The organism is Vreelandella glaciei, assembly GCF_013415125.1.
GTDB classification, from domain to species: domain Bacteria; phylum Pseudomonadota; class Gammaproteobacteria; order Pseudomonadales; family Halomonadaceae; genus Vreelandella; species Vreelandella glaciei.
In genome coordinates this window covers 57,672-115,342 of sequence record NZ_JACCDE010000016.1, presented here as the reverse complement: position 1 = coordinate 115,342, position 57,671 = coordinate 57,672, and the positions used below count along the sequence as shown (strand labels likewise).

53 protein-coding genes (2 of these 53 cut by a window edge) are annotated in these 57,671 nt (G+C 51.9%); 47 read left to right on the top strand and 6 right to left on the bottom strand.

Going from position 1 to position 57,671, the window contains the following annotated elements; all coding sequences use genetic code 11:
- From HZS80_RS12350 to HZS80_RS12310, 9 genes are all read left to right on the top strand, one after another.
- On the top strand, positions 1-647 hold the 3' portion of the coding sequence (locus tag HZS80_RS12350) for an HAD-IIB family hydrolase (RefSeq protein ID WP_179916261.1). The gene continues 295 nt to the left of window position 1, outside the view; only the last 647 of its 942 coding nucleotides appear in the window; its start codon lies off the left edge, out of view; its stop codon occupies positions 645-647.
- 50 nt (positions 648-697) lie between these two features.
- Complete coding sequence (locus HZS80_RS12345; RefSeq protein WP_179916260.1) at positions 698-1,918, top strand: glycosyltransferase family protein; 1,221 nt, start codon at positions 698-700, stop codon at positions 1,916-1,918.
- A 268-nt stretch (positions 1,919-2,186) separates the two neighbouring features.
- Positions 2,187-3,053, top strand: coding sequence for an MBL fold metallo-hydrolase (locus HZS80_RS12340; RefSeq protein WP_035555366.1), 867 nt, complete (start codon positions 2,187-2,189; stop codon positions 3,051-3,053).
- Between the two features lie 29 nt (positions 3,054-3,082).
- Positions 3,083-3,550 carry a YeeE/YedE family protein gene (locus tag HZS80_RS12335; RefSeq protein WP_179916259.1) on the top strand — a complete coding sequence of 156 codons (468 nt, stop codon included), beginning with the start codon at positions 3,083-3,085 and terminating at the stop codon, positions 3,548-3,550.
- A gap of 11 nt (positions 3,551-3,561) precedes the next feature.
- On the top strand, positions 3,562-3,981 hold the full coding sequence (locus HZS80_RS12330) for a DUF6691 family protein (protein ID WP_179916258.1): 420 nt from the start codon (positions 3,562-3,564) through the stop codon (positions 3,979-3,981).
- A gap of 125 nt (positions 3,982-4,106) precedes the next feature.
- The gene (locus HZS80_RS12325; RefSeq protein ID WP_035555376.1) at positions 4,107-4,823 is read left to right on the top strand and encodes a response regulator; all 717 of its coding nucleotides are present in this window, start codon (positions 4,107-4,109) and stop codon (positions 4,821-4,823) included.
- Positions 4,820-6,139: an ATP-binding protein gene (locus HZS80_RS12320; protein WP_179916257.1), complete on the top strand. Its 1,320-nt coding sequence runs from the start codon at positions 4,820-4,822 to the stop codon at positions 6,137-6,139. Before HZS80_RS12325 ends, HZS80_RS12320 begins: the two co-directional genes overlap by 4 nt.
- Before the next feature lie 27 nt (positions 6,140-6,166).
- Positions 6,167-6,832, top strand: coding sequence for a c-type cytochrome (locus HZS80_RS12315; RefSeq protein ID WP_179916256.1), 666 nt, complete (start codon positions 6,167-6,169; stop codon positions 6,830-6,832).
- On the top strand, positions 6,829-7,839 hold the full coding sequence (locus HZS80_RS12310; RefSeq protein ID WP_179916255.1) for a c-type cytochrome: 1,011 nt from the start codon (positions 6,829-6,831) through the stop codon (positions 7,837-7,839). The genes HZS80_RS12315 and HZS80_RS12310 overlap by 4 nt, the downstream gene beginning before the upstream one ends.
- 89 nt (positions 7,840-7,928) lie before the next feature.
- Here the strand turns inward: HZS80_RS12310 and dsbG are convergent, their stop codons facing one another.
- The 3 genes from dsbG to HZS80_RS12295 form a co-directional block, all read right to left on the bottom strand.
- Entirely contained in the window at positions 7,929-8,711 is a 783-nt protein-coding gene (gene dsbG / locus HZS80_RS12305; protein ID WP_179916254.1) for a thiol:disulfide interchange protein DsbG, read from the bottom strand.
- A 65-nt stretch (positions 8,712-8,776) separates the two neighbouring features.
- The gene (locus tag HZS80_RS12300; RefSeq protein WP_179916253.1) at positions 8,777-9,592 is read right to left on the bottom strand and encodes a TlpA family protein disulfide reductase; all 816 of its coding nucleotides are present in this window, start codon (positions 9,590-9,592) and stop codon (positions 8,777-8,779) included.
- A 119-nt stretch (positions 9,593-9,711) separates the two neighbouring features.
- Positions 9,712-11,478: a sugar phosphorylase gene (locus tag HZS80_RS12295; protein WP_179916252.1), complete on the bottom strand. Its 1,767-nt coding sequence runs from the start codon at positions 11,476-11,478 to the stop codon at positions 9,712-9,714.
- 211 nt (positions 11,479-11,689) lie between these two features.
- On the opposite strand from HZS80_RS12295, the gene nrdR reads away from it, so the two are divergent.
- The 11 genes from nrdR to HZS80_RS12240 all read left to right on the top strand — a co-directional run bounded on the left by nrdR (position 11,690) and on the right by HZS80_RS12240 (position 24,469).
- Positions 11,690-12,193 carry a transcriptional regulator NrdR gene (gene nrdR / locus HZS80_RS12290; protein ID WP_035555395.1) on the top strand — a complete coding sequence of 168 codons (504 nt, stop codon included), beginning with the start codon at positions 11,690-11,692 and terminating at the stop codon, positions 12,191-12,193.
- On the top strand, positions 12,190-13,356 hold the full coding sequence (ribD, locus tag HZS80_RS12285; RefSeq protein ID WP_179916251.1) for a bifunctional diaminohydroxyphosphoribosylaminopyrimidine deaminase/5-amino-6-(5-phosphoribosylamino)uracil reductase RibD: 1,167 nt from the start codon (positions 12,190-12,192) through the stop codon (positions 13,354-13,356). Before nrdR ends, ribD begins: the two co-directional genes overlap by 4 nt.
- 110 nt (positions 13,357-13,466) lie before the next feature.
- Entirely contained in the window at positions 13,467-14,633 is a 1,167-nt protein-coding gene (gene ribBA, locus HZS80_RS12280) for a bifunctional 3,4-dihydroxy-2-butanone-4-phosphate synthase/GTP cyclohydrolase II (RefSeq protein WP_035555401.1), read from the top strand.
- A 73-nt stretch (positions 14,634-14,706) separates the two neighbouring features.
- Entirely contained in the window at positions 14,707-15,195 is a 489-nt protein-coding gene (gene ribH, locus HZS80_RS12275) for a 6,7-dimethyl-8-ribityllumazine synthase (RefSeq protein ID WP_035555404.1), read from the top strand.
- Positions 15,192-15,686, top strand: coding sequence for a transcription antitermination factor NusB (gene nusB / locus HZS80_RS12270; protein WP_007114491.1), 495 nt, complete (start codon positions 15,192-15,194; stop codon positions 15,684-15,686). Before ribH ends, nusB begins: the two co-directional genes overlap by 4 nt.
- A gap of 36 nt (positions 15,687-15,722) precedes the next feature.
- Positions 15,723-16,724 (top strand): thiamine-phosphate kinase, encoded by a 1,002-nt coding sequence (gene thiL, locus HZS80_RS12265; RefSeq protein WP_179916250.1) that lies wholly within the window; start codon positions 15,723-15,725, stop codon positions 16,722-16,724.
- Positions 16,721-17,194, top strand: coding sequence for a phosphatidylglycerophosphatase A family protein (locus HZS80_RS12260; protein WP_035555410.1), 474 nt, complete (start codon positions 16,721-16,723; stop codon positions 17,192-17,194). Before thiL ends, HZS80_RS12260 begins: the two co-directional genes overlap by 4 nt.
- Before the next feature lie 99 nt (positions 17,195-17,293).
- Positions 17,294-18,547 (top strand): DUF945 family protein, encoded by a 1,254-nt coding sequence (locus HZS80_RS12255; protein WP_035555413.1) that lies wholly within the window; start codon positions 17,294-17,296, stop codon positions 18,545-18,547.
- 177 nt (positions 18,548-18,724) lie between these two features.
- Complete coding sequence (lon, locus tag HZS80_RS12250; protein WP_179916249.1) at positions 18,725-21,223, top strand: endopeptidase La; 2,499 nt, start codon at positions 18,725-18,727, stop codon at positions 21,221-21,223.
- A gap of 288 nt (positions 21,224-21,511) precedes the next feature.
- Positions 21,512-23,356: a dihydroxy-acid dehydratase gene (ilvD, locus tag HZS80_RS12245; protein WP_179916248.1), complete on the top strand. Its 1,845-nt coding sequence runs from the start codon at positions 21,512-21,514 to the stop codon at positions 23,354-23,356.
- Positions 23,357-23,410: 54 nt separating this feature from the next.
- Positions 23,411-24,469, top strand: coding sequence for an oxidoreductase (locus HZS80_RS12240; RefSeq protein WP_179916247.1), 1,059 nt, complete (start codon positions 23,411-23,413; stop codon positions 24,467-24,469).
- 36 nt (positions 24,470-24,505) lie between these two features.
- On the opposite strand, the gene nudE is transcribed toward HZS80_RS12240, so the two are convergent.
- Positions 24,506-25,147 (bottom strand): ADP compounds hydrolase NudE, encoded by a 642-nt coding sequence (gene nudE, locus HZS80_RS12235; protein WP_218927689.1) that lies wholly within the window; start codon positions 25,145-25,147, stop codon positions 24,506-24,508.
- 77 nt (positions 25,148-25,224) lie between these two features.
- Here nudE and yrfG point away from each other — a divergent pair, with 77 nt between their 5' ends.
- The 5 genes from yrfG to HZS80_RS12210 all read left to right on the top strand — a co-directional run bounded on the left by yrfG (position 25,225) and on the right by HZS80_RS12210 (position 30,605).
- Positions 25,225-25,914, top strand: coding sequence for a GMP/IMP nucleotidase (gene yrfG, locus HZS80_RS12230; protein ID WP_008959675.1), 690 nt, complete (start codon positions 25,225-25,227; stop codon positions 25,912-25,914).
- Positions 25,914-26,303, top strand: a complete 390-nt coding sequence (gene hslR / locus HZS80_RS12225) for a ribosome-associated heat shock protein Hsp15 (RefSeq protein WP_008959676.1) — start codon at positions 25,914-25,916, stop codon at positions 26,301-26,303. The genes yrfG and hslR overlap by 1 nt, the downstream gene beginning before the upstream one ends.
- 98 nt (positions 26,304-26,401) lie before the next feature.
- Positions 26,402-27,277, top strand: coding sequence for an Hsp33 family molecular chaperone HslO (gene hslO / locus HZS80_RS12220; RefSeq protein WP_008959677.1), 876 nt, complete (start codon positions 26,402-26,404; stop codon positions 27,275-27,277).
- 310 nt (positions 27,278-27,587) lie between these two features.
- Positions 27,588-29,141, top strand: coding sequence for a phosphoenolpyruvate carboxykinase (locus HZS80_RS12215; RefSeq protein ID WP_179916246.1), 1,554 nt, complete (start codon positions 27,588-27,590; stop codon positions 29,139-29,141).
- A gap of 225 nt (positions 29,142-29,366) precedes the next feature.
- The gene (locus tag HZS80_RS12210; RefSeq protein ID WP_179916245.1) at positions 29,367-30,605 is read left to right on the top strand and encodes an alpha-hydroxy-acid oxidizing protein; all 1,239 of its coding nucleotides are present in this window, start codon (positions 29,367-29,369) and stop codon (positions 30,603-30,605) included.
- A 146-nt stretch (positions 30,606-30,751) separates the two neighbouring features.
- Here HZS80_RS12210 and HZS80_RS12205 read toward each other — a convergent pair whose 3' ends face one another.
- The gene (locus HZS80_RS12205) at positions 30,752-31,408 is read right to left on the bottom strand and encodes a histidinol-phosphatase (protein WP_179916244.1); all 657 of its coding nucleotides are present in this window, start codon (positions 31,406-31,408) and stop codon (positions 30,752-30,754) included.
- A 217-nt stretch (positions 31,409-31,625) separates the two neighbouring features.
- On the opposite strand from HZS80_RS12205, the gene rppH reads away from it, so the two are divergent.
- Entirely contained in the window at positions 31,626-32,117 is a 492-nt protein-coding gene (rppH, locus tag HZS80_RS12200; RefSeq protein WP_008959681.1) for an RNA pyrophosphohydrolase, read from the top strand.
- Positions 32,118-32,205: 88 nt separating this feature from the next.
- Positions 32,206-34,467, top strand: a complete 2,262-nt coding sequence (gene ptsP, locus HZS80_RS12195; protein ID WP_179916266.1) for a phosphoenolpyruvate--protein phosphotransferase — start codon at positions 32,206-32,208, stop codon at positions 34,465-34,467.
- Here ptsP and HZS80_RS12190 read toward each other — a convergent pair.
- Entirely contained in the window at positions 34,464-35,264 is an 801-nt protein-coding gene (locus tag HZS80_RS12190; protein ID WP_179916243.1) for an NRDE family protein, read from the bottom strand. The genes ptsP and HZS80_RS12190 overlap by 4 nt on opposite strands.
- A 209-nt stretch (positions 35,265-35,473) precedes the next feature.
- Here HZS80_RS12190 and HZS80_RS12185 point away from each other — a divergent pair, with 209 nt between their 5' ends.
- The 20 genes from HZS80_RS12185 to HZS80_RS12090 all read left to right on the top strand — a co-directional run.
- Positions 35,474-36,640 carry a response regulator gene (locus HZS80_RS12185; RefSeq protein ID WP_179916242.1) on the top strand — a complete coding sequence of 389 codons (1,167 nt, stop codon included), beginning with the start codon at positions 35,474-35,476 and terminating at the stop codon, positions 36,638-36,640.
- Between the two features lie 227 nt (positions 36,641-36,867).
- Complete coding sequence (lgt, locus tag HZS80_RS12180; protein WP_179916241.1) at positions 36,868-37,665, top strand: prolipoprotein diacylglyceryl transferase; 798 nt, start codon at positions 36,868-36,870, stop codon at positions 37,663-37,665.
- A gap of 158 nt (positions 37,666-37,823) precedes the next feature.
- A complete protein-coding gene (locus HZS80_RS12175) occupies positions 37,824-38,597 on the top strand; it encodes a thymidylate synthase (RefSeq protein ID WP_218927692.1) in 774 nt (257 codons plus the stop codon).
- Entirely contained in the window at positions 38,594-39,151 is a 558-nt protein-coding gene (locus tag HZS80_RS12170; RefSeq protein WP_035555444.1) for a dihydrofolate reductase, read from the top strand. The genes HZS80_RS12175 and HZS80_RS12170 overlap by 4 nt, the downstream gene beginning before the upstream one ends.
- A 20-nt stretch (positions 39,152-39,171) precedes the next feature.
- Positions 39,172-39,954 (top strand): ProQ/FINO family protein, encoded by a 783-nt coding sequence (locus HZS80_RS12165; RefSeq protein ID WP_179916239.1) that lies wholly within the window; start codon positions 39,172-39,174, stop codon positions 39,952-39,954.
- Between the two features lie 264 nt (positions 39,955-40,218).
- Positions 40,219-41,292 (top strand): porin, encoded by a 1,074-nt coding sequence (locus tag HZS80_RS12160; protein ID WP_179916238.1) that lies wholly within the window; start codon positions 40,219-40,221, stop codon positions 41,290-41,292.
- Positions 41,293-41,552: 260 nt separating this feature from the next.
- Entirely contained in the window at positions 41,553-42,572 is a 1,020-nt protein-coding gene (locus HZS80_RS12155) for a porin (protein ID WP_179916237.1), read from the top strand.
- Between the two features lie 354 nt (positions 42,573-42,926).
- Entirely contained in the window at positions 42,927-44,015 is a 1,089-nt protein-coding gene (locus tag HZS80_RS12150) for a Wzz/FepE/Etk N-terminal domain-containing protein (protein ID WP_179916236.1), read from the top strand.
- Positions 44,016-44,059: 44 nt separating this feature from the next.
- Positions 44,060-45,343, top strand: a complete 1,284-nt coding sequence (locus HZS80_RS12145; RefSeq protein ID WP_179916235.1) for a flippase — start codon at positions 44,060-44,062, stop codon at positions 45,341-45,343.
- A gap of 110 nt (positions 45,344-45,453) precedes the next feature.
- Positions 45,454-46,296 carry a nitroreductase family protein gene (locus HZS80_RS12140; protein WP_218927687.1) on the top strand — a complete coding sequence of 281 codons (843 nt, stop codon included), beginning with the start codon at positions 45,454-45,456 and terminating at the stop codon, positions 46,294-46,296.
- Positions 46,297-46,310: 14 nt separating this feature from the next.
- Complete coding sequence (locus HZS80_RS12135; protein ID WP_035566836.1) at positions 46,311-47,411, top strand: polysaccharide pyruvyl transferase family protein; 1,101 nt, start codon at positions 46,311-46,313, stop codon at positions 47,409-47,411.
- 131 nt (positions 47,412-47,542) lie between these two features.
- Positions 47,543-48,784, top strand: coding sequence for a hypothetical protein (locus HZS80_RS12130; protein WP_035566834.1), 1,242 nt, complete (start codon positions 47,543-47,545; stop codon positions 48,782-48,784).
- Positions 48,781-50,028: a glycosyltransferase family 4 protein gene (locus tag HZS80_RS12125; protein WP_052703774.1), complete on the top strand. Its 1,248-nt coding sequence runs from the start codon at positions 48,781-48,783 to the stop codon at positions 50,026-50,028. Before HZS80_RS12130 ends, HZS80_RS12125 begins: the two co-directional genes overlap by 4 nt.
- A 14-nt stretch (positions 50,029-50,042) precedes the next feature.
- Positions 50,043-50,963 carry a glycosyltransferase family 2 protein gene (locus HZS80_RS12120; RefSeq protein WP_179916234.1) on the top strand — a complete coding sequence of 307 codons (921 nt, stop codon included), beginning with the start codon at positions 50,043-50,045 and terminating at the stop codon, positions 50,961-50,963.
- A gap of 58 nt (positions 50,964-51,021) precedes the next feature.
- Positions 51,022-52,404, top strand: a complete 1,383-nt coding sequence (locus HZS80_RS12115; RefSeq protein ID WP_179916233.1) for an undecaprenyl-phosphate glucose phosphotransferase — start codon at positions 51,022-51,024, stop codon at positions 52,402-52,404.
- Between the two features lie 645 nt (positions 52,405-53,049).
- Positions 53,050-53,466 (top strand): DVU3141 family protein, encoded by a 417-nt coding sequence (locus tag HZS80_RS12110; RefSeq protein ID WP_179916232.1) that lies wholly within the window; start codon positions 53,050-53,052, stop codon positions 53,464-53,466.
- Positions 53,466-55,193: a polysaccharide biosynthesis/export family protein gene (locus tag HZS80_RS12105; protein ID WP_179916231.1), complete on the top strand. Its 1,728-nt coding sequence runs from the start codon at positions 53,466-53,468 to the stop codon at positions 55,191-55,193. The genes HZS80_RS12110 and HZS80_RS12105 overlap by 1 nt, the downstream gene beginning before the upstream one ends.
- Before the next feature lie 150 nt (positions 55,194-55,343).
- Positions 55,344-56,153 (top strand): ABC transporter permease, encoded by an 810-nt coding sequence (locus HZS80_RS12100; RefSeq protein WP_179916230.1) that lies wholly within the window; start codon positions 55,344-55,346, stop codon positions 56,151-56,153.
- A gap of 3 nt (positions 56,154-56,156) precedes the next feature.
- A complete protein-coding gene (locus HZS80_RS12095) occupies positions 56,157-57,254 on the top strand; it encodes a KpsE/RkpR family capsule polysaccharide export protein (protein WP_179916229.1) in 1,098 nt (365 codons plus the stop codon).
- Positions 57,255-57,374: 120 nt separating this feature from the next.
- On the top strand, positions 57,375-57,671 hold the beginning of the coding sequence (locus HZS80_RS12090) for an MBL fold metallo-hydrolase (RefSeq protein ID WP_179916228.1). It continues 1,095 nt past the right edge of the window; only the first 297 of its 1,392 coding nucleotides appear in the window; it begins with the start codon at positions 57,375-57,377; its stop codon lies off the right edge, out of view.

Here is a 57,671-nt window from a genome sequence, read left to right as displayed (position 1 = left end):
TGCCGCCAGGTTGGTGCCATGCGCGGTTAGACCGCCCTGGTAGCGGTCGCGATGGCGTTGTGATTAAACACCCAGGGGTGGATGTTGGCTTTATTCGTGCGCGCTTAAAGGTGTGGCGCGAGCGCCTGGGGTTTCAATTTACCCGAATGGGTGAGCTGAGTGTGCAGGACGTCATGGAGCTGACTGGATTGGACGAGCCCCGCGCCCGTGATGCGCGGCAGCGGGAAGGCAGTGAGCCGTTGTTATGGAAAGACAGTGACTCAGCATTAGAGACGTTTCGTGCTGCTCTGGAGGGGGATGGCCTACAGCTAACACAAGGCGGGCGTTTTTGGCATGTTATGGGGCGCTCGGCGGATAAAGGCAGTGCAGTAGAGTGGTTAGTGAAACGTTTTACGGCATTAAGAGGCCGCACGCCTCTCTCGTTAGGGCTGGGTGATGGACCGAACGATATCTCTATGCTTGAAGCGGTTGATCAAGCCGTCGTCATCCGCGGTTGTCACAACTTAGTCGTAGAGCCGCGTAATACTTCGCTATATCGCACGGAAGCAACAGGGCCGACCGGCTGGGCAGAGGGGGTTGCCCACTGGTGGGGGCGAGACGACCGCCGTTTAGCGACGGCGGAGAAAGATGATGCTGTTGTTATTTGAGAACAGTTCGGTATTTGAGAACCGTTCCATGAATCCAGGGAGGCAAGCGCATGAGTGACTTTCATCAAAATGGGATTATTACCGACTTCCATAACCTGACTAAGCGTTCAGTCGAGGCACTTGAAGAGGAGCTATGCCAATTTTCCCGACGGCGGCCGATGGGCTTGATTCTACCGTCGCTTTTTTCCGAATTGGAAGGACCTGCGCTTTCAGCGATTGTTGATGAACTGGTTAAGGTCCCTTACCTCAGCGAGATTGTTATTGGCCTGGATCGAGCCGACCGCGAACAGTTTTTATACGCACGCGAATTTTTCTCGCGTCTGCCGCAGCATACGCGCATTTTATGGAACGATGGCCCGCGCCTGAAAGCGCTCGATGCGGAACTGGGAGAGCATGGGCTAGGGGCGTTGGAGCCAGGCAAAGGACGCAATGTGTGGTACTGCGCAGGGTATATGTTGTCATCTGGGCGCTCGACGGTGGTCGGGCTGCACGATTGCGATATTCTCACCTACGAGCGTGGCCTGCTGGCACGGTTGATGTACCCGGTGGCCCACCCCAATTTCAACTACAGTTTTTGCAAAGGCTATTATCCCCGCATTGCGGAAGGCAAGCTAAATGGCCGGGTTTCTCGGTTGTTAGTTACGCCGTTGCTGCGGGCGCTGAAAACCGTCTGTGGGCCGCTGCCCTATCTTGACTACTTGGATAGCTTCCGTTATCCACTTTCGGGTGAGTTTGCGATGCGTAGCGAAGTGCTGGAAGGCATTCGTATCCCCGCTGATTGGGGGCTGGAAATCGGTGTGCTATCGGAGCTGCAGCGTAACTACTCACTGCGCCAGCTCTGCCAAGTCGATATTGCCGATGCCTACGACCACAAGCATCAACCGGTTAGTGAAGATGATCCCAACGGTGGCTTAAACCGGATGAGTTTGGATATCTCAAAAGCGCTGTATCGAAAATTAGCCACTCAGGGGATTACCTTTAGCAGCGAAGATTTCCGCACGCTCAAGGCGACTTACTACCGCTTCGCATTGGATTTGATCGAGGCCTACGACCACGATGCCACGATGAATGGTCTGAGCCTTGATCGCCATAGTGAGGAGCAGGCGGTTGAGCTATTTGCCAGTAATTTGCTCGAAGCAGGCAACCTTTTCCTGGATAACCCCAGAGAACGGCCCTTTATTCCCAGTTGGAACCGGGTACAGGCGGCCGCACCTGACTTACTTACCCGCATGCACGAGGCGGTCGAGCTGGATAATCAAGGTAAGGTTTAACCCCACAGACTGCATAATGAAAAAAAGCCAGCTACCCACCGGTAGCTGGCTTTTTTGTCATTGAAGAGTTCTGCCCCTATGTCGTTACTATCGGCCTAAACAGGATAGAGATGAGCGAAATGTCTCATAAATGCTGTTTGGTGTATCACTCTTATTTTTTTGAATAGTAGCTGCTGTAATATTCAAAAATAGTCTAACGATAGAACCTGTAATGCACTATGCTGTCTTTAAAGCATGAGAATGCGATTACCACTAATGGGAGGCAGCAATGCAACGCCCAATCGTTACACCCTTTTTTGATGAGCCCACGAACACCTTTAGCTATGTCGTTCAAGATCCCGACAGCCGCGCCTGCGCGATCATAGATTCGGTACTCGACTTTGATTATGCCGCAGGGCGAACGGATGTGCGTTCAGCTGACAACATCATCGCCTTTGTTCGCGAACACCAACTTGACGTCGCCTGGATTTTGGAGACTCATGTGCATGCCGACCACCTCTCGGCAGCCCCCTATCTGCATGAGCAACTAGGGGGCAAAACCGGCATTGGTGCAAAAATAGTCAAGGTGCAAGAGATCTTCGGCAAGGCGTTCAACGCGGGTACCGAATTTGCTCGGGATGGCAGCCAATTTGATGCGCTGTTCGAAGAAGGGGATACGTTCACCATTGGCCAATTACAGGGCCATGTGCTGCACACCCCAGGGCATACGCCCGCCTGTTTAACCTACGTAGTGGGCGATGCCGCTTTTGTAGGCGATACGCTGTTTATGCCGGATTATGGCACCGCGCGGTGTGACTTTCCCGGCGGCGATGCGCGCACTCTTTATCACTCTATTCAAAAAGTGCTGGCGCTTCCCGAGCAGACGCGGCTGTTCTTATGCCACGACTACAAAGCCCCCGGCCGCGATACCTTTCAGCATGAAACCAGCGTAGCGGAACAGCGCAGTGAGAATGTCCATGTTCATGAAGGCATCAGCGAAGACGAGTTTGTGAAGATGCGCACCGAGCGCGATGCCACCTTAGGCATGCCACGGCTCATCATTCCTTCGGTGCAGGTCAATATGCGTGCAGGGGAGCTGCCTCCGGCGGAAGAGAACGGCACTGTCTATCTCAAAGTGCCGATTAATTTTTTCTAACGGTTTAAATGCGATCTAAGGAGTCACCAGTGGATTGGACAGCAGGTTTACAAGGGCTGGTTGGGGGTGTGTTGATCGGACTTTCCGCCACCTGGCTAATGGCAACGCTGGGGCGTATCGCGGGCATCAGTGGCATCGTGGGCAACTTGATAACCCAACGCCCCAAGGGCGATAGCACTTGGCGAGTGGCTTTTCTATTAGGGCTGATTAGCGGCCCGCTTCTGCTTATGGCGTTAGGTGGCGGCTTGGGAAACGTGGCAGGAAGCCCGGGTGAGGTGATTGGCGCGCCAGCCGGTGGTGTCGGATTGATGTTGGTGGCCGGCTTGCTGGTGGGTGTGGGCACAGGGCTTGGCAGCGGTTGCACCAGTGGGCATGGCGTATGTGGTCTGGCACGCTTGGCGCCACGCTCCATGGCAGCCACCGGTATGTTTTTGCTGACGGCGCTAGTGACCGTTTATATCTCGCGCCATCTGTTAGGCCTAGGCGGTGTGCAATGAACAGGAGTGTCATGAACAGGAACGCGATGAAAACAGCGGCTGGTTATGCGGCGGGGCTGATGTTTGGTTTGGGTTTGGCAATTTCCGGCATGACCGACCCAGCACGAGTGCTGGGGTTTTTAGATGTAGCGGGCGCCTGGGACCCGACGCTGATGTTTGTGCTTGGCGGGGCCGTGGTGACCACCTTTATCGGCTATCGGCTGGTATTCAAGCGTTCGGCACCCCTGTTGGGTGGCGTCTTTCAGCTACCGACTAAACAGGAGCTGGATGGCAAGTTGCTGGGCGGCGCAGCCCTGTTTGGCATTGGCTGGGGGCTTTCCGGCTACTGCCCTGGGCCTGCGATCGCCTCTATTGGCGGTGTATCACTACCGCTAGCGGCCATGCTGGTGACGATGGTGCTGGGGTGGTTTGCCGCCAAAAGGCTCGGCTAATATAAGTCGGACTTATATGGCTGCTGCTGCTAACGCCCTTGCCTTTACTGCAAGGGCGTTTTGTTTTCTTAACGCTGGGTTAATGCGTGGCCGTCATGCTGTCAGGTAATAAAAAGGAAACCGTTATGCACGTCTTGCTGATTGAAGATGACCCGCTGGTGGCATCGGGTATCCGCTCTGGATTAATGACCTTCGATTTTGTCGTCGACCACGTCTCCACGCTCAACGCCGCTCGCCAATCGATGCGAACAGTCACTAGTGATGTGGTCATCCTTGACCGTGGCTTGCCGGATGGCGATGGCCTGCAGCTGTTGGCCGAGTGGCGTGAGCAGGGCGTCGATGTGCCGGTGCTAGTGTTAACCGCAAGAGATACCGTGCGAGACCGAGTGGATGGCCTGCAGGGCGGTGCCGATGACTATCTGGTCAAGCCCTTCGATCTGGATGAATTAGTTGCGCGCCTGCACGCTCTGCTGCGCCGTGTGGCAGGGCGCAGCAGCGGCATGATTTCCCATGGAGCCCTCGCGTTAGATCCCGCCGCCCGCGAAGTGTATGTCGAAGGGCAACTGATCTCACTGTCTCGCCGTGAGCTGGTGCTGCTGGAAACCTTCCTACAATCGCCGCGTAGCGTACTGTCGGCCGATCAGCTCAAAGACAGCCTTTATGGCATGAATGATGATGTCGAGAGCAATGCGCTGAATGTGCATATTCACCATCTGCGCCGCAAGCTCGGGAGCGGAGTGATCGAAACGGTGCGCGGGCTTGGCTATCGGCTGGGCAAGCCTGAGGCGGTGCACTTGGCGGGCACGCCTTATAAGGGTCGGCTATATAAGGACCAGCTATGAGTTTACGCGCGCGCTTACTGCTCACCCTGGGGCTCACCCTGGCGTTGCTATGGGGTATCGCCGCGGCGTGGCTGATGCGTGACCTGGAAGACAAATTTGTAGAAACCCTGGACCAACGCCTGGCGCAGTCGGCACGGATGGTGGCTGGGCTGGTTTTGCAGCTTCCCCTTGATGTATGGGCGAACGCCGAGCATCCAGTGCTCTCCATTCCCTCTATTGAAGGGCTGGCCTGCCAGGTGCATTCCCCCCAAGGCGAGGTCATGGCGCGCACCCATGCTGATATGGACGATGTGCTGGCACCGGGAGAGGGCGGGCACACTTATCGCCAGGCTGGCGATGTGACCTGGCGGGTCTTCACCTACGAGCGCAATGGCATCGTGATTACCACCGCCGACCGGATGGATGAAAGGAACATACTGCTCAGCGGTGTTATTCGGGTGGCGGTGGTGCCGTTTGTGGTGGCGCTGGTGGGCAGCATGGTGGCGCTGTGGCTAGGCATCTGGCGTGGGCTGGCACCGCTGACACGGCTGCGAGAGTCGCTTGCCAACCGCCATCCGGATGCGCTGGCCCCGGTGGCTACTTACGGCTTGCCAAAAGAGATCCGGCCCCTCATTACAACGCTTAACGCGCTGTTGGCGAGGGTGCAGCAAACCATTATCCGCGAACAGCGCTTTACCAATGACGCCGCGCACGAGCTGCGCACGCCGCTGACGGCCATCAAGACCCACCTGCAAGTTGCCCGCCGCGTTGAAGGGGAAGCGGCGAAGGCATCGCTCAATCAGGCGGAAGAGGGCGTGGTGCGGCTGAGTTCAACTCTTGATCAGCTGCTGACTCTGGCACGGGTAGAAGGGCGTGCCCGGTTTGATGATGGCGAGGTAAGCCGTGTTGCCGATGTGGCCGAGTGTGCCCTGGCGGATTGCCACCACAGTCACTCTGGCCGCTTTGTGGTGCCCGTTGGCTGGCCAGAGACCACCCTGGCCATGCCTCGTGAGCTAGCGATTACCGCGCTACGCAATTTGCTCGATAACGCGCTGCACCATGGGCCGCCGGAAACGCCCGTAACGCTGGAGGCGCAGTGGGAGCACGGGCAGCGCTTTCTTACCTTCAGCGTCAGCGACCAGGGCTCTGGCGTCGATGACGCGACGCTCAAACAACTGACGCAACGCTTCTGGCGCGCCAGCAAACAGCAGGGAAGCGGGCTGGGGCTGGCGATTGTCGCGGCAATCGCTGAACGATTCGATGGCGAAGTGGCGTTTGCCAGCCCGGCAGGGGGCGGGTTTACCGCTCGCCTGATGGTGCCAGTGGCGGACAGTTAAAAAAGATAACGCAAGGGAGAAACCGATATGAATAACACATACGTTAGCAGGGTTGGTCTCTGTGTAGGTATCACCCTGATCGCCGCAGGGGCGGTGGCTCAGGAGGGGAATATGGAGCGGGGGCAAGCCGCCGCGGCCAGCTGTAGCGCCTGCCACCAGGCCGATGGCAGTGGCATGAATGTGCCTGATGGTGAGTCCTGGCCGCGTTTAGCTGGCCTGGATGCCGACTATATAGCCAAGCAGTTGCATGATTTTAAGGCGGGGCGGCGTGACAACGCGACGATGGCAACATTTGCCAATATGCTCAACGACCAGCAAATCGCCGATGTGGCCGCCTACTACAGCCAACTGCCCGCTACTCAGGGGCAAGGGGGTGATGAGGCCAATGAGACGCTGCTGGCCCGCGGGCAGCAGCTCGCCGAACGTGGCGATTGGAACGCCTACATTGTTTCCTGCCAAAGTTGCCATGGGCCAGGGGGCAAGGGCGTAGGTGACACCTTCCCAGGCATTGCAGGCCAGCATGCCGGCTACATCCACACCCAATTGACGGCGTGGAAAAACGAGACACGCAGCAACGATCCGCAAAACCTGATGGGCGCCATTGCCAAGCGCATGAGTGATGACGACATCCAGGCTGTATCCGCCTGGTACGCCAAGCAACCCGCCTCTGCCGACCAGGAGTCAACACAATGATAACCTGTCCACGCCCTCTCGTTTTAGCGCTTACTGGCTGTTCATTGACAGTCGGCATCGGTATTAGCGTTTACGCCACCAGTGTCCTTGCTCAGGAAGAGCGGGCGGATGCAGCGCTGAACCAACTGGTGCACGAACCGCCCACCATGGAAGATCTGGAAAGTGCCGATATTCATCCGGAACTGAAAAAAGTCATCCGCTACGGTCACGATCTATTCACTAATACGCAGCAATTGCGTGGTGAGAATGTCTTCAATGACATGAACTGCTCCAGTTGCCATCTGGGGGAAGGGCGGGTGCCGTTCAGTGCCCCGGTGTGGACAGCGGCCATTACACTGCCGGACTTCCGTGGCAAGAACCAGCATGTGAATAACTTGGAAGAGCGTATCGCCGGCTGCTTTGCCTACTCTATGAACGGCGTGCCGCCGGAGTATGGTAGTGATGAAATGTTGGCACTCAGTGCCTATCACCAGTGGCTGGCCACCGGCGCACCGATGTATCCCGACAAGCCGATTTATGGTCGTGGCTTTCCAGCGCCAGAAGAGCCGACCGAAGACCCCAGCTACGCTAGAGGGGAAACTGCCTACCAGGAAAACTGCTCGATATGCCACCAGGAAAATGGTGCCGGGCACTATGAAAATGATGAGTACGTGTTTCCCCCGCCCTGGGGTGACGGCTCCAATAACTGGGGAGCAGGCATCGCGCGGCTGGAAACCATGGCGGGCTTCATTTATCAAAACATGCCGCTTGGCCAGCCCCGCTCGCTCAGTGATCAACAGGCCTGGGATATTGCCTATTATATAACCAGCCAGGAGCGTCCTCAGGATCCTCGCTATACCGGGGATGTCGCCGAGACGGCGGAACGGTTCCATGGCCGTTCACTCTATGGTCAAACCCGCGAGCATGATGGTCATGTGCTGGGAGATCATGACAACTTCGGAGAGAAAGGCGATATCAAACCCTGGAATGTAGGCATGCCGAGGTTTGAAAACTTATCGGAGGAGTGAAAGTGGTAATCGGTTGCAACACTGCAGGATGTAACGTCAGCTCGCGACCACGGTGTCGCGAGCTGACGTTGAAGAGTGACGCCGCGGCTTCAGGGCGCTTCACTGCCCATCATGTCGATCAGCCGCTCATCACTGGGCATACCCTGAATGCGGTCAAGACGCACGTTCCCGTTCTCTGTTTTCCGCTGAAAAACCGAGGTGGGGGTAGCATACAGCCCCAGCTCCTCGAACAGCTGGTTATTGGTATACACTTGTTCTTCAATTTCCCTTGGTTGGGCGCTAGCTTCGACTTCCTGCTGGCCACTTTCATGGGCATGCAGCGTCGCAGCCGGGTCACCGGCTCCGAGTAGGGCGGCTGCTTTTCCAGGGCTGTCGGGCGCTAAGATTCCGACCATGATATGACGTAGCTGTACCTTACCTGCTTCCACCCAGGGGCGAACGTCTTGCCAAAGCTGGCGGCAATAGGGGCAGTTGGCGTCCGTGAAGGTGTAAATCACACGGGAGGCATCCACGTCACCATCCTGAATCCAATGACTTTCGCTCAGAAGCTGCCAGGTCTGTGCTTCTAAAGGCGCACGCACGTGCTCGTCCAGTTGCGCTTCAGTGAGGTCGTTACCCTCGCTATCCGTCAGTGTCCCCACCACCGCGTGCTCGCCATCTGGGGTCAGGTAAATGGCCATGTCCTGGCCCTGAACGCTGGCGCCATAGCCGCGCAAACCGCCAGGGGCGTCAAACTGGCCATGAATTTCCAGGCCCTGGTCGGCCAGTGCCTGTACTGGGGCAGGGAGATCATCGGCGTAGCCTGTGGATACTCCTCCCAGCCCTGCCAGGAGAACAAAACGGCTGATAGTGGTGTAGTGGTTCAAGCGCATTGCAACATCCTGTTGAGTGAGTTGACGTTAGCCAGGCGAAAAAAGGTGGTCGGCTCGTGCAGCAATCAGCGTAAACGCTCCAATCCTTGCTGCAGGGTGGCGCTGGAAAGTTCGCCAAAATGAGTGCTGACGAGTTGGCCGTCGGCATCATAGTAAAGTGTGGTAGGCATCGCGTTGGCGCCGGTAGCCTGGCCAACGGCATTGCGTGGGTCTTGCCAAACGTTATCGAGAGAAAAGCCGTACTCATCCATAAAAGCGTTGATCTGGCCGAGCGACTCCCCTTGGTTAACGAACACAAAGGTGATGCCGGGTTCATTATCCTGCGCTTGCGCAAACACCGGCATTTCACGGATACAGGGCGGACACCAGCTGGCCCATAAATTGACCACCATGGGTTGCTGGGTCGAGCGTGACAGGTGGGGAAGGTCAATGGGCTCGCCTGAACGGGTAGTCAGCGCCACCTCCGGCAACGGCCGGGATTGATGCTCTATCATGGTGGCGCTAGCGGCGGTCAACCCCCAGACAAGGCCGCCCGCCAGCAGGGCACCGGAAAGTGGCACCCGCTGGCGAGGGGAGCGCCACAGCGTCCAGCCGGCGTACGCCAGTGCCGAGACAAGACCACCGACAATATCAAAGCCGCCATCTCGAATATCCAGGCGGGAAAGTAGCCCCTCGTATTCGCCCCAGTAACGCAGGACAAAAACCAGGCGCGCGCCGACAAGGGCAACCAGCAGCAGGGTAAACAGCGTATCGCTGACGGCTACCCGATGGCGCCTTCCCAACAGCGCGCCAGCCAGCAGTGCCAATAAAAAGGCCAGGCCGATCAATAGCTGGTGAATACTAAAGCCCATCGGGCCAAGGGCGATGCTTTGTTGCAACATAACCAGTAACGATCCTTCATGTGATCTTGGTCTGGCATCATCGCAGCACTGGATTATTTAAGGATTATGTTAGTCGCCCCTGGGGCGTTATGTCGCAACTGGCGGGGGAGGCGCCGCGACTAACCGGTGGCCACCAGCCAGCGCACCGCATAAGGCGGCAGGGCGCCTTCGGCCACCCACGGGTTGCTTGGGTCAAGCGCCTGCCATGCGTGTTGGTTCAGCGATTGGGTTACCGCCTCACCCACATTCGCTAAGGGGAGCGGCAGGTCGGTGACGTTATATAGTGCCAGCAGACGACGGCCATCATGCAGGGGGCCACGTTCCACCGCCAGCAATTCTGGGGGCGATTCCAACACCCGCTGAGCAGCACTGGGGTGAAAACAGGGTTCTTGACGACGCTGATCCAGCAGCCGGTTTAAGGCATGAAACACATCGTGGGTAGGGGTGGAAGGACTATCCAGTAGCAGATCCAGCTCGCTACGCTGCCAGCGCCGCCGGTTGATCGAGCGCAGGCGACCACTGCGCTCAACGCCTTCTACATCGTTGAGTGTGCCCGTCAGCGTATGAATATAGAGGGCTGGTATTCCCTGCAGGCTGAGCATGATCGCTTGGCTGCAGAGGAAGCGGGCTATTTGCCATGGATCCGGGCCACGGCGGGTGCCGCGCATGGCTTCAAACCAGGTGATGTTGATCTCGTAGGGCGTGTCGCTGCCATCCGGGTTGCTGCGCATGCTGACAAAACCGCCGAATTTGTGCATCAGCTCCAGCAGTGCATCGCGCTCGTGATCGGGCAGTAGGCCTTCCAGTGGGCGCACACCAATACCGTCATGGCTGGCGGTAAAGTTCAGGTAAGTACAGTGGTCAGGCAGAACCGGCAGGCTGGCAAGCCAGGTTTGCAGCGTGCTGGCCTCGCCACGGGTTAAGGTATGGAGCAGCAGCGGCGGCAGCGTGAATTGATAAATCATGTGCGCTTCATCGGGCGGCCCCTTGGGGAGCCGTTCAAGCCCGAAATAGCTGATGTTCTCTTGGTGCGGCACGTTGGTTTCGGTAATCAGCAGAGTGCCGGGGGCGACATGGTCGACAATCGCGCGAAGCAAACGCACCACGGTGTGGGTTTCCGGCAGGTGAATACAGGAGGTGCCCAACCGCTTCCATAAGAAAGCCACCGCATCCAAGCGGATAATCCGTGTGCCCTGCTCCAGGTAGAAGAGCAGAATGCCGACGAACTCCAGCAGAACATCGGGATGTTCAAAGTTTAGATCGAGCTGGTCTTCGGAGAAGGTTGCCCATAGATAACGGGTGCCGCGCCGGGTTGAAATAGGTACCAGCAACGGGTTGCTGCGGGGGCGAACTACCTGAGAGACATCGGTGTCAGGGTCAACTTCGATGAAGTAGTCGCGGCCGGGCAGGCTGCCGCTCAGGTAATCCACAAACCAGAGCGACTCCCTGGAAACATGGTTGAGCACCAAATCGGCCATCAGGTCGTAATGACCGGCGAGCTCGCGGATATGCGACCAGTCGCCAAGCTCACTATTCACTTCCCGGTAGTGGATCACCGAGAAGCCGTCGTCGCTACTCCACGGGAAGAAGGGCAGCACATGCACGCCGCTGATACGCTCGCCCAGCCGCGCTTGAAGAAAATCGCTAAGGACTGCCAGTGGCGGCACACCCTCTTCTATAATGGAGTCACCATAGCTAATTACCCACTGATCTTTTTCGCTCCATGAAGGTGCTTTTTTGGAAGGAGCATCGCCGGGGGCGGACGAAAAAGGGGCAAGCGACAGAAAATGCTCAAGGTGTTGATTTAAGCGGCGCTGCACTTCGCCAGCACGCGGCCCGTATAGGTGGCTGAGGTAGCCGTGCACGGTCTGCTCAAAGGGGGACATGGGTGGCTCCTGATAAACAATCTGCCACAAACGCTGCAGCATGTGTGCCAAATCGTTACAATGCGAGGTTGATAGCGCGTTTAAACGCTAACATCCATTAGCTTAAGACGTTGATGCCGGTTTAAACGCCATTAATAGCATATTCATTGCCAGGTTATAACACGCTAACTCGTGCGGCACGCCAGCACGAGCTGACAACAGGTTGACCGCTATGCATTGCCCTTTTTGTGGTGCAAACGATACTCGAGTGACCGATTCGCGATTGGTGGCCGATGGCGATCAAGTGCGCCGTCGTCGCCAGTGTGCGAGCTGTCAGGAGCGCTTTACCACTTACGAAACTGCTGAACTCGTAATGCCTCGCGTGGTGAAGTCAGACGGTTCCCGGGAAAGCTTTCATGAAGCCAAACTCCGGGCGGGCATGCTGCGTGCGCTTGAAAAGCGCCCGGTCAGCGCGGAAGCCATTGAAGCGGCCGTCGAGCGCATACGTCAAACCCTCCGTGCGCGAGGCGATCGTGAGATCAACGCCCGTGATATTGGTGAGTCGGTGATGCAGGCGCTGAAAACCCTCGACCATGTGGCTTACATCCGCTTTGCCTCGGTGTACCGCAAGTTTCAGGATTTGGATGAATTTCGTGCTGAGATTGATCGGCTTTCCCAAGAGCCCAATCAAGCGTCCTCTTCTACAGTGAGACACACTAGCGAGCCGCCAAAATGAGCGCTCTGTTTAGCCAAGACGATTACCGTTATATGGCGCAGGCGCTTAAGCTGGCGCGCAAAGGGCTTTACACCACCGATCCTAATCCTCGGGTCGGTTGTGTGATCGTGCGCGATGAGCAGATCGTTGGGGAAGGCTTTCATCGGCGAGCCGGTGAGCCGCATGCGGAAATCCATGCCTTAATCGCAGCCGGTGAACGGGCCCAGGGCGCGACGGCTTACGTCACTCTTGAACCTTGCTCGCACACTGGGCGTACCGGCCCGTGTGCGGTTGCTCTGCAAAAGGCCAAGGTGGCTCGGGTAGTGATTGCGATGCAGGACCCCAACCCCCAGGTCAGTGGCCGGGGTATTCGCTTGCTTGAAGAAGCCGGTATTGAGGTGGCAGTAGGCCTGCTTGAGAGTGAAGCGCGGGCATTGAACCCTGGCTTTATTGCCCGAATGACCACGCAGCGCCCCTTTGTACGCCTGAAAATGGCCATGAGTTTAGATGGACGTACGGCCATGGGATCCGGTGAGTCTCAGTGGATTACCGGTCCCGAAGCGCGAACGCAAGTGCAGCGGCTGCGGGCGCGCTCCAGTGCGATATTAAGCGGCGTTGAATCGATTATCATGGACGACTCGCGGCTTACTCTTCGCGCCGAGCAGTTGTCGCTTGCCAATGCCGATGAGGTGGTGCAGCGCCAACCACTAAGGGTGGTGTTAGATACCCATTTGCGCTTGCCCTTGGCGGCCGCCTGTTTAAGCGAACCGGGGCGAACCTTGGTGGTGACCACCCCAGACCATGTGGCTGAAAAGCGCGAACGGTTAACCAAAGCGGGTGCTGAAGTGCAGGTGTTGCCTGCCGGTAGTGATGGCCGCATTGATTTAGCCTTGATGCTGAATTGGTTAGCCGAGAGCGAACAGGTTAATGAGCTGCTGGTAGAAACCGGCGCGACCCTGGCGGGTGCTCTGCTTGATGCGGGACTGGTCGATGAGCTGCAGCTGTTTGTTGCCCCCACGCTGTTAGGTGGCGAGGCACGACCGCTATTTGCGCTGCCAGGACTCTCACGCATGGCCGATCAGCGACGTTTAACCATTCATGATATGCGAGCGGTGGGGCGCGATTGGCGCATTATCGCTTCCCCTCAGTCGACTAGCGCAACTGGCGATAGCAAGGTACCCTGACGCGCGAAATCGCAGCTAACGTGACAACCTTATTTCGTGACGACTTTTCGTTACAAGCTGGCGCAACAGCTTTTTTGCGGCAACGTTACGCGACAACTTTTGGAGATTCCATGGCGCACTCCTCCTCTAGAGGCTTAGCCCCTATCGCCGAGCTGGTGGAAGATATCCGCCAGGGCAAAATGGTGATTCTCATGGACGATGAGGATCGCGAAAACGAAGGTGATATCATTATGGCCGCCGAAAAAGTGCAGGCCGAGCATATCAACTTCATGGCCCGTTTCGCCCGTGGTCTTATCTGTATGCCGATGACCCGTGCCCGCTGTGAGCAACTGAATTTGCCGCTCATGGTGCGTGACAATGGCTCCGGCTTTGGCACCAAATTTACGCTCTCGATTGAAGCGACCGAAGGCGTTACCACCGGTATTTCAGCGGCGGATCGCGCACGCACGGTTCAAGCGGCAGTGGCGCCCCATGCCAAGCCCTCTGATATCGTTCAGCCGGGGCATATTTTCCCGTTGATGGCAGAGCCCGGCGGCGTGCTTCGCCGTGCGGGGCATACCGAAGCAGCGTGTGATTTGGCGGCGCTGGCAGGGTGTGACCCCAGCGGGGTGATCTGCGAGGTCATGAACGACGACGGCAGTATGGCGCGTCGCCCCGAACTGGAAGCGTTTGCTCAACAGCACGGCATAAAAATCGGTACCATTGCGGATTTGATTCACTACCGCATCGTCAACGAGCAGACCATTGATCACCTGGAAGCCTCAACGGTGATGACGGCGCATGGCGAACTGACGCTGCACGTTTTCCGTGACCGCATCCAGGGCGCTCACCATTTGGCGCTGGTGAACGGTCAGCCCACCCCAGAGGAGTCCACCACGGTTCGCGTGCATCTTACCGATACGCTGCGCGATGTGATGGGCCTGATGAAAGGCGACCAGTGCCGCTGGGATGCCCATCGGGCGCTGGAGGAGATTGCCAGTTCAAACGCAGGGGTGTTTGTGTTAATTGATGACGGTCGCCCCCATCAGGATTTAAAAGATCAACTGGATATCTTTTTGGATCGCGTTCGCCAGCCGCGGACCAGTGATTCTGACGGCGCTGGCAACTATTTAACCATCGGCACCGGCTCGCAAATCCTGCGCTATTTAGGCGTGGGTAAAATGCGATTATTGAGTTCACCGTGGAAGTTCTCCGCGCTATCCGGCTTTGATCTCGAAGTCGTTGAGCGTCTAGGGCCTAATGACACGGCGGATGAGCCAACCTTTCAGCAGGAGTGATCCAGCAGGGTCACTCCAGCAGGACTAATCCAGCAGTACTAATCCAGCAGTACTAAGCAGCAGGAATAAATTGATGAACTCCCTTTCTCAAGTTGAAGGTACTTTTGTTGACGTCGATGGGCATTATGTCATCGTGGTCGGTCGCTTTAACCATCACGTGGTGGATAGCCTGGTGGAAGGGGCGGTCGACAGCTTGACGCGTCATGGCGTCGATGCCGAGCATATTCATATTGTTCACGTGCCGGGTGCCTGGGAACTGCCGTTAGCAGTTAAGCGCGTGCTGAAGGTGATGAAGCCTGATGCCGTCATCGCGCTAGGCGCGGTGATTCGCGGTGGAACGCCGCACTTTGAATACGTGGCGGGCGGCTGCAACACAGCGATTAATCACCTGCAGCTTGAGTTTGAAACCCCGGTCGCTAACGGCGTGTTAACCGTTGAGACGATCGAACAAGCGATTGAGCGTGCGGGGACCAAAGCCGGTAATAAAGGCACCGAAGCGGCCATGGCCGCCATGGAAATGGTCTCACTACTACGCGCGCTGCCGTTAGGAGATACCCAATGAGCGAGCGTAAACCCTCTGCCGCTCAGCAAGGCCGCCACGCGGCGCGTGAGTTAACCGTGCAGGGGCTTTATCAGTGGCACATGACGGGTAAATCCATCACTACCATTGAAGCTGAGTTTCGTAGCCAGGTAGCCGATGACGACCTGGAAGACCACGAAAACTGGGTCAAGGTGATGGAGATCGCCGACAAAGCGCTGTTTCACGAATTGCTGCACAACACCGTACGTTTTAAAGCGGAACTGGATCGTGAAATCTCTCCATTACTGGATCGCCGCCTGGAAGATCTCGATGCCGTCGAGCTGGCAATTCTTCGCTTAGGCGCTTACGAGCTATCCCGACGAATGGAAGTACCCTATCGTGTAGTGATTAACGAAGGCGTTGAGTTGGCTAAGTCATTTGGCGCCACCGACGGCCATAAATACGTGAACGGCATTCTAGACAAGCTGGCGATTCGCCTGCGTAGTGCCGAGGTCAGCGCTCGCCGTCTCTGAACGCGAGTGTCATGACAATGCGTTTAAGGGGCCTTTGTGCTTGCCGAATTTGATTTGATCCGACGCTATTTCATGTCGTCGCAGGAGGCGTCGACCGCGTCAAATGGCGTCACACTAGGATGTGGAGACGACGCCACGCTATTGATGCCGCAAGCGGGCCAACAGTTGGCCGTGAGCGTTGACACCTCGGTGGTGGGTGTTCACTTTCCCCGCGAAGCGCCAGCCTTCGCGGTGGGCCATCGTGCCTTGGCGGTCGCGCTTAGCGATTTGGCCGCCATGGGGGCCAAATCCCGCTGGTGCCTGATGGCATTAACCTTTGATCAGCGCCAATTTGCCGATGATGAAGCAACGCATCTTTGGCTTGCTGACTATGCGCGTGGCTTTCATACACTCTGCCAGCAACACGCCACCACGCTGGTGGGCGGGGACGTAACTTCTGGCGCGCTTTCGATTGGCGTGACTGTCATGGGCGAGGTGCCGGTGGGCGAAGCGCTGACCCGCAGCGGTGCTCAGCCTGGCGACCTGATTGCCGTTACCGGTGCATTAGGCGGCGGGGGCGGTGGGCTAGCGCTCTGGCACAAGGGTGAGCGTGACTTGGCGCACCCATTGCTGCGCCGCTATTTGCTGCCTGAACCGCGTTTGGTGGCGGGCGTGGCACTGCGTGGATTAGCCACCGCGGCGATGGATATTTCTGATGGCTTAATGGCCGACCTGGCGCATCTTCGCGCGGCTTCGCAGGTCGGGGCAGTCATCGACATAGCCGCTTTACCGCTGGCAGAAGAGCTGGAAAACACGCTGGGTCGGGAAGCTGCACTAAAGGCGGCGCTGTCCGGTGGTGATGATTATGAACTGCTCGTCACCTTACACGCTGACGATATAGCCAAGGCTCAGCAGCGTCTGGCGTCATTAGGCTTGACGCTAACGGTGATTGGTCGCTGTTGCGAGCCGCTAGGCATTAGTGCTTCTGACCAGAGTGATCTGAGTAGTTATGTCAATGGCTATGCCGGTTGGCAGCATTTTAGTGGGGACACGCCATGAATCGTGCACCGAAAAGTGTCTGGCGTCGCCCAACACATTTTTTTGCCTTTGGCTTAGGTAGCGGCACGGTGCCGTGGGCTCCCGGCACCTTTGGCACGCTGGCCGCCATTCCGTTCTACTGGATGATGGCGGATTTGCCCTTAGGCTGGTACCTAAGCATTTGTTTCGTCGCTTTTGTTGTTGGCGTTTGGCTATGCGATAAGACGTCACACGACTTAGGCGTACACGACCACTCAGGGATTGTGTGGGATGAATTTGTTGGCTACTGGCTCACCATGGCCGCGGTACCCTTTTCATGGGAAGCTGCGCTATGGGGATTTGTGGTCTTTCGTATCTTCGATGTTTTTAAGCCCTGGCCAATACGTTGGGCTGACCGCCGTGTAGCCGGTGGTTTCGGTATTATGATTGATGATGTGATGGCAGGGGTCTACGCCTGGAGTATTATGCACTTGTGGTTCTGGCTGCATTAAAAAATTCATTAGGAAAACGGTACGGATACTAGGTATTACAGATACTAGGCATTGTCGGTAGCTTTCGCCATTTAAGTGCGTTGGCACCAAGGAGGCAGCATGCGCAAGGAACGTCTGATTGTCCCTACCCTGGCGATAATCGCCGTGGTATGGATGGCAGCGCAACTTCTCTCAAGCGTGCTCTTTGAGCGCAGCCTGCGTCAGGCGCTAGAAGATCTGGAAGCGCGGGGCGAATGGCGTGTCAACAGAACTGAGAGCCGCCAGGGTTGGCTAAGTTCCCAAGGGCGGCTGATACTTTCACCGCTATTGGGTCGCCCCTGGCGGCTTGAACTGACCTATAGCGCCCGCCACGGCATTTTAAGCACGGATGTAGAAGGCACCGTATTACCTCGCCTGGATACCGTATTGCAGCAAGCAGTGGGGGAGGTTACCGCCCCTTCGGTGCCTCGCTGGCAGGGGCGTTATCACACCCTTAGCGGCCACAGTGAACTACGCCTTGCCCTGGCGCCTTTTGTCATTCAACAAAATGGTCGCGAGTTAGCCGTCCGTGGTGGTCGGCTGCGCCTCGAAGGCGTCTTTGGTGATTGGCGCCTGCGTGGGTTATTGGATCAGCTAACACTGACCGATGGCTTGGCCCAGCTTGCATTAGGGCCCACGGTGCTTGAAAGCCGCTACACCTATACCGATGGTGCTTACCACTTTGCCCAGCGCGATCATCTGCATATTGAGACACTGACGCTTAGTTATCCCTCCTATGACATCCAACTGGCGCCGCTCGATTTAAATAGCCATATGGTGCTGGATGAAAGCGAACTGCGCATTAACGGCGATTTAGAAGTGGGGGAGGTGATGGTTCCCTCAGAAGCGCCCGACACGCCGTTGCTTAATGGGCGAATAGAGATGGAGCTTTCGCGCATCAACGCCGATGCGGTTCGCCACGCCATTCGCCGTTTACGCCAGGAAGCCGCTTGGGGCGATGCCAGCCTGCCCATGGCTGAAGGGTTGCTGGCCCGTCTTGAGCCTGATTTTCGGAATATGCTCAGTGACTCGCCGCGCCTAGATGTGCCCACAGTGGCGATAGACAGCCCACTGCTAGGGATTCGCCTCGATGCGGATGGCGCGCTGTTTTTTGACGCCCGCGCGTTGGATGAGCTGAGCGTGGTTAATCTCGACGAAGAGGAAGAGCAGGCGAAATGGCGGGAGCGTATTGATGGTGACTTTACCTGGTATGATGCGCCCACCGTTGCCGCGCTATGGTTAGGCTTGCCGCTTGGCACCCGTGAATTGCAGTTTGATGTAGTGCGCGGCGTCTGGCGTGTTAATGGTCGCCCCATGCCCGAACTATGGCCTTAAGTTTTGTACGAAAAGTCTTAGCTTTAATCACTCAGCTGCATGTCGCTACATCGGTCGCGAGCTATCGCTACCTCCCACAAAAACAGGCCCTAAGGGTTGAAGTTTTGGCGCACTGCCCGCATTCCATGAACAACGCTAGGCGGTTCTCACCGCCGGTATCGGTTCATTGGAGGACGCATGAGCGACCAGGATTACGAACGCGATCAAGAACACCTCGATTGGCAAATTGACGATGAAGAGTCATCCTCAAATACCGATAAATCCCACGACGTTGATGATAAGAGCAGTGACGAGAAGAGCAGTGAAGAGTATCGCTCTGACGGCGAGCGGGTGAACTCTCTAGTGCCCGCCAGCGACATGCTGCCCGAGCGCATTTATCTTCTCCCTATTCATAATCGTCCTTTCTTCCCCGCCCAGGTTCAGCCTTTGGTGGTTAACCGTGAGCGCTGGGAAGAGACCATGCGCCGCGTGGGTAACACGCCGCACCACACCCTGGGCGTCGCTTATGTCGGCGAGCAGGGCGTTACCTCTCTTGATCACGAAGGTTTTCCTGAGATTGGTACGGCGGTGAAGGTGCATAAACTCAAGGGCGAAGACGACCAGATCCAGTTTATCGCTCAGGGCCTGCAGCGCTTTAAAATTACCCGTTGGCTCTCCAAAGAACCGCCTTATCTGGTGGAAGTCACCTACCCGAAAGAGCCGGTTGACGCGGAGAACGAAGAGACCCGCGCCTATGCCATGGCGATCATCAACGGCATTAAAGAGCTGCTGCCGATCAACCCGCTGTACGGTGAAGAGCTCAAGCACTACCTCAACCGCTTTAGCCCGCACCAGCCGGGCCCGCTGACCGATTTTGCCGCCGCTATTACCTCCGCCAAAGGCCCAGAGCTTCAGGATGTGCTGGCCACCCTGTCGGTGGAAGAGCGGATGCAGAAAGTGCTGCCGCTGTTGCGTAAAGAGATCGATGTAGCGCTGCTGCAGGGTGAGATCAGCGAGCAGGTCAACGCGCAAATGCAGGATCGCCAGCGCGAGTTCTTCCTGCGTGAGCAGCTCAAGGTTATCCAGCGTGAATTGGGTATCTCCAAAGATGATCGCGAAAATGACGTGGATACCTTTAGAGCGCGTTTGGAGTCGTTGGTTGTGCCCGAACGGGTTCAATCGCGTATTGACGATGAGCTCAATAAACTCAGTGTGCTGGAAACCGGCTCGCCGGAATATGGCACCACGCGCAACTATCTGGACTGGTTAACCTCGCTGCCTTGGGGGGTGACCAGCCAGGATCAGCTCGATCTACCCCACGCGCGGCAAGTGTTGGATCGCGACCACGACGGTTTGAAAGACGTTAAAGAGCGTATTATCGAATTTCTGGCCGAGGGCACGTTTAAAGGCGACGTAGGCGGCTCGATAGTGCTGTTGGTCGGCCCGCCAGGGGTAGGTAAGACCTCCATTGGGCGTTCGATCGCTGAAGCCCTGGGACGTCAGTTTTACCGCTTCTCTGTTGGGGGTATGCGCGACGAAGCGGAAATTAAAGGCCATCGGCGTACCTATGTCGGCGCGATGCCGGGCAAGCTGGTGCAAGCCTTTAAAGAGGTCGAGGTCGAAAACCCCGTCATCATGCTGGATGAGATCGACAAGCTAGGGCAGTCCTTCCAGGGCGACCCTGCCTCGGCGCTGCTGGAAGTACTCGACCCCGAGCAGAACGTCGACTTCCTCGATCACTATCTCGATGTGCGTATGGATCTCTCCAAGGTGCTGTTTATATGCACCGCTAATACGCTGGATTCAATTCCAGGGCCGTTGCTAGACCGCATGGAGCAGATCCGTCTTTCCGGTTATATCGCCGAAGAGAAGCTGGCAATTGCCAAGCATCACCTGTGGCCGAAGCTGCTCAAACGCGACAACCTAACGAAAAAGCGTATCAGTCTGTCCGATGCGGCCTTAAAGCAAGTGATTGAAGGCTACGCCCGTGAAGCCGGTGTTCGCCAGCTTGAAAAGCAGCTGCATCGTATTGTGCGTAAATCGGCCGTCAAGCTGCTCGAAGAGGAGCCCGAAACGGTCAAGATATCGGTGAAGAATCTGGAAGAATTCTTAGGCGCACCGATTTTCCGCAAGGAAAAAGTGCTGACCGGCGAAGGGGTGGTGACCGGCTTGGCGTGGACCTCCATGGGCGGGGCAACGCTACCCATTGAAGCGGGCAAGGTACACTCGCTGGATCGTGGCTTTAAGCTGACTGGCAAGCTCGGCGAGGTGATGCAGGAGTCAGCCAATATCGCTTACAGCTATACCCTGGGCCACCTGCAGGAGTATGGCGCCGATGCCGATTTCTTTGACTCGGCATTTGTGCACTTACACGTGCCCGAAGGGGCCACGCCGAAAGATGGCCCTTCGGCCGGCGTTACCATGACCACTGCGCTGCTGTCGTTGGCTAAGCACCATGCCATTGATCGGCCCCTGGCGATGACCGGCGAACTAACCTTAACCGGCCAAGTGCTGCCGGTTGGCGGTATTCGCGAAAAAGTGATTGCCGCGCGGCGCAGTGATATTTTCGAATTGATCCTGCCCGAGGCCAATAAACGTGATTACGAAGAGTTGCCGGACTATCTGAAAGAGGGCATGACGGTGCATTTTGCCAAACGCTACCGCGATGTAGCCGATGTGGTGTTTGGTCGCGGGTAGGCTCAACGGTTACACCCATGACGGTAATTAAAGCGCTGTACGTAAGTACGGCGCTTTTTTACATCTGTTTACTGAATTACTAGATAACCCTGCATCAGCCTTACAGTTAGTAAGGGCAATTACCCTTGCTCGCTGTGTTTTCAGAGTGGGCCTAGTCTCTGTGTAAAGCGCATGCCACAATCCAAGGTTGCTGATATTATTCAGAATAGCTTGGCCTGCGGCCATCCTTGCCGTGGGCTAATAAAAATAGTGAATCGTCTTTGAGATAGACGTCAAGAGAGAGACGCCATGCCAGAGTATCGCTCACGAACCACCACCGCTGGTCGTAATATGGCCGGTGCACGCGCCCTGTGGCGCGCCACTGGTATGCAGGATGGTGATTTTCAAAAGCCGATTATTGCCGTCGCCAACTCCTTCACCCAGTTTGTGCCGGGCCATGTTCACCTAAAGGACATGGGCCAGCTAGTGGCGCGGGAGATTGAGAAAGCGGGTGGCGTAGCGAAAGAGTTCAACACCATTGCAGTGGATGACGGCATCGCCATGGGACACGACGGCATGCTCTACTCGTTGCCTAGCCGGGACCTGATCGCCGACAGCGTCGAGTACATGTGTAATGCTCACTGCGCCGATGCGCTGGTATGTATCTCCAACTGCGACAAAATTACCCCAGGGATGCTGATGGCCGCGCTGCGCCTCAATATCCCGGTTATCTTTGTTTCCGGCGGCCCCATGGAGGCGGGTAAAACCAAGCTGCTCAACCATGGCCTTGATTTAGTCGACGCCATGGTAATGGCCGCCGATGACAGCGTGGATGATGAAACGCTTGCCGAAGTCGAGCGTAGCGCGTGCCCCACCTGCGGTAGCTGCTCGGGTATGTTCACCGCCAACTCGATGAACTGTCTGACCGAGGCGCTAGGCTTGGCTTTGCCCGGTAACGGCACCGTGCTGGCCACCCACTCTGATCGTCGTCGCCTATTTGAAACAGCCGGTCACCGCATTGTCGAGCTGGCCAAACGCTACTATGAAGGCGATGAAGCGCACCTGCTACCCCGTGCCATTGCCTCCAAAGCAGCGTTCAAAAACGCCATGACCCTGGATATCGCCATGGGTGGCTCGACCAACACCATTTTGCACTTCCTGGCGGCTGCCCAGGAAGCCGAGGTGGACTTCACCATGGCGGATATCGATCGGCTCTCCCGTGAAGTGCCCCAGCTATGCAAAGTGGCGCCCAACACTCAGAAATACCATATCGAAGATGTCCATCGTGCGGGCGGTATCATGGCGATTCTAGGTGAGTTGGATCGTGCCGGTGTGCTGGATACCTCGGTACCCACCGTGTATGGCGACAGTCTCAAAGCCGCGCTGGATGAGTGGGACATTATGCGTTCGCCCAGCGCCGAAGTCGTTGAGTTCTTTAAAGCTGGGCCGGGCGGTATTCCCACCCAGACTGCCTTTTCCCAAAGCGCCCGCTGGCCGAGTTTGGATGGCGACCGCGCCACCGGCTGTATTCGCGATCTTGAGCACGCGTTCTCCCAGCAGGGCGGCTTAGCCGTACTGTATGGCAATATCGCATTGGATGGTTGCGTGGTGAAAACCGCCGGGGTCGACGAATCAATCCTGGTATTTGAAGGCCCCGCCCATGTGGTTGAGTCTCAGGATCAGGCGGTTGCCCATGTATTGGCGGATAAGGTCAAAGCGGGCGATGTCGTCGTGATCCGCTACGAGGGGCCTAAAGGTGGCCCCGGTATGCAGGAGATGCTTTATCCCACTTCGTATCTCAAGTCTAAAGGGTTAGGCAAAGCCTGCGCGCTGCTCACCGATGGTCGCTTTTCGGGCGGCACCTCTGGGCTTTCGATTGGCCATGTGTCGCCGGAAGCCGCAGCTGGGGGCGCCATTGGCTTAATTGAGCAGGGCGATATCATCCGTATTGATATTCCTAACCGGACGATCAACGTCAACCTGAGGGATGCTGAGCTGGCGGCTCGCCACGAGGCGATGGAGGCAAAAGGCGTCACCGCCTGGAAGCCCGTTGAACAGCGCCCCCGCAAGATTACCCCAGCGCTGAAAGCCTATGCGCTATTAGCGACATCTGCCGACAAAGGGGCCGTTCGGGACCTAAGCAAGCTGGATTGATAGGGCACTAAGTGCAGCAATCATCAGTCGCAGTAACAAATTTGAAGGAATCAAATGAAGGCAATTATTAACGTTGGATTAGTCGGCTACGGGTTCGCTAGCCAAACCTTCCACGCTCCGCTGATTCAGGCCTCGGAGGGCCTGGATTTGGTGGCGGTATCCTCAAGCGATGCTGCTAAGGTGCAGGCGTCACTTCCTAGCGTAGAGGTGGAGGCCCAGGCGTTGGCGCTTTGCAAGCGCAGCGATATTGATCTGATTGTTATTCCGACACCCAACGACACGCATTTTTCGCTCGCGAAAGCGGCACTGTCGGCGGGCAAGCACGTGGTGGTCGATAAGCCATTCACGGTCACGCTGTCTGAAGGAAAGTTGCTCAAAAAGTTGGCGGATGAAAAAGAGTGTCTTTTGTCGGTATTTCACAACCGCCGTTGGGATAGCGATTTCTTAACCGTTAAAGCGTTGCTTGAAGCGGGGACGCTAGGGCGACTGGTGAATTTTGAATCACATTTTGACCGCTTTCGCCCGGAAGTGCGTGATCGCTGGCGCGAGAAAGCGACCCCCGGTGGTGGCATCTGGTACGATTTGGGCCCGCACCTGCTGGACCAAGCCTGCGAACTGTTTGGCATGCCTCAGGCAATCTTGCTGGAACTAGACGCACTCCGTGACGACTCCCAGGCCGACGACGATTTCCTGGTACTGCTCGATTACGAAGGCTTTCGCGTTACCTTGGCCGCTGGCACATTGGTTGCCGATCCAACCCCCCGTTTTCGGATTCATGGCACCCAAGGCAGCTTCGTTAAGTACGGTCTGGATCCCCAGGAGGATCGCCTGAAAGCAGGCGAAGTGCCCGCACCACAGTGGGGCGAAGATAGCCAACATGGCACGTTAACGCTGCGTGAAGGAGAGGGTGAAAACGCGCCGCTGATACGCCGTGAACTTCCGACGCTACCGGGCGATTACCTGGCTTATTACCAGGGCATTACCGCCGCTATCCGCGATAAAGCGCCGCTACCGGTAAGCGTCGACGATGCCCTGCGTTCGATGGCTCTGCTGGAAGCCGGCCTGGACAGCCACCGCCAGCGGCGTTGGATTACATTGAAAAATCATCTTTAGATAAGTAAGAGGTAACAATTGAGAGCTAAAGCTGCCTCAAAGCAAATCCGTCGCACTATTGCGCTTCTCTTCACGCAGCCTGTCTCGCGCAATGTAAAGCGCGGCAATCGCACGGGCTTCGTGAAAATCCTCGCGTAATAGCAGTGAAGGGAGCTCCTCAATGGCGTGGGTTTCCACAATCAACGGCTCGGGTTCATCCCCTGGCAGTCGCTTGGGGTAAAGGTCGGTGGCAAGCAGCACCTGCATTCGATGGCGCATATAGTTCGGCGCCAACGAAAGCTCGACTAGCGGTTCAATGCGGTGCGCACCCACGCCACACTCCTCCATCAACTCGCGATTGGCAGCGGTGATAATGTCTTCACCGGGGTCGACCAACCCTTTTGGCAAGGTGAGCACATAATCTTCAAACCCGGCGGCGTATTCGCGAATCAGCAGCACGTGCTCCGGGTCAGGCATTGCCACCATCATCACCGCGCCCCGGTCGGCGCCGGTTAAACGTTCAAATTGGCGCTCTTCGCCATTGGAAAAGCGCAGATCCAGTGACTCAATCTGAAATAAACGGCTTTGGGCAATCTGCTTACGCGCCAGAATCTGTGGCTTTTGCTGGTAACCCGAGCGGTTAACGCTACCATCTTCAGGGTGATTGAAGGTAGGGCGAGTAGGGGGGAGCGTAGACATAAACATGTGCCTCCATGGCTGGTAAAAGGCGGTTAAGCTACAATAGCACGCTTACTCCTAACGTGACTGGAGCGGCAATGATTGATTGGCGCGAGATAGACACTGTCCTCCTTGATATGGATGGCACGCTGCTGGATTTACATTTCGACAGCCACTTTTGGCTGGATCATTTACCGCGACGTTACCGCGAATTGCACCAGTTGGATGAAGCCTCCCAGGAAGCGCTGCGCGCGCGTATTATCGGCGAGCAGGGCACTTTAAACTGGTACAGCCTAGCGTACTGGAGCCGCGAATTAGGGGTAGATATCGTTGCCCTGAAGCGGGAAGTGCAACATCTGATAGGCTTGCGCAGCGACGCACTGGATTTCCTCAAATGGCTTAAACTAGCACACCCACGGGTGGTGCTTGCCACCAACGCTGATCGCGCCAGTCTTGCCTTGAAACTGCCCCTCACCGGCCTGGAAAGCTACCTGGATGCTATCGTCTCTTCCGAGGACGTGGGGGCTGCTAAAGAGGAACAGGCGTTCTGGTTTGCGTTGCAGGAAATCGAGCCTTTTGACCCGGCACGAACACTATTTATTGATGACAATGCCCGCGTGCTGGAAAGTGCTCGTGAGTTTGGCATTAAGCATTTGCTGGGCATTAAACAACCTGACAGCCAGCGGCCTGAAAAAGAGCTACAGGAGTTTATAGCCCTGGATCGGTTCGCTCATCTGTTTCCCGAACAACTGCCGGAACAGCTGTCAGAATCGCAAGGAGAGCGTTAATGAGCGAGAGCGTACGCTTAGATAAATGGCTCTGGGCAGCGCGTTTCTTTAAGACCCGCGCGCTGGCTAAAAAAGCCATTGAAGGTGGCAAGGTTCACTACGACGGCGGCCGCGCTAAAACCAGCAAGCAGGTCGAGTTAGGTGCGCTTATTCGGGTGCCCCAGGGCTGGGAGGTCTTAGAGGTAGAGGTGATATCGCTTTCGGATCAACGGCGCGGTGCGCCAGAAGCGCGCACGCTCTATGCAGAAACAGACGCAAGTGTGCAGCGTCGTGCCAAGGAAGCCGAAGCAAGGCGTCTCACTAACGAGGCGATGCAGCATCCGCTCAAACGTCCTGATAAAAAGCAGCGCCGCGATATTCAGCGCTTCCAACGCAATCAGGGTGAGTAGCCCACACGGCTATTCACTCAGTGCAGCAGCACCAATAGCCCAGTTAAAGATGAGTCGCAGCTAAACACCCGCCGTCCTTTATAGTAGGTTGCCAAATTATGTCCGATCAAATTCAACGTTTTATGTTCGATCACACCAATGTCCGCGGCGAGATCGTCACCCTAGCGGCCGCCTATCACGAAGTGTTGGATCGCCACGCCTACCCACCCGCGGTCAATGAGCTACTGGGCGAGCTGTTAGCTGCCGTGGCGCTGCTCACCGATACCGTTAAGCTGGATGGCACGCTAAGCATCGAAGTGCGCGGCCGCGGCGTTCTGTCATTACTAATGGCCGAATCCAACCCCGGTGGTGAATTGCGGGCGATTGCCCGTATCGCGGAAGACGCCGACCTGCCTAGCGAGCATGCCTCTTTCCGTGAACTGGTCGGTGAGGGCCAAATCGTCATCACCCTCGACCCCCGTGAAGGCCATCGCTATCAAGGTATTGTCGCGCTGGATCAGGAGACGCTAGGGGGCTGCCTGGAAGCCTACTTTACGCAATCCGAGCAGCTGCCAACCCGCCTATGGTTAGCGGCGGATGAGAAGCGCGCAGGTGGGTTGTTGCTCCAACGCCTCCCCGCAGAGTCACAAAACCAGGATGTTGATGCCTGGGACCGCAGCGTGCAGTTAGCCGATACGATTAAAACAGAAGAACTGCTCGGGCTTGAGCAGCGCGAAGTGCTGCACCGCCTTTACCATGAAGAAACCGTGCGCGTTTTTGAACCCAAAGCCCTGCGCTTTGGCTGCACCTGCTCCCGCGAACGAATGAGCCATGCACTGCACACGCTAGGCAAGGAAGAACTGCGAGATATTCTTCACGAACAGGGCGCTATCGACACCCAATGCCACTTTTGCCATACGAAATATCACTACACGGCGGCGGATATTGAAACTTTGTTAGACGACCCCGAAGCCCCATCGCCCACAATTCACTAGGTATGTAGTCGCAGCTGTACAGTCGGGCGTTTTTAAGTGTCGCTAAGCGAGCCAGTAGAACCAATGAATTTGGCCATTATTGCAAACGACTGTTTTAATTTTTACTGCGCTGCAGCACAAAATGTAGTGTCTTTGTAGTAGTTTAACTACAAGATATTTGGTCTTAGTCCCCGTTTCCTGGGGGCTTTCTTTTTGCCATAATGCGCCGGACTTCAGCGTGCCCAGCCGATTTAGCAGGACTGGGATGACATTTAAGGCGTCGGTGACGCCCGGTAACGAGATATAACGGCCTCAAGGCCCAGGAATCGACATGACCACGACTCAAGCTCCCCAAGCCCACGTCAATCTCAGCAGCGCCGAACTTATCGAGCGCGCCGTGGCACGTGGCGAAGGCCGCCTCTCGGCCCACGGTGCTCTGGTAGTAAATACCGGCTTGCGTACCGGGCGTTCACCGAAAGACCGTTATATCGTTGACGAGTCCTCCACCAGCAGCCAAATCGATTGGGGCAACGTTAACCAGCCTTTCGACGCAGACAAGTTCAACACCCTATGGGCTCGGGTCAATGACTATCTGGTCAGCCAAGACCATTTTGTTTCTGAGTTGCATGTGGGCAGTGATTCCGCTCACTACCTACCAGTGCGCGTCACCACCGAAACCGCTTGGCAAAACCTGTTTGGCCGTACCATGTTTGTGCGCCCCCTGGCTTATAACCAGGCTGTTAAAGGGGAATGGACAATTCTCAACGCCGCAGGCTTTGAGTGTGACCCTGCTCGCGATGGCACCAACTCTGATGGTTGCGTGATCATCAACTTCGCCGAGAAAAAAGTGCTTATTGCGGGCATGCGCTATGCCGGTGAAATGAAAAAAGCCATGTTCTCCGTGCAAAACTTCCTGCTACCCGCCGCCGACGTGCTGCCCATGCACTGCTCCGCGAACGTGGGTGAAGATGGCGAAACCTGCCTCTTCTTCGGTCTCTCGGGCACCGGTAAAACCACGCTTTCCGCTGACCAGGCACGCTTCCTGATTGGTGATGACGAGCACGCTTGGGGCGACGGTATCGTCTTCAACATGGAAGGCGGCTGCTACGCCAAGTGTATCGATCTTTCCGAGAAGAACGAGCCGGTCATCTGGAACGCTATTAAGTTCGGCACCGTGCTGGAAAACGTGGTGTTGGATGATCGTCGTGAGCCCGACTACGCCGATGATAGCCTGACCCAGAACTCCCGCGCCGCGTACCCGCTGGAGCACGTTGAAAAGCGCGTAGCGGAAAATCTGGCAGGTGAACCGAATGCCATTGTGTTCCTGACTTGCGATATGTCTGGCGTACTGCCGCCCGTGTCGATTCTTTCCAAAGAAGCCGCGGCCTATCACTTCCTGTCCGGTTACACCGCTAAAGTGGGCTCCACTGAAATGGGCTCTGCTGAAGGCCTGGCTGCCACCTTCTCCACCTGCTTTGGTGCACCGTTCTTCCCGCGCCCTGCACGCGAATACGCTGACCTGCTGATCAAGCGCGTCGATAAGCAGGATGCTCAGGTTTACTTGGTCAATACCGGCTGGACCGGTGGTGCTTACGGTGAAGGCGGCTCGCGCTTCTCTATCCCGACCACCCGCGCCATCATCAGTGCTATTCAGTCTGGGGTGCTGCGCGACATTGACACTAAACATATCGATGGGCTTAACCTGCAAGTGCCGGTCGCTGTGCCGGGCGTCGATTCCAGCCTGCTCGACCCGCGTGAAACGTGGCAGGATCGCGATGCCTACGACCGCCACCTCAAAGAGCTAGCGACAAAATTCGTCGATAACTTCAAGAAGTTTAAAGGCGTTAACGAAGCGATCATTCAGGCTGGGCCTCAGTTGACCTAAGACGCTGCTGAGCTAAGTAGTCAGAATGTGACTAAGTAGTCAAAATGGGACTAAGTAGTCAACATGGGACAGTGCCAAGGCACTGTCCCATTTTTATTGGCTGCTTGAGCTAACGTATTTGAGAGTGATTTAGTAACCTAGTGATTTATTAATAACCTAGTGGGTTGGTAAACACGGGTTAACTGTCCAAATAGCTTAAAATAAAATAATCATTAGGAGTATTGCGTGAAAGGTTGGCTCCAACAACGCTGGACTCGAAACAAGCTCGCCAGCATCCATAATTTGCACGATGTAGAGCGTTTAGCACGTCGGAAGTTGCCAAGGCCTATTTTTGGTTATATCGACCATGTCGCAGAGGATGGACGAACCCAGCGCGCTAATCTCACCGCTTTTGATGATTACCGCTTTTTGCCCAAGGCATTTGTCAACGTCTCGCAGATTGATCTGCAAACGGAGCTGTATGGCAAGCGTTATGCCGTGCCTTTCGGTATCGCCCCCATGGGCATCAGCGCCCTGTCGGCTTATCAAGGCGACCTAGTGCTGGCACGCGCAGCGGCGAAACGTAATCTGCCGATGATAATGAGTGGGTCGTCTCTAGTGCCGATGGAAGAGGTGGCAAAGGTTGAGGGCGCCGACTGGTTCCAGGCGTACCTGCCCGGCACAGCGGAAGGTATCGAAGCCCTGCTCGAGCGGATCAAACGAGCAGGCTTCAAAAAACTGGTGGTAACGCTTGATTATCCGGTGCCGCCCAATCCCGACAATTTCCGCCGTTCGGGTTTTTCATCCCCGCTTGAGCCAACCCTTCGCTTGGCAGTCGATGGTTTGATGCGACCCGGCTGGCTGTGTAATACCTTCCTGCGCACGCTCTTAAAACATGGCATGCCGCACTTCGAGAACAACCATGCCGAGCGGGGTGCCCCCGTCATCTCCCGCCAAGCCGCGCGGGACTTCTCGGGGCGTCGCCATTTTGACTGGGATTATCTCGATCTTGTGCGGCGCTTATGGCCTGACACATTGATCGTCAAAGGTGTGCTGAACCCCGAGGATGCGGTACGTGCCCGTCAGGCAGGCGTGGACGGCATCATCCTGTCCAATCACGGCGCTCGACAGCTGGACTGCACGATCTCTCCACTTGAGGTGCTACCCGAGGTCAAACGCCGTATCAGCGATATCCCCATCATGATCGACAGCGGCTTCCGGCGTGGCACCGATGTCATCAAGGCCTTGGCGCTGGGGGCCGACTTCGTCTTCATCGGACGCCCATTTAATTACGCGGCCGCCTGCGCAGGCCAAGCCGGTGTGGAGCATGTCGCCGATCTCTTGCAGCGCGAGATTGAGCGCAATATGGCGCTGCTGGGCCTGACCAGTCTTTTCCAATTGAATCACTCCTGTCTATATCAGCCCATAGAGAACCAGTCGCAACAGCCGGTGGTGGCTGCAAAAACGACTGACACTGGATCCTGAAAATAATGAAATGAGCGAGTCTTACTATGGTCTTTTGCAGGTAGACAAGCATTTCTTCAATGGAACGCCAGAATCGATAGAGGAAGTAATTTCACCAGGCCATGCCGTTAATGGTTACCGTACTGAGGCCTAGCGCCTTCACCAATCTAATCCCTCAAGCTCATAATTCGCCACTGGCGCTCTTCGGCGACGTTGCGTAGGGTGTCGTCAGGGTCAACGGCGACAGGGTGCTCGACTATTTCTAATAGCGGTAAATCATTGTGTGAGTCGCTGTAGAACCAAGCGCCTTCCAGGCTTAAGTCTTGCTCTTGAAGCCACTGCTCTAAGCGGGTGACTTTGCCTTCGCGGTAGCTGGGAATGCCCGAAACGCGCCCCGTGTAGCGGCCCTCTTTGACCTCCGGGTTCACCGCGATTAAGTGATCGACACCCAAGCGCTCCGCAATCGGCGCGGTAATAAAGCGGTTAGTGGCGGTAATAATCAGCAGCGTGTCGCCTTTAGTGCGGTGACGGGCCAGCAGCTCTTCCGCTTTGGGCAGAATGCTGGGCTCGATTTTGCTGACCATAAACTGCTGATGCCAGGCAGCAAGCTGCTCAGGGGGGTTATCGGCTAGCGGCTTAAGCGCCATCTCTAAAAAGGCGGCCATATCCAGCGTGCCCGCGTTGTAATCGGCCATAAAACGCTCATTGGCTTCCCGGTAAACGACCGGGTCGACAGCCCCTTGTTCGAGTAAAAACTCGCCCCAGGCATGATCGCTGTCGATGGATAGCAGCGTATTATCCAAATCGAATATGGCCAGACTCACGGCGCTCCCCTTTTTTAGTCAGTGATAATAGTAGGCGAATAGTAGTGGTGAAATAGGCGCTAATTAGGCAAATAGCGGAGGCGGATTATCGCAGAGTCGCCACCTCATTCCCACCAACGCGCCGCAACCATTCATCACTTAGCGTTATATTGTATTGATACGCTTGTCTCCCTTGTGGAAAAATGGGGACAACTGAAAATTTATGAAGGTGATGTCCGTGATCGACGCTGACGGCTTTCGCCCCAATGTTGGCATTATCATTGCCAACAGCCAGGGGCAGCTGCTTTGGGCGCGTCGGGTAGGACAAAATGCGTGGCAATTTCCCCAGGGGGGCATCAATGCAAGCGAGACGCCACAACAAGCACTTTTTCGTGAGCTTTACGAAGAGATCGGCTTAACCGCCGGTGATGTTGATATTGTTGCCTGCACCCGGGGCTGGCTACGCTACCGTCTGCCACGACGCATGATTCGCACACATTCGCGTCCGGTCTGCATAGGCCAGAAGCAAAAGTGGTTTTTACTTAAAATCCGTTGCCAGGAAAGCCAAATCTGTATGACGGCAACCCCAACACCTGAATTTGATGGGTGGCGGTGGGTGAGCTACTGGTACCCGCTAGGGCAGGTAGTACCTTTTAAAAGAGAGGTGTATCGGCGCGCGTTGCGAGAATTGTCTCCCCGCGCTCAGCGCCTGGCACAGGATGACGATTAGGGTGAAAAGCCGTTGCCCAAGGTAGGGCAGCGGCAGTTTGCCAAGAAATTCCTCAGCGAGGCAAATAACAGTGAAAAGTAAAACGTCCATGCTTGAGGTGTTGCGCCGGGTGATTCAGGAAGTGAACGGCGCGCGCAACCTCGATGCCGCGCTGTCCACAATGGTACGTCGAATTCGTAAAGCAATGCAGACCGACGTGTGCTCTTTCTACCTGTACGACAAAGAGCTTGAGTCGCTGGTATTAATGGAGACCATTGGTCTGCGCACTCAGGCCGTTGGGCGCGTTGTACTGCCATTAGGTGAAGGCCTAGTAGGCTTAGTAGCCAAGCGCAGTGAGCCGCTTAACCTCGAAGACGCCCAGACCCACCCGCAATTCCGCTATTTTGAAGCCACCGGTGAAGAGCGCTACTCCAGCTTTTTGGGGGTGCCGATTATTCATCAGCGCCATATGCTGGGCGTGCTGGTGGTTCAGCAAGCCGAAAAACGCCGCTACGACGATGAAGACGAAGCCTTTTTGGTGACCATGGCCGCTCAGTTGGCAGGTGTATTGGCCCATGCGTTGGCGACCGGCAACCTAATGCGTCCGGCGCTTGCGGGGGGGCAGGCAATGTTTAAAGGCGTTGCCGCCTCGCCAGGCATGGCCATGGGTGAAGCGGTAGTGATTACCCCGCCTGCTGACTTAAACAGCGTGCCTGATTTGGTACCCAGCGACCTGGATTATGAAGTTGCACGCTTAAAAGAAGCGATTGGCAAAACACGTAGCGAAATTCGTGCGGCGGCCGAACGTTTGGCCAGCCGTATCTCCGCCCAGGAGCTGGCGCTGTTTGATGTGTATCAGCAGATGCTCGGTGAAGCGGCATTGGCCGATGAAGTCGAAAAGCGTATTCGTGAAGGGCAGTGGGCCCCAGGCGCACTCGCCGATGTAGTGCGACGCCACGTACAGTATTTAGAGCGGGTTGACGATAACTACCTGCGTGAGCGAGCGGCGGATATTCGTGATCTAGGCCGCCGTGTGCTCGCCCATCTGCAGGAAGATACACCATCCACGCCGGAAACCTACCCCGATAACGCTATCCTGGTCGGCGATGAAATTAGCGTGGCCATGCTGGGTGAAGTCCCCCGCGACAAGCTCAAAGGGCTCGTCTCGGTGCGCGGCTCCAGCACGTCCCACGTGGCGATTGTCGCCCGCGCCATGGGTATTCCTACAGTGCTGGGCATGGTGGATTTACCGCTGCCACGCCTAGGTGGTGCACCGGTGGTGTTGGATGGCCACCGTGGCCGACTGTTTGTGCGCCCAGCGCCTGAACTTACTGCGCGTTATGCCAGTCTGATCGCCGAAGAAGAGGCGCTCAGCGAACTGCTTGAGCACGAACAGGATTTGCCCAGCGCCACGCCCGATGGCTATATCATGCCGCTGATGGTGAACACCGGGTTGGCAGTCGATGCCACTGCGCTGCTGAAAAGCCGCATCGGTGGGGTGGGGCTCTACCGAACCGAAGTGCCGTTTATGATTACCGAACGCTTCCCCGGTGAAAAAGAGCAAACCCGGCTCTATCGCGATCAGTTAGAAGGCTTTGCGCCACTACCGGTCGTGATGCGTACGCTGGATATTGGTGGCGACAAAGATCTGCCTTATTTCCCCATCGAAGAGGCTAATCCATTCCTTGGCTGGCGCGGTATGCGGGTAACGCTGGACCACCCCGAAGTGTTAATGGTGCAACTGCGCGCCATGCTCAAAGCCTCTATCGATCTCGATAACCTCTACGTGCTGTTCCCGATGATCACTAATGTAGAAGAGGTCGATGAGGCGCTGCGTTTGTTGGATCGCGCCATTTTAGAGCTAGGGGAAGAGGACATTACGGTCATTCGACCTCAGGTCGGTGTGATGATTGAAGTGCCCGCCACTATCTATCAAATGGATGCGCTGGCGAAGCGAGTCGACTTTTTCTCCGTAGGCAGCAACGATCTTACCCAGTACTTGCTGGCGGTGGACCGCAATAACCCACGGGTATCGAGTCTGTACGATGCCCTGCACCCAGCACTACTCGGCGCGCTGCTGGAACTTGCCAACGACGCCACGCGGCTTAATAAACCCATCTCTTTATGCGGTGAATTAGCCGGTGACCCGGCTGGAGCGCTACTGCTGATGGCAATGGGCTTTACCAGCCTATCCATGAACGCGCCCAGCCTACCCAAAGTACGCGCGGCAATCCGCCGAGTACCGTTTACCGATGCCCAGCAGCTGCTTAAAGAAGTGATGGAGCTGGATACCCCTGCCCAAGTACATGCGCATTTAGATCAGCGTTTAGATGAGTGGCAGTTGGCGCATTTGATGCCTCCGCGCGACTAGGGCGCAGATACCAATGAATCGCTGGGAAGCGCCAGGGTGGTTTCACCCTCAAACCGCCCCAGCGGCCCGAAGCGCTGCTCGCTAATGTCGATGTTCCCTTGGGCGTCTAACGTCAGCCACGAAGTGGCCCGGGTGCCATAGCGCTCGCCAACAATAAACGCCGCCGATAGCCGATGCTCCAATTCAAGCCCCACACCGGTATCCGGTAACTCCTCCACCGCAGCCTCCTGAGGATTTTGTATCGCGCGCTGCACGAAGTGAGGCCAGGCTTGAACAGGGTCTAGCTGAAAAAGCGTATGTTCGAGTGCGCTACGCACATGTAAAAGCTTTGGCCAGGGGGAGTTTAGGTCGGCATTGGAGAGACCATAGACGCCGGGGGCCACCTCACTTAAGGCTAGGCGATCACGACCACGGTGCAAATGCCACAACCGTTGTGGAGTCGCCACTAACAAGTTAAAGCCTGCATAGCGCAGTGCTTCCTCCTCGCTGAGTGCGGTTAGCCACGCGTCGATATCGTCACACTGCAGGGCACCTGCGACCAGTTCACCTCGGCTTGGCGCACCAGGCGGTGTGACTAGTTGCAGGTCGCGCACGTTGGTCAAGGCTGCAATAACACCGCCGTGTTTGGCAGCCAGCCAAGAGCCTCCGGCCTCTAAATCACGGCCACCGACAATCGCTGGGTGACCTTTCCACTCAGCCAGTGGCGCGGTCGGACGCGCATGGAACTCATCACGGTTGCCTATCAGCCACAAAGGCGTCGGCGTGCCAGGTTGCCAAGCAAATGAAATCAAACACATAACAAACTCGTAGGCGAAAGGGTGAAAAATGTTCAACGGAAGAGCAGCATGACAGTAACGAAACGTAGACGTACACTGATATCAGTATCATGTTTGTAGCATAAATCATCACCCAAAAGGGTGTGAGTACCGTAATATTGGCAGCTATCTCAGCGGTTAAACAGCGGTCACGTTATCAGCGCCCATTCGGCCAAGAGGAAGGCGAAATCATGCAACGCTATCAAAAGGAGTACTATTGGAACACCATCGTATGGCCACTGCTGTGGCCGCTGCTACTTTTGCAAGCGGCACTGATTGCGCTCTGCCTGGTAGTCGGTGCAATGGTGTGGTGGATGTCCCCAAGCCACGCCTCCTGGAGCACCTTGCTATGGTTAATGATCGCCTTGCTCCTCGGTAGCAGTTTGAATGTCGGCGCCTTCCTAATGTTGGTCAAAGCGCGTGGCCGGCGTAACGACATTCGTTTCATGCAAGAGCTCGCCGAGCTTGAACGGCACAGTCAGGTATTATGCGCCACCGCTGAAGGTTCACAACTCGAGCGGCAATGCTCCCCGCCGGATGCGTCCGACGAACCTCCTCTTCCTCTACAGCGTCTAGTCGGCGTTAACGAAATGCTAGCCGGGCTAAAACGCCGCATTAACTACTCGCAAGTGGCTAATGCCGCTACTAAAAGCACACAGTATGAGCATGAACAAACGCTACTGGACGACCTTCAACACCAGCAGCGGCAGCTCAAACACGTAATGGCGGGGCGTGACAGAGCGCGGGAAGAGTCGCGTTTAAAATCAGGTTATCTGTTACTGCTCCAGCGTGAAACTGACAGCCTGTTTAAACACTTAAACGCTATGGCCGAAACCGAGGTCACCGATAGTTGTCGGCAAAATATTATGGATGTGCGCGAGCGGCTGTTAGATATTCGCGCGCTATTAGCTAACCTTGTTCAGCATACTGCTGAAGAAGATATAGTGAAGGGCGGGAACAATTTACGTGTGCTGGTGGTTGATGATGGGCCGGTGAATTTGATGCTGGCACGGCAAATGCTGGAAACCCAGGGTCTTCAAGTAGAAGGTGTAAGTAGCGGTGAGCAGGCGCTTGAACGCCAGCAGAGCGCTTTCTTTGATCTGGTGTTGATGGACATTTTTATGCCTACCCTGGATGGGATTGAGACTACCCGGCGCTGGCGTGAATATGAGCGCCATCATAGCAGTAGCCAAAGCGTGCTGGTTGCGCTGACAGCCAACGTCGACAGCGCCGGGCGTGATGCCTGCTTAACAGCCGGTATGGATGACCTGCTTGCCAAACCATACCAACCTCAAACTCTTCTCAGCATGATTGCCCATTGGTTTCCTGGCACGCTTAAACCGACACCTCCTGCATGAGTATCGCCCTGAATGATCAACGGTCGTCGCGTTCGATCAATCAACCCTAGCCGCGGTCGCTCGGGGTAAGGAGTAGGCGTAGAGATGTGGTTTGCGTTTTTCAGTATTGTTGCCACCAGCGTTCCATTTGCCTGCTCAGGCGTTAAACTTGCCCGCTAGCCAAGTAAGTTGGGCGCTATTAGTGATTCGTGAATGAAAATTCCCTTTGGTCAGATTAGAGAGTGTCAATGATTAATTACCCGACGATTGACCCAGTGGCTGTCTCCCTAGGGCCGCTGCAAGTCCATTGGTATGGCTTGATGTACGTAGTAGGTTTTGTCGCAGCGTGGTGGCTCGGTTGTCGGCGGGCATCGCTCATCGGCCTTAATAATGACGATATCGGCGATTTACTTTTCTACTGTGCGATCGGGGTGGTGGCAGGTGGACGCTTAGGTTACGCCTTGTTCTACGGGCTAGGGCAGTGGACAGCTGACCCGCTATGGATTTTTCGCGTATGGGATGGTGGCATGAGCTTTCACGGCGGCCTGCTCGGTGTGTTGCTCGCGGCCTGGATATTTGCTCGGCGCAAACAGCTAGCCTTCTTAACCCTAACGGACTTTATTGCTCCTTTGGTTCCCATCGGTTTGGGGGCAGGGCGCATCGGCAACTTTATCAACCACGAGCTACCGGGGCGCGTGACCTCGCTACCCTGGGGCATGCCATTTCCCGGTATGGAGCCTGAACCGCGCCACCCATCCGCACTCTATGAAGCTTTGCTGGAAGGCGTCGTGCTGTTCGCTATTCTTTGGTGGGTCTCCGCTAAACCGACATCTCGCGGCTTCTTATCCGGGCTGTTTTTAGTCTGCTACGGCGTTTTCCGCTTTATGGTCGAGTTTGTTCGCATGCCCGACGCCCATATTGGCTATCTTGCGTTTGGCTGGTTCACCATGGGTATGCTGCTCAGCCTCCCCATGATTGCCCTAGGCCTTTTCGTTATTGCCTGGTCGCGCACCCAGCCAGTGGATGTGAAAATCCAAAAAGTGTAGCAAAGGGAGCGTTTAGCCAGCTGGTCAAAAAAAGAGGGGCAATCTTCGCATTGCCCCTTATGACCCCACCACCTAGAATAAGCCGCTACACCGCCTGTTAATTTGGAAATTCTGTGACTGTACCAACGCCCGCGCTTGAGCAACCTTATTTAGACTTGATGCAAACCGTTTTGGAGCATGGCGTTGACCGCCACGACCGCACAGGCGTGGGCACGCGCTCCGTGTTTGGTCACCAAATGCGTTTCGATCTATCGCGTGGTTTTCCGCTCATCACCACCAAAAAACTGCACCTGCGCTCTATCATTCACGAACTTCTATGGTTCCTGAAGGGCGACACTAATATTGCCTATCTAAAAGAGAACGGCGTGCGGATATGGGACGAATGGGCAGATGAAAACGGTGATCTAGGCCCCGTTTACGGCTACCAGTGGCGTAGCTGGCCTGACCCAAAAGGGGGCAGCGTTGACCAAATTGCCAAGGTGCTTGAGCAAATTCGCACCTCACCACAGTCGCGCCGCCTGATTGTTTCCGCCTGGAACCCCGCACAGGTAGACGAAATGCAGCTACCGCCGTGCCACTGCCTGTTCCAGTTTTACGTGGCCAACGGCAAGCTATCGTGCCAGCTCTATCAGCGCAGCGCCGATATCTTCCTCGGTGTACCGTTTAACATCGCCAGCTACGCCTTGCTACTAACCATGGTCGCGCAAGTAACCGGCCTGCAACCGGGTGAATTTATCCACACCTTAGGCGATGCGCACTTGTACAGTAACCACTTGGAACAGGCCAAAGAACAGCTCGCGCGCAACCCAAAGGCCACGCCAAAGCTAGTGCTTAACCCAGCAATAGACGACCTGTTTGCGTTCCGGTTTGAAGATATTGAGATTGAGGCTTACGAGCCGCACCCCCACATCAAAGCCGAGGTGGCGGTATGAGCCAGCAAAGCGACATGGTTAAGCACAAGGATAGCTTCGACTCTCTAGTGCCTGTGGCAATGATTGTCGCCATGGCAAAAAACCGCGTCATCGGCGTAGACGGCAAGCTGCCTTGGTACCTACCTGAAGATCTAAAGTTCTTTAAACGCATCACCCAGGCAAAACCGCTCGTGATGGGGCGAAAAACTTACGCTTCCATTGGCAAGCCGCTGCCGAACCGGCTTAATGTAGTGGTAACCCGCAACGCGGAGTTTTCCCACGAAGGCGTGCGCGTGTGCCATGACTTGACCTCAGCGCTGGAACTGGCCGACCAACATGCCACGATAGAAGCGGCAGAAGAGATCATGGTGATGGGCGGCGGGGAAATCTACCGCCAAGCGCTACCCTTTGCCCAGCGGCTCTACATAACAGAAGTGGATATAGACGTAGAAGGCGACGCCACGTTTCCTGACTTTGATCCCAGCGAGTGGCAAGAAGTACAGCGCGTAGCGGGGCAGCCAGCAGAAGGGCAGCCAAACTACGATTTTGTGGTCTACGAGCGTATCGCTGACTGAAAAGGTCAAAGGAGAAGGCTATGGCCGCCAGCTTAATGAATATGTTGGATGACTTAGAAACGCGTCTTGAACGCACACAAGCTGAGCTACAAGCCCTGCGCGAAGAAAATCAGCGGCTAAAACAGCAATTGGCGCTGAAAGACGCCCAAGCCCAAAGCGTGCCAAGCTCAGAAACCGCGACGACAATAGAAACTGAAACACATAACGAAGAAGTGCTCAGCGACGATGCGCCAGCTCAAGACACTAAAGCCTTCGAAGAAGAACCAGCTGAAGAGAAAGTCCCTGAACCTGAAGAAGTCTCTGCAGAAAAAGCGCCCAGCGAAGCGGCTAGCGACCCTAAAACAGCGTCAGTGCCTTCGCCGCACGCCCTGCTTAATCAATGGTACGAGCGCTACCCCAAAGCGTTTTTTAAGGGGCACACCAAACCGCTAAAAGTAGGCATTCACCAAGAGCTTGCCGAGCGCGAAGAGTGGCCAAATAAACTGATTCGCCGCGCCTTAGCCAACTACGTGAACCTTCCTCGCTACATAAAAGCCGTGCGAGAGGGTGTTGAGCGGGTAGATTTAGATGGTCAGCCTGCCGGCAAGGTTGATAAGCAATCGGCACTGCATGCAGCAGAAAAACGTGGTGATCAGAAAGGGCCGCAGCCGTCCAAGAAAGCGCCACCTAGACCGAAGCCTGTTGCGCATAAACCCCGCCAAGAGGCGGCAGAGCAGGCAGAAAGCGAAAAAAGCGAGCCGCGTAAGCCGCTTAGCATGGAAGACAAATTGTTAGGCCTACAGCAAAAATTCAAAGGCCGCTGAGACCAGGTCAGTAGGCAGGGGTTCCATAAAAAAGTACAAATAGTAAGAAAACACTGTTTTTTTCTATTGCGTTCCCTTGAGTCCCGGTATAGAGTTTGTTCTGCGAGCATTGGACTATAACAAGGCTTAGTTGAGGACATGCCGCATACCACTGGGAAAAACCGGTGGATGGCAAAAGAGCATGGCCCGCAAAAGCCAACTGCCAACTTATTAAGAGTTGAGCAGCAACGATCGAAACAGTATACGAGTTAAGGAACTTACATCATGAAAAAAACACTTTTAGCGACTGCTATCGTTGGCGCCCTGGGTGCCTCTGCTGCAGCACAAGCAGCAACCGTTTATGACCAAGACGGCACTCGGTTAGATGTTTATGGCCGTATCGCCATGGGTGTCGCTGGCGGTGGCCCCGAGTTCAATAACGCTGGTCAGAAAATCGATGACGGCGCTGAGTTTGTAGACGTTTATTCGCGTCTTGGTCTGCGTATGAGCCACGAAGTTTCTCGCGATCTGACTGCGTTCGGTCGTGTTGAGTGGCGTTTCAGCGGTGACGAGCGTACTGGTCCAAGCGGCAATGGTAACAGCGGCTTCAATGAAGTTCGCCAAAGCTACCTTGGCCTGCAAAGTGACCAGTTCGGTACTTTTCAAGCAGGTAACTTCGACAGCTTCTACAACCAGTTCGTTTCTCTTCCGTTCTACTGGGAAATTGATCGTGGTTTAGAATTTGCTGGCCATCCGAAACAGTCACGTGGTGACTCTATCGGTTACTACACGCCTAACCTGCAAGGCTGGACTGCATTCTTGCAAGCTAAGCACTACAGCGAGCGCGGCGAAGTTGAAGGCGTTGGCACTACTGAAGAAGGTGCAGTTGTAGCACCACAAGGTGGTGTTCGTTACGCACAAGGCCCGATCACTGTTGGTCTAGGTTTTGTTGAAGATGTTGAGCGTGGTGGCGGTAATGGCGAAATGCTTTACGGCCTGATCGGTTCTTACGACTTCACTGACCAGTTCACTGCACGTCTGGGTTATGAAACTCGTGACAACAATGATAGCTATGACCTTCGTGGTGCTAACGACGAAAACGGCTACGATAAAGTTGGTGTAGGTGGTACTTTCACTACAGGTCCTTGGGCATTTGCTGCAGACTACTACAATGTAGACCGTGAAGAATTAGACGATAGCAACGCTTGGGTTCTAGGTACCTACTACAACGTATCCAGCAACTTCGACGTTTTCCTCGAGTTGAACGATGGCGACGCGCCGACTGTTGATCGTGACGTTACCCTTGGTGACCTGACCGACGACGTATACTGGCTGACTGGCGCACGTTACCACTTCTAAGCCTTGTTTAAATACTACGCTTAAAGGGTAAACTGCCTAGCAGAACCAATAGAACCGGCCTCTTTAGAGGCCGGTTTTTTTTGCCTGTTTTTTCTATTGATAAATAGTCATGGTTGTTTTACCGATAAATTAACAGCCTAGGAGCATTGGGAAGTGAAATCACCTTCCTTTATTTATTGTTATCTTATAACATTTCATAAGATGCATAAGCCAATAGCATCATATAGGTAGGTTTATAAAATAAAGGTAAGGGATTAACGATGAAAAAAACGCTGTTAGCAGCCACTGTTAGCGCCTCACTGTCTGCATCGGTAGCGCAAGCCACAACACTCTACGACCAAGAAGGAGCGAAGTTTGATATTTACGGGCGCATTGCCATGGGCATTGCTGGTGGTGGCCCCGAGTTCGATAGCGCAGGTAACGAGGTAGATGACGGTACAGAATTTGTCGATGTCTATTCACGGCTTGGCTTTCGCATGAGCCATGATGTCACATCAGATTTATCTGCTTTTGGGCGTCTAGAGTGGCGTTTCACAGGTGATGAGCGCAATACCGATCAGGGTTTTAATGAGATCCGCCAAAGCTACATTGGCCTGGCCAGCAAGCAGTACGGCACCGTTCAAGCTGGGAACTTCGATAGTCTTTATTACCAGTTTGTATCAGCCCCCTTTGACGTTTACCTAGATCGCGGGCTGCTCTTTAACGCGACTGGTTTACAATCCAGGGGGGATTCCATTGGCTACTACACGCCAGAGCTAAACGGATTTACCAGCTTTGTGCAGCTAAAACAGTACAGTGAGCGTGGATCAACCCCAGCTGAGCAGAGTGAAGAGGGCGAGGTGATTGCCGCACAAGGCGGTGTTCATTATCAGCAAGGTCCCTTCAAAGTCGGGTTTGGCACGGTTGAAAACGTAGTACGCGGCGGCGGGAATGGTGAAATGCTCTATGGGCTGATCGGTTCCTATGCATTGAGTGACCAGCTAACCATGCGTTTAGGGGCAGAAACGCAAGATAATAGTGCCACCTATGGTGGAGGATTCGAGACACTTGGCCTAGGCGGAACCTACACCACTGGTCCATGGGCATTTACCGCCGACTACTACAACGTAGACCGTGACGAGAGCGAGGAGAGCAGCGCCTGGGCAGCGGGTGCCTACTACAAGGTCTCCAGCGCGTTCGATGTGTTCGTAGAGCTAGCCGACGGTGACGCACCCAGCGTCCGACAAGAAAGTACAGCTAATAGAACGTATTGGCTGTCCGGAGCCCGCTATCATTTTTAAGATAGCTTAGTGATAAGCTGCTAAAGTGCTAAATATTTAATTTTCTTAAGACTTTCATTTAATAATGAAGGTCTTTTATTTCATATAGGGAAAAGAAAATTCATAAGCAGCGCAATATCAAAAAAAGATGGTAATGATTTTTGTTTACTAAGTGCTGGCATTGAAAATTCCCCTATCGCTAAGTGAGTTCCGTATTATTGTGTTATCTAGCAGATAAATATAAAATCGACTGTTTTGTCAATTAAGGTGCCATACTCCGCCCAAGTGGGCAAAAATAAGATATGGTTATTTATACATTACGATCAATAGTGATTTTCTATTAATGAATAGAATAGGGAAAAAACGGAAATGGCAATGGAATCAGATGCTCAAGTTGCAAAATCATATGAAATTGATTTGAGAGATTTAGCTATAGCTATTTTAGGTTCTTGGTATTGGATAATCGGTACTTTATTGCTAAGTGTATCTCTATGTCTAGTGTATTTATGGTTAGTAACACCTGTCTATGAAGCCCGTTTTCGAGCTGCTCCAGCAGCGGCATCAAATTTTGCAGTATTCAATCACTTCAATGATTTTCAAATTTCTCCAGAAGATGCATATAGAGCATTAGGGAATAGGTTAACTAGTTTTCAGAACTTTGAAGCCTTTATTGAAGAAAGAGGGGATGAGTTATCCTTTGATAGTGAAGAATCTTTAATAGAGCTTTTTCAAAAAAGATTTACCATTGAAGGTCTTGTTGCAGACCGGACTGGAAGTATGACTATGAGTATTAAGTATCGGTACCCAGAAGGTGAAAATGGTGATGAACTCTTAAATTCTTACATAGCAGAAACTTCAAGTACGGTTTGGTCTAGGCTACATGCAAGGTTTGCTGCTTATAACCAAGCTCAATTAATGCGTTTGGATATAAACCTTAACTTAGAACAAGCTGCGCTTCGCACAGAGCGCGAAGAAGAGATATTTGAAGTTGAACGTGCAATAACAGTTGCTCGTAACTTGAATATTCAAACACCAACGATGCCTTATCAACTCGATGGCGAACAGCGCGGTAGCCAAATAATTTATTCTAACGTTGGAAATTTGCCTAAATATTTTATGGGTTATGAAACGCTTGAGTCAGAGAGAGACGCATTGATTAGCTCATTAGATAAAGGGTTAAGTAATCAAGATGTAAGAGATAATCAACAAAGTATAGATGCAAGACAACAGATTAGTGACTCCATAAGCGAAGATGAATCTTCTAAAAACGGGTTAGATGATTTTATAGTAACTGAGAGGGTAGTGGACGTAATTGAGTATGCTTTTCCAGGAGAGCGAACGGTATCACCTAACAAGCCCCTAATATTAGCACTGTCTATTGTTATAGGTAGTATCTTTGGGCTCGTTATCGCATTGATGTCAGTATTATTTAAAAATATGAAACGCCGTGATTTACAAGAATAGTAAAGAATGGTTTTGATTAGCGTAAGCCGAGCTTTAGGAGCGGAATGAGTTTATTAAAACGTGAAGCAATAAAAGCTGTTTCTTCACTTTGGCTTGCAACCCTGGCTGGTGCAGGATTGGCTTTCATTACGCAAGCTATTCTTGCTCGCCTGTTGCTTCCAGAAGCGTACGGTGTTTTTTCATCTTCTTTGTCTTTTGTAATGCTGTTCGTACCTCTTGCTGGTTTTGGAGTTGCCCAATTCTGGCTAAAAGCGTTTGGTCAAGAAGGCTGGGCAGCAAGGCGATGGTTAAGCGGTTCCATGAGGTTTATTTCATATTCTACAGGGCTCGTGTTTTGCGGATTAATAGCTTGGGCTATGGTGGGGCCGCATAATCAACTAACAACCTTGGTATTATGCTTGTTAGCTTTTCATGTGCTAGCGCAAGTGATTCTAGAGCTAGTGAGTAGCCGATTACAGCTCGAGGAAAGATTTTTATCTTTAGCTATGTGGCAGCTTTTTCCGCATTTATCACGATTCTTATTGGTAGCCGCATTAGCTTTATTTTTAAGTAAAAATGTTAACGTAGTGCTAGGATCTTTAATGTATGCAGCTGTGGCAGTATTAATGATTCCAGTAGGCTATTACATGCTAAAACCGATGTTTAATAGAACATTTTGTCTAGTCGGACACGAAAATTACACTAATGTTTTTAACGGTGAGAGAAAAAATTGGAAAACGGTAATTAATCTATCATGGCCATTCGGTTTAGCTGCGTTTGCTCATTTAATATATTACCAAAGTGATATAGTACTGCTTAAATATTTAGACAGCGATACTAGTGCAGGCATTTACAATATTGCCTTCCTGGTAATCTCGGCTATTTATCTTTTGCCTGGGGTTATATATCAAAAATATTTTTTACCTAAAATACATCGCTGGTCAATACAGGAACCTGCAAGAGTAAGGGAAGTGTTTGAACAAGGCAATATTGCTATGCTGTTTTTGGGTCTTATTTTTCTTATTGGCATTTGGATAACAGCAGATTGGATGGTCTCAATACTATTTGGCGATCACTATGCTCAAGCAGCTTTTATTTTAAAAATACTTTCTTTTTCTGTTCCCTTCATGTTTGTTGCTTTTAGTTCTGGTGCTGTTCTTGTTACCCAAAATAACATGAAACTAAAGGTTAAACTTATGATTTTAGTTGCTCTATTAAATATTTCTCTTAATTTAGTGTTAATACCGCTTTATGGAATGGTGGGTGCTGCTACTGCAACAATCATAAGTAATGCTCTTCTTGCATTACTATATTTCATTACAGCTAAACGGCTGGTTATCAAAAATTGATGGAGATTTTGGTGAGTATATTAAAGTCATTTGGTCGTCTGGTTTTTTGCCTCTTATGTATGTTCTATGATTTTTTTCGGTTTACTCGTTACGGCGGATGGCGCCAAAATATGCGTAATAAGCAGGAAAGAAATTACGCCTCTGTTCGCGTTTATCATAGTTTAGAGAAAAGCCTTAGCTTAACTGAAAGAAACCCATCTGCTGGTGGAAAGAACGCAAAATTGCTAAAAGCTATTTTAGATAGAGCGAAAGAGGCAAATGATTATGGCTTTCAGGATCGAGTAGCGTTGAAAGTCTTGAGTGATTTTACAGCTCAAATCGTAGACAAAGGTGAAGGAATGAAATTGCATAGGGAGTTGCAACACATTTCTGATGAAGCTAGTAAAGAGGGTGGAATACTAGAAATTAAAAACTCTACTTTAAATTTAGAAAATCCTGAAGAGTTTTTTTTAGGGCGTCATTCTATCCGTGAGTTTAGTGACCTCGGTATTAAAGACACTGAATTAAAACGTGCTATTCACATGGCTATGAAAGCTCCATCGGTTTGTAACCGGCAAGCATGGTATATCTACGATCTTGAGAACCCGGAAGTTATCAGTGCTGCATTATCATTGCAGAATGGAAATCGTGGTTTTGGTCATAAAGTTAAAAGACTTTTAATTATCTGTAGTGATTTAAAAGCCTTTGTTTCATACAAAGAGCGCTATCAGCACTGGATTGATGGAGGCATTTTCTCAATGTCCATGATCCTGGCATTGCATTCAATCGGCATAGGTTCTTGTTGTCTTAACTGGAGTCAGGATGCAGCAACTGACCTAAAATTGAGAAAACTATTGCCTATTAACCCAGAACACTCTGTAATTATGATGCTTGCAATCGGCTATCCCAATGACACTAGTAAGGTTTGTCAATCGCCACGCCGGCCTATCGAAGAAATTTATACAAAACTTTAGTAAAGGATTACAAGATGAAAAAGATAGCTCTTATCACGATACATTATGCCAATAGCTATGGTGGTTGTTTACAGGCGTTAGCTACTCAAACGATTCTTTCTAAATTTGGAAAAGTTTCGATAATCGACTATAAAACGCCACAGTTAGAAAATACAATGAAGCTTTTACGGTTTAGTAAAAGTCCACGTTCCGCTTTGCACTTAATTAAAGATATTAGTCGTTATTTTCCTCGTAAAAGGTTGTTAACCAGATTTCATCATTTTATGAAAGAAAATTATAATTTAACTCAACCCTGTCATACAAAATTTGAACTTGAGAAATTAAACGATGATTTTGATGTTTTTGTTTGTGGTAGCGACCAAATTTGGAATCCAGTAATTATTGGTTCTTTTGATAAAAACTATATGTTGGATTTTGTTGAAGGTAAGCCAAAAGTGGCGTTTTCAACAAGTGCAGGATCTTATATACATGAAGGAGATGAAAGTGATTATCTTCGAGATGCTCTTAATAGTTTTTCCTCATTATCATTTCGCGAAATTGATACGGCTGAACGCATGAAAACCTTATCAAAGCGTGATGATATTAGCTGTACCTTAGATCCCACCTTATTACTAACTCGCCAAGAATGGTCTGAATTGCTGAAATTGCCAGAGCAGCAAGCTCCTACGGAGCCTTATATATTTGTCTATACACTTAAAAAAGATCGTTTAGTATACGAAATAATAAATAAAGTTGCCAAAAAATTCGATTTAAAAATTATAGCTATCGATCAAGATCCTTTCTTACTTTATAAAACAGATCGTCATTATCGTGATGCTAGCCCACTGGAGTATATGACACTTATAAATAACGCTTCATTTGTAGTTACAAACTCTTTTCATGGGACTGCATTTGCAGCAAATTTTGGAGTTCCTTTTATATCAATCAAACCTGAGTCTGGAACTAATCGAATCAAGTATTTTTTGAATGGGCTAGGGTTAGGAAATCGTCTGGTTGAAGACAGTCAAGACTTAGACGCAGCACTGCTTACTGAGATTGATTTTAAATCTGTTCATCTTGAATTAGATAAGCAAAAAGAAAATACAATGAAATATTTAGAAGTCGCCATGTCATAATTTTATGGTAGCTAATGGAAGAAACGAAAGTAATATAAAAAAATGCTTCTTTCTGATAAAGCATACTGTATTTTGATTTTCAGTTTAAAGAGTGGGTTTATTGTCAATTTTTATAAATAGAGTAATTGGATATGCATCTAAGTAATACTAAGCTTGATGTAAGACTGCTATTGTTGTTTATGTCAATATTGCTTATGCCAAGCCTCGTTTTTGTATTACTGGAGGCTAGCTCGTTAGCGGTGGGGATGCTTTTTTCATCACTGCTAGTACTGCTATTGTTATTTACTAGCAAGGGAGCATTTAAAGTTGATACTGAATTTTTATTTATATTCACCGTTGTATTATTGGTGGTCACTATTAACTGTGCTGTAATTTGCTTTATTTATCAAGATATTAAGCCTCTGCTTTCCCTTGTTTGGTTTTTTGTCGCGTTTTCAGCAGTAATTTTTGGTCGTTACATGCTTTATTTACCCTTTGAAAAAATACACGCTACGTTATTTTACGTTATCATATTGTTGTTGCTTATTGGATGGGTTGAAGTTTTAGTGGGTATGCATTGGGGAGGATATGGTGAATTGGAAAAATCTGTATTTCCATTTTCTGAAGAAAGTCATTATGCACTAGCATTGAGCATGGTAATTTTACCCTATGTTCTTACAAGTAAAAATTTCAAAACGGTTTTTGCTTTTTTATTAAATATACTGTTGCTAGCTATTTTATTTCCTAATCTTACAATGTTAGTTGTTTTTAGTTTATCGTGTTTAATGTATGTATTACGAATGAGGCTTGCTTATTTGGTTTTATGTGCTACTTTCTTGTTTACCATTGGTATGGTTTTTTTTATTTTTCTACTAGACTATTTTCCTTATTTTCAAAGCAGGCTGGCGTTTGAAGACTCAAACAACCTAACCACATTAGTATTTCTTCAGGGCTGGATGATGGCCTATACTAATCTCATCGAGACCTATGGACTAGGCATAGGTTTTCAGATGCTTGGTACTGAGGCTACGTATTTTCCTGATGTTACTGAAAGAATATATGTTTTAACCGGAAAGTATTTTAACACATATGATGGCGGTTTTTTATTGGCTAAAATTGTTGCTGAATTCGGTATTTTGGGTGTCATTTTAGTTGTTTTTTATTTATTTTCCCTAGTTAATATGTTTTTTTACACCAATCGTTATTTTAGTAGTTTGAAAGGTAATACTATTCAAGATGATTTTTTGAGAAAAAGAATACTAATGTACGGGTTTTTTATGGGCTTTTCTATTGAGTTTTTCCTTAGAGGTTATGGCTATTTTTCTCCTGGAGTGTTTGTAGTCATTGCTGCATGTTATGTCGCATTTTTAAATAAAAGACGAGTATTAGTATGAATGCTAGCAAGCTTAAAAATATAATCATTATTAATGACTATGCTAGGGTAGAGGGTGGGGCAGCGAAAGTAGCAATTTCAAGTGCTCTTGGTCTTGCGTTGGCTGGATACAAAGTCTCTTATGTTTTTGCAGTGGGACCCGCTAGTAATGATTTGATTCATCCTAATATTCAGTTAATTGATCTAAAACAGTATGACTTGCTAGATAATCCTAGTCGTAAGGATGCCGCTATCAGAGGTGTTTGGAATAGTCAGTCTTATAAGGTAATAAAACAGTATCTGAATAATATAAGTCCATATGATACTGTCGTGCATATTCATACGTGGGTCAAGTCATTGAGTATTAGTGCGGTAGCTGCTGTTGTTAATTCTAAAATCCCCAATGTCTTAACGCTACACGACTATTTTTCTGTATGTCCTAACGGTGGCTTATATGATTATCAAAAAGAAAGCATATGCCATAAAAAGCCAATGTCACTAGATTGTGTCACTACTAATTGTGATGCTCGTAGTTATTCCCATAAGCTTTGGCGAGTTATCAGACAACTAGCATATAAGCGAGCAGGGTTTAAAAATGGTATTAAAAATTTTATTAGTGTATCGGATTACAGTGAGTCAATACTGAAACCTTTGCTTCCCAGCACCGCTTTGTTTTGGAGGGTGGGAAATCCTATTGATATAAAAAAAGCGTCACCTACAACACCAGGCAACTCACGTTATTATACTTATGTGGGTCGCTTGTCGGCCGAAAAGGGGGCTTTGCTTTTAGCGAAGGTGAAAAGCATTACGCCTGATAGATTGCGTTTCATTGGAAAAGGAGAGGTCGAAGAGGAGTTGATGGAATTGTTGCCCGAAGCTGAGTTTTTAGGTTGGGTAGACTCAACTCAAATATCAAAATATTTATATGATACACGTGCATTGTTATTTACTTCTAGGTCGTATGAAACTCAAGGGCTTGTTGTTTTAGAGGCTGCTGCTGTAGGTGTGCCTGCCGTTGTAGCTTCTCAAACATCAGCGACTGACTATGTTACACATAATAAATCTGGATTATTATTCTCCACTGGTAATAGTGCTAGTCTGGATGATCAGCTTGCTTTGTTAGAATGCGATGATACTGTTAATCGCCTTGGGGCTCAGGCATATGATGATTTTTGGAAAAAACCGCCTACTTTAGAAAACCATGTAAAAGAGCTTGTTATTTGTTATTCGGATATTTTAAACCAACACACGGATTGTTTTAAATAGGTAAGGAATACCATATGGTAAATAGTAAAAGGGTTGCATGCGTCATACCAGTTTATAATGGCAAGCAGGACTTGCTACGGTTATTTGACTCTTTGGATCAACAAAAAGCTCACTTTGATGTTCTGGTCGTTGATTCGTCATCGTCTGATGGATCTCAGGAATTAGCTGAAGAAAGGGCAGATGAATTAGTCGTTATAAATTCTAGTGAGTTTAATCATGGCGGCACTAGACAGAAAATTGTTAATGATTATCCGCAGTATGATGTTTTTATATTTTTGACTCAAGACGCATATTTGGATGATCCTTCCGCTATTACTAACATGGTTAAGTATTTTGACAAAAGTACTGTGGCTGCAGTATGTGGAAGACAGCTGCCACACGATGATGCTAATCTATTAGCCGCTCATGCACGGATATTTAATTACCCATCAGAATCTATTTATAAGTCTTTAGAGGATGCCTCGTCATTAGGTATAAAAACGCCCTTTATGTCTAATTCATTTGCTGCTTATCGTAGGGAATCGCTTATTAAAGTAGGTGGGTTTCCTGATGATGTTATTTTGTCAGAAGACATGTTTGTAACTGCCAGAATGTTGATGGCAGGTTATGAAATTGTTTACGCAGGCGATGCCTGTTGCCGACATTCTCATAACTATACAATTATAGAAGAATTCCGTCGTTATTTTGATATTGGTGTGTTTCATGCTAAAGAGCCATGGATTAGAGATAATTTTGGAGGAGCGGGGGGAGAAGGGTTTAAGTATGTAAAGTCAGAGATTAAGTATATTGGGTTAAGACGTTTTTATCTTTGGCCGTCTAGCTTGATCAGAAATGCTTTAAAATTATTTGGTTATAAATTAGGTCAGCGGTCAGAAAAACTACCAGTGTCTATAAAGCAAAAATTGTCGATGCACTCACATTATTGGAGTAAGTGATTTTTGTCTATTGACATGTTTTATAATGGTAATGAGTATCTGGGAAAGGAAAGTTTAAATGTTTAAGCAAACACAAGGCCTAACTGAACGGTATCCTGCCCAGCTGATAGTGCCCGTTTTTGATTTTTTCGCAATTGTTTGCGCCTGTGTTATTGCTTTTAAATTTCGTTTTGGAACTTTTGATTTACATGAGCGCTATGTTTTAGCGACTGCTCTCATCGCTCTGTTTGCCATCCTATTAAATAGTATGTTTGGTGGTTACAGTCGATGGCGTACTACCCCCGTTTCTACATTGGTGGCCCGACTTTTAATGGTTTGGGTAGCGGTTGGATTGTTGGCAACATCATTGATCTTTTTGGCAGATGCTTCTGTTCGTTTTTCGAGGTTGTGGGTAGCCTCCTCGTTGCTCCTCTCTTATATCATAGCGGCGGGAGGGCGTGTACTTGCACAAATTATTTTGAGAAAAGCTCGCATGAAGGGGCGTGCGAGGCGATCCATATTTTTGGTGGGCCCCAGCAGCCAGTTGCTACAAGTGGCAAGAAGCATGCGTGCCGCTAAGGGGGAAGGCTACTCTATTGTCGGTGTTGAGAGGCTGTACTCTGGATTCAACGAACAAAGCTTGCCCAATATTGCGGCACGAATTGAAATGTCTGGTGCACGTGAAGTATGGATTTGTGTCCCTTTAGAAATGGGGGGGGCTGTTCGTTCCATTTTTTATGCTTTAAGAAATCACACTGCGGAAGTACGTTTTATCCCTGATTTCCAGGGTATGCAATTGCTTAACCACAGATTTAGCGAGGTGGCGGGGCATTTTGCTATTGATCTAAGCGTTACGCCACTCAGCGGCATGGCGCGTATTATCAAGCGTGCTGAAGATCTAATGGTAGGGAGCCTTATTACGCTATTGATTACCCCCGTTTGTCTATTGATTGCTGTCGCTATCAAGGTTACCTCTCCAGGCCCCATACTGTTTAAACAATATCGTACTGGTGCAAATGGACGACGGGTGAAGGTATATAAATTCCGGTCCATGCGTGTCCATAAGGAAAAAGAAGGTCAAATTACCCAAGCCACCAAGAACGACCAACGAATAACGCCAATAGGTGCTTTTCTGCGTAAGACATCTCTTGATGAGCTACCCCAATTTTATAATGTACTTCAGGGTCGTATGTCGATCGTTGGTCCGCGTCCCCATGCGTTAGCTCATAACGATTACTATAAAGATCTTGTTGAGTCATACATGCGACGCCATAAGGTAAAGCCAGGCATCACAGGCTGGGCCCAAGTGAATGGTTTGCGGGGGGAAACAGATACCCTGGAGAAAATGGAGCGTAGGGTCGAGTATGATCTTTGGTACATCGACAACTGGTCCCTGTGGTTGGATTTACGCATTATTATTTTGACAGTTTTTACAGGGTTTACTAACAAGAATGCCTACTGAAATATTAGCAAAAAAATGAGAGGCGAAGAGGACTATTCTAGAATAATGTTCTTATAAATCAAATTTTTAATTTACAGCTGATGAGGAAGATGGTCACATGCATGTTTTCCAATTGACCATGTCAGCTGGGTGTTGAAAGTGCATTGTGGGTATGGTTTGGTTCGATATTGTTCAGTGTCGCCACCGCCATGGCCTGTCCAGCTTCGCGTTGTGATGCCGCTGACAGGCTTAACGTTGTGGCCATGTTGGTGAGGTATAAGCGTTTATCGAGGCCTTTGCTAAGCATGGATTTTGAGGCCGACCGTGCCTATGATGTTGTACCTAGCGCCTCTGAGTCTTAAGGCGCTAGGTTTCAAAGAAGCGCTTGCTTCTAGGTGCCTTTGGGTTGCGGTGGGCATACCGAATGTCATCAGCAGTAGGGTTGAAAAAGCGGCTGGCTCAGAGAGGTTGAATGACGAAAATGTTGAATAAAATTATCCCCATGTACAAGGTTTGTCTATGTAGAGTGGCGGCAATGAATACCTTACAATCGAAACTAATTTTGAGTAGCGTGGATTAATTACTTTTTCATCCGTTTAGAGTAGGGCATGGGAACACGCCCTTCAAAACTCCTGGGCGGTAGCGTACCTTTTTTTAGGAAATATCATGTCAAATACCCCATTCTCGATAGCGCGGCCAGCTCGTATGCTATTGGCGGCGCTAAGTGTTGTCGTGGTAAGCGGCTGTGCCAGTTACCCAAATAGCAGCACCCAACAACAAGCGCAGTACGTGTTGAATAACGACCCGGCAACGCTCCTGGAAGATGTGGCGCTTAATGAGTTCCTATCCAAAGCACCCGCAGGCTCTGTTCTCAATCTCGCACGCACTCCTTGGGGGGATAACGTTGAAATTGTTGCCGATGCGCCTTACCTAGCCGCCAGTGGCAGGGAGTGTCGTCGGTTACGCATTGTCGACAGTGCAGGGGCAGCTGCACCCAGTGCACTTACTTGTGAAACACCTGATGGCTGGGTGAATCAACGTGTATTCGCTAACATGGATTCAACAATGGAAGGGCGCTATTAATGAATGTTTCATGCATGCTTCAACGGCTATCGATCAAGCGCCCCATCGCCGTTGCTTCATTTCTGCTACTAAGCGCTCTCACCAGTAGCACGGCACTGGCACAAAGTATTAGTCTCCCGAATAGCATCCTGCCTGAAGATCAAGAGGGCGGAGACCAGCAAGAGCAAGTAGACGATACCCCTCGAGCTGATTGGCGTAGCGGCACCTATGGCCCCGTTGCTATGGAAACCGCCGATCCGGATACCCTCCCCCCTTTTGGCGCTAACCTATTTACCGGCGGGTTTCGAGGGGCGATGGGGGATGGCTTAAATGAAGGCTATCAAGTCAAACCCGGTGACCAAATCACCGTGCGTGCATGGGGGGCGTTTGAGTTTGACCGAATACTGCCAGTAGATGCCCAGGGCAATATTTTTATACCAGGCTCTGGCCCATTGTATATAGAGGGGCAAAATAGCCAGCAAGTTGATAACAGTGTGCGAGGGGCCATTACCTCGGTATACCCTGAAAATGTTGAGGTATATACCAATATACAGGGCGTACAGCCGGTGGCGGTATTTGTAACCGGTTACGTAGAAAACCCTGGGCGTTATGCAGGTACTCCTAACGATTCCTTGCTCTATTTCCTAGACCAGTCAGGAGGTATTGACCAAGACTTAGGGAGCTATCGGCAAATTCGGGTGGTACGTGATGACCAAACGGTGGCCACGGTAGACCTTTACGACTTTCTGATTAATGGCAGTATCCCCCGTCCGCAGTTTCAAGATGGCGATACTATTGTGGTGGAAGAGCGTGGTCCGGCGATCGCCGTAGGTGGCGATGTCCATCGTGAGCACCGCTATGAGCTAATGGGTAATCAGCTGAGCGGCGCAGAACTGATTAACCTAGCTCGTCTAAAAAGCGGTGTTTCCCACGTCCTATTACGTGGTAACCGTGAAGAAGGTCCCATTGCCCAATATTTCCCAATTGAGCTATTTTACGGGCAAACTATACGTAGCGGTGACGAAGTCCTCTTCAGTGCCGATCAGCGCAGCGAAACTATCGTAGTAGAAATAGAAGGAAGTTATTACGGCCCTTCGCGCTATGCACTGCCACGTGATGCGCGTTTGAGTGAGCTACTTGATGCGATACCTGTACCTGAAAACATGACAGCCGTTGAAAGTATTTCGCTCCAACGTGAAAGCGTGAGAGAGCAGCAGCAGCAATCAATGGAAGACAGCCTACGTCGCTTAGAAACGACTTATCTAGGGGCCGAGTCAAGTACCAATGAAGAAGCTCAAATCCGCGTTCAAGAAGCCGAACTCATTCAAAATTTTATTGAGCGCGCGCGCGAGTTAGAACCGAGTGGGCGCTTAGTTGTCGCTTATAATGATCGAATTTCCGATATTCGTCTGCAAGATGGCGACATAGTGACGATTCCTGAAATTAGCGACTCTATGTTGATCAGTGGTGAAATATTAGTGCCCCAGGCCGCAGTGTATCGCCCTGGTATGAACGTGATTGATTACATTGAAGGTGCTGGAGGCTTTACCGAACGTGCCGACAAAGATCACATCTTGGTGGTTCGTCAAAATGGTGCAGTTGAAAATGCCCGAGATGTTAATCTACGGCCAGGTGATGAGATCCTGGTAATGCCGGCGGCTCCTACGCATAACCTGCAGCTAGCGTCCACTCTAACCCAAATTCTTTTCCAAATAGCCGTTGCAACACGCGTTGCGGTGGATCTGTAGCGGATGGTTGCCAATAAATGAAGACCAAGTTGTGAGGTGGTGAATAAGCACGAGTGAGGGGTAAGGCTAATACTCGCCTGTATCTCTCACCTCAACCTGTATCTCACACCTCAAAGAGAACGATTTGCTTCACTTTCAAAAAGTTGAACTATGGAAAATATAACCAGTGGTCCAAAGGGTGCCCGCACTCCATGGCAAGTGACCCGGAGTGTGTGGTATGCCATGTTTATGCGTGAAGCCATATCACGCACAATGGCAGACCGCATGGGCTGGTTCTGGATGCTTTTTGAGCCCGTTGCCTTTATTGGCATTATGGTGGCCATACGCAGTTTCATACGTAGTGATCGGCTAATTGTTAATGCTGAGTTTATTCCGTGGATGATTGCCGGGTTAATGGGCTTTTTCCTGGTACGCGAGGGTATGCTTCGAGGGATGGGCGCTATTGAAAGTAACAGTGCACTATTCGCATATCGTCAGGTACACCCAGTTGACCCAGTCATCGTGCGCAATTTTCTGGAAGGCATGTTGCGCTCATTGATTTTTCTGCTATTTATTCTGGGCGGCTTGATGCTCGGATTGGATATTTACCCCGATAACGCTATTCGGGCGATGGCCGCATGGTTATCGCTATGGAGTTTAGGGCTTGCACTCGGGCTATTAACCTCGGTGGTAGCAACATTAGTTCCAGAAGTGGGCCGTGTGGTCCGGATGCTCTCGCTGCCGCTTTTGATTCTTTCAGGTGTTATGTTTCCACTCAATCAGCTTCCCCACTGGCTGTTGGAATATCTCATGCTTAATCCGATTCCGCATGGTATTGAAGTGCTCCGATTAGGATTCTTTGAAAATTACCAAACGGTCCATGGCACTAGTATGCTTTATTTTTGGATGGTAACACTCTCTATAAGTGCGCTAGGGCTACTAATGCACCTACGTTTTGTTGACCGGTTAAAGGCCAAATAACCTATGCCTGTTTCGTTACGTCATTTTGTAAAAAAATCGCCGCAATGGGCGGTTGCTATCATCGCGATTATTCTCGTCTCTTTCTATTGGTTTATATGGGCAGAAGACCGTTATGTATCGCGTGCCACAGTGGTGCTCGAGAGCCCCCAGGTGGCTTCGCCTGAATTATCCCTTTCATCGTTAATGAGTGGAAGCAGTGGCGATACGCATGATCTGCTGCTGCTACGTGAGCACTTACTTTCGGTGGATATGCTACGCCTGCTGGATGAACAGCTGGGTATACGCCAGCATTATAGCGAGAATGGCGACTTTTTTGCCAAGCTACGCGATCCCAACGTACCCATTGAAGACCTTCACAAATACTACTTACGGCGCGTAGAGATTGAGTTAGATGAATATGCTGGTGTGCTAAATATATATGTTCAGGGCTACAGCCCAGAATTTGCTCATGATATGACCGCGTTACTGCTTGAGGCCGGTGAAGACCACATGAACGAAATGGGTCACCGTCTAGCTGATGAGCAGGTGCGCTTTTTAGAGCAGCAACTAGTACGTTTAGAAGAGCGCTTTGAAGAAACCCGTGGCAAGCTGCTTGAATACCAAAATGAGTTTGGCCTTGTGTCGCCTACCTCAACGGTAGAAAGTATTGATCAAGTGGTGGCCACGCTAGAAGGTGACTTGGCCCGCTTGCAAGCACAGCGCAATGCCCTGGCAAGTTTCCAAAGTTCGCAATCCTCTGAGTTGCGACAAGTCGAGCGAAGTATTTCAGCCCTACGCGATCAAATTGTGGTGCAGCGTGATCGCCTGGCTCAAGCCACTGGTGATTCTCTTAACCGCGTTTCTGCGGGATATGAAACCTTAGAGCTACAGGCCCAATTCGCTCAAGAAACCTACTCAAGCGCGCTTGCCTCGTTAGAAAATACCCGATTAGAAGCTGCGCGGCAGCTAAAGCAAGTAAGCGTATTGCAAAGCCCGCTGTTCCCAGAATATCCAACGGCGCCTAACCGTCTCTATAACAGCAGTGTTTTTGCAATCTTGACTATTTTTATCGCGTTTATTTTTAGCATGATGGCAATGATTGTCAAAGATCACCGAGATTGATAAAAGAGTAACAAGGGCAGGGTGGTGAGGTGTGACACGTAAGGAGTGAGTTAACACGCGGAGCAACGCGTCTGCAAAAGAAGTCATGAAGTGGCTCCCAATGCTAGAGGACACAAGTCAGTGCTTAATATCATTCATCACGGTGGCGCCACTGGCGTCACTGGAAGCTGTCACCAGCTCATATTAAATAGTGAGCACTCACTGCTAATTGATTGCGGCCTATTTCAAGGTGAAGATGAAGCGGGGAACAGCTTTGAGCAATTACAAATTGAATTCGATATCAGCACTGTTCAGGCATTAATAATCACGCATGTCCATATTGACCATATAGGGCGCCTGCCCTACCTACTAGCGGCGGGATTTAAAGGGCCTATTATCTGCTCCATCCCTTCTGCCAAGCTGCTCCCCTTAGTAATT

Coding starts and splice junctions, on each gene's coding strand:
- HZS80_RS12345 (WP_179916260.1), top strand. CDS start 698: ATGAGTGACTTTCATCAAAATGGGATTATTACCGACTTCCATAACCTG.
- HZS80_RS12340 (WP_035555366.1), top strand. CDS start 2,187: ATGCAACGCCCAATCGTTACACCCTTTTTTGATGAGCCCACGAACACC.
- HZS80_RS12330 (WP_179916258.1), top strand. CDS start 3,562: ATGAACAGGAACGCGATGAAAACAGCGGCTGGTTATGCGGCGGGGCTG.
- HZS80_RS12325 (WP_035555376.1), top strand. CDS start 4,107: ATGCACGTCTTGCTGATTGAAGATGACCCGCTGGTGGCATCGGGTATC.
- HZS80_RS12320 (WP_179916257.1), top strand. CDS start 4,820: ATGAGTTTACGCGCGCGCTTACTGCTCACCCTGGGGCTCACCCTGGCG.
- HZS80_RS12315 (WP_179916256.1), top strand. CDS start 6,167: ATGAATAACACATACGTTAGCAGGGTTGGTCTCTGTGTAGGTATCACC.
- HZS80_RS12310 (WP_179916255.1), top strand. CDS start 6,829: ATGATAACCTGTCCACGCCCTCTCGTTTTAGCGCTTACTGGCTGTTCA.
- dsbG (WP_179916254.1), bottom strand. CDS start 8,711: ATGCGCTTGAACCACTACACCACTATCAGCCGTTTTGTTCTCCTGGCA.
- HZS80_RS12300 (WP_179916253.1), bottom strand. CDS start 9,592: ATGTTGCAACAAAGCATCGCCCTTGGCCCGATGGGCTTTAGTATTCAC.
- HZS80_RS12295 (WP_179916252.1), bottom strand. CDS start 11,478: ATGTCCCCCTTTGAGCAGACCGTGCACGGCTACCTCAGCCACCTATAC.
- nrdR (WP_035555395.1), top strand. CDS start 11,690: ATGCATTGCCCTTTTTGTGGTGCAAACGATACTCGAGTGACCGATTCG.
- ribD (WP_179916251.1), top strand. CDS start 12,190: ATGAGCGCTCTGTTTAGCCAAGACGATTACCGTTATATGGCGCAGGCG.
- ribBA (WP_035555401.1), top strand. CDS start 13,467: ATGGCGCACTCCTCCTCTAGAGGCTTAGCCCCTATCGCCGAGCTGGTG.
- ribH (WP_035555404.1), top strand. CDS start 14,707: ATGAACTCCCTTTCTCAAGTTGAAGGTACTTTTGTTGACGTCGATGGG.
- nusB (WP_007114491.1), top strand. CDS start 15,192: ATGAGCGAGCGTAAACCCTCTGCCGCTCAGCAAGGCCGCCACGCGGCG.
- HZS80_RS12260 (WP_035555410.1), top strand. CDS start 16,721: ATGAATCGTGCACCGAAAAGTGTCTGGCGTCGCCCAACACATTTTTTT.
- HZS80_RS12255 (WP_035555413.1), top strand. CDS start 17,294: ATGCGCAAGGAACGTCTGATTGTCCCTACCCTGGCGATAATCGCCGTG.
- lon (WP_179916249.1), top strand. CDS start 18,725: ATGAGCGACCAGGATTACGAACGCGATCAAGAACACCTCGATTGGCAA.
- ilvD (WP_179916248.1), top strand. CDS start 21,512: ATGCCAGAGTATCGCTCACGAACCACCACCGCTGGTCGTAATATGGCC.
- HZS80_RS12240 (WP_179916247.1), top strand. CDS start 23,411: ATGAAGGCAATTATTAACGTTGGATTAGTCGGCTACGGGTTCGCTAGC.
- nudE (WP_218927689.1), bottom strand. CDS start 25,147: ATGTCTACGCTCCCCCCTACTCGCCCTACCTTCAATCACCCTGAAGAT.
- yrfG (WP_008959675.1), top strand. CDS start 25,225: ATGATTGATTGGCGCGAGATAGACACTGTCCTCCTTGATATGGATGGC.
- hslR (WP_008959676.1), top strand. CDS start 25,914: ATGAGCGAGAGCGTACGCTTAGATAAATGGCTCTGGGCAGCGCGTTTC.
- hslO (WP_008959677.1), top strand. CDS start 26,402: ATGTCCGATCAAATTCAACGTTTTATGTTCGATCACACCAATGTCCGC.
- HZS80_RS12215 (WP_179916246.1), top strand. CDS start 27,588: ATGACCACGACTCAAGCTCCCCAAGCCCACGTCAATCTCAGCAGCGCC.
- ptsP (WP_179916266.1), top strand. CDS start 32,206: ATGCTTGAGGTGTTGCGCCGGGTGATTCAGGAAGTGAACGGCGCGCGC.
- HZS80_RS12190 (WP_179916243.1), bottom strand. CDS start 35,264: ATGTGTTTGATTTCATTTGCTTGGCAACCTGGCACGCCGACGCCTTTG.
- HZS80_RS12185 (WP_179916242.1), top strand. CDS start 35,474: ATGCAACGCTATCAAAAGGAGTACTATTGGAACACCATCGTATGGCCA.
- lgt (WP_179916241.1), top strand. CDS start 36,868: ATGATTAATTACCCGACGATTGACCCAGTGGCTGTCTCCCTAGGGCCG.
- HZS80_RS12175 (WP_218927692.1), top strand. CDS start 37,824: ATGCAAACCGTTTTGGAGCATGGCGTTGACCGCCACGACCGCACAGGC.
- HZS80_RS12170 (WP_035555444.1), top strand. CDS start 38,594: ATGAGCCAGCAAAGCGACATGGTTAAGCACAAGGATAGCTTCGACTCT.
- HZS80_RS12165 (WP_179916239.1), top strand. CDS start 39,172: ATGGCCGCCAGCTTAATGAATATGTTGGATGACTTAGAAACGCGTCTT.
- HZS80_RS12160 (WP_179916238.1), top strand. CDS start 40,219: ATGAAAAAAACACTTTTAGCGACTGCTATCGTTGGCGCCCTGGGTGCC.
- HZS80_RS12155 (WP_179916237.1), top strand. CDS start 41,553: ATGAAAAAAACGCTGTTAGCAGCCACTGTTAGCGCCTCACTGTCTGCA.
- HZS80_RS12150 (WP_179916236.1), top strand. CDS start 42,927: ATGGAATCAGATGCTCAAGTTGCAAAATCATATGAAATTGATTTGAGA.
- HZS80_RS12145 (WP_179916235.1), top strand. CDS start 44,060: ATGAGTTTATTAAAACGTGAAGCAATAAAAGCTGTTTCTTCACTTTGG.
- HZS80_RS12140 (WP_218927687.1), top strand. CDS start 45,454: ATGCGTAATAAGCAGGAAAGAAATTACGCCTCTGTTCGCGTTTATCAT.
- HZS80_RS12135 (WP_035566836.1), top strand. CDS start 46,311: ATGAAAAAGATAGCTCTTATCACGATACATTATGCCAATAGCTATGGT.
- HZS80_RS12130 (WP_035566834.1), top strand. CDS start 47,543: ATGCATCTAAGTAATACTAAGCTTGATGTAAGACTGCTATTGTTGTTT.
- HZS80_RS12125 (WP_052703774.1), top strand. CDS start 48,781: ATGAATGCTAGCAAGCTTAAAAATATAATCATTATTAATGACTATGCT.
- HZS80_RS12120 (WP_179916234.1), top strand. CDS start 50,043: ATGGTAAATAGTAAAAGGGTTGCATGCGTCATACCAGTTTATAATGGC.
- HZS80_RS12115 (WP_179916233.1), top strand. CDS start 51,022: ATGTTTAAGCAAACACAAGGCCTAACTGAACGGTATCCTGCCCAGCTG.
- HZS80_RS12110 (WP_179916232.1), top strand. CDS start 53,050: ATGTCAAATACCCCATTCTCGATAGCGCGGCCAGCTCGTATGCTATTG.
- HZS80_RS12105 (WP_179916231.1), top strand. CDS start 53,466: ATGAATGTTTCATGCATGCTTCAACGGCTATCGATCAAGCGCCCCATC.
- HZS80_RS12100 (WP_179916230.1), top strand. CDS start 55,344: ATGGAAAATATAACCAGTGGTCCAAAGGGTGCCCGCACTCCATGGCAA.
- HZS80_RS12095 (WP_179916229.1), top strand. CDS start 56,157: ATGCCTGTTTCGTTACGTCATTTTGTAAAAAAATCGCCGCAATGGGCG.